The sequence below is a fragment of the Luteibacter sp. 1214 genome, assembly GCF_031455395.1.
In the GTDB taxonomy this organism is placed as follows: domain Bacteria; phylum Pseudomonadota; class Gammaproteobacteria; order Xanthomonadales; family Rhodanobacteraceae; genus Luteibacter; species Luteibacter mycovicinus.
In genome coordinates this window covers 57,672-115,086 of the sequence record NZ_JAVDSQ010000008.1, presented here as the reverse complement: position 1 = coordinate 115,086, position 57,415 = coordinate 57,672, and the positions used below count along the sequence as shown (strand labels likewise).

At 65.4% G+C, this 57,415-nt stretch carries 52 protein-coding genes (2 of these 52 only partly in view); 36 read left to right on the top strand and 16 right to left on the bottom strand.

The window, feature by feature from the left end:
* Nucleotides 1-765, bottom strand: partial view of an alpha-hydroxy acid oxidase gene (locus J2X57_RS17065; RefSeq protein WP_309868932.1) — the 5' portion only. It extends 414 nt beyond the left edge of the window; the window shows 765 of its 1,179 coding nt (coding positions 1-765); the start codon lies at nt 763-765; its stop codon lies beyond the left edge, outside the window.
* An 88-nt stretch (nt 766-853) separates the two neighbouring features.
* Here J2X57_RS17065 and J2X57_RS17060 point away from each other — a divergent pair, with 88 nt between their 5' ends.
* Complete coding sequence (locus J2X57_RS17060) at nt 854-1,603, top strand: hypothetical protein (protein ID WP_309868929.1); 750 nt, start codon at nt 854-856, stop codon at nt 1,601-1,603.
* A gap of 139 nt (nt 1,604-1,742) precedes the next feature.
* Complete coding sequence (locus tag J2X57_RS17055; RefSeq protein ID WP_309868927.1) at nt 1,743-2,693, top strand: sensor domain-containing diguanylate cyclase; 951 nt, start codon at nt 1,743-1,745, stop codon at nt 2,691-2,693.
* 44 nt (nt 2,694-2,737) lie between these two features.
* On the opposite strand, the gene serA is transcribed toward J2X57_RS17055, so the two are convergent.
* Complete coding sequence (gene serA / locus J2X57_RS17050) at nt 2,738-3,973, bottom strand: phosphoglycerate dehydrogenase (RefSeq protein ID WP_036114897.1); 1,236 nt, start codon at nt 3,971-3,973, stop codon at nt 2,738-2,740.
* Nucleotides 3,974-4,088: 115 nt separating this feature from the next.
* Between serA and J2X57_RS17045 the strand changes: the two genes are divergently transcribed.
* Nucleotides 4,089-5,471 (top strand): FAD-binding oxidoreductase, encoded by a 1,383-nt coding sequence (locus tag J2X57_RS17045; protein ID WP_036114895.1) that lies wholly within the window; start codon nt 4,089-4,091, stop codon nt 5,469-5,471.
* Between the two features lie 18 nt (nt 5,472-5,489).
* On the opposite strand, the gene J2X57_RS17040 is transcribed toward J2X57_RS17045, so the two are convergent.
* The 3 genes from J2X57_RS17040 to J2X57_RS17030 are packed head-to-tail and all read right to left on the bottom strand — an operon-like array spanning nt 5,490 to nt 8,514.
* On the bottom strand, nt 5,490-6,509 hold the full coding sequence (locus J2X57_RS17040; RefSeq protein ID WP_309868924.1) for an acyltransferase family protein: 1,020 nt from the start codon (nt 6,507-6,509) through the stop codon (nt 5,490-5,492).
* Nucleotides 6,506-7,804: a hypothetical protein gene (locus tag J2X57_RS17035; protein ID WP_309868922.1), complete on the bottom strand. Its 1,299-nt coding sequence runs from the start codon at nt 7,802-7,804 to the stop codon at nt 6,506-6,508. Before J2X57_RS17035 ends, J2X57_RS17040 begins: the two co-directional genes overlap by 4 nt.
* Nucleotides 7,801-8,514 carry a methyltransferase domain-containing protein gene (locus tag J2X57_RS17030; protein ID WP_309868921.1) on the bottom strand — a complete coding sequence of 238 codons (714 nt, stop codon included), beginning with the start codon at nt 8,512-8,514 and terminating at the stop codon, nt 7,801-7,803. The genes J2X57_RS17035 and J2X57_RS17030 overlap by 4 nt, the downstream gene beginning before the upstream one ends.
* Before the next feature lie 170 nt (nt 8,515-8,684).
* On the opposite strand from J2X57_RS17030, the gene J2X57_RS17025 reads away from it, so the two are divergent.
* From J2X57_RS17025 to pip, 3 genes are all read left to right on the top strand, one after another.
* Nucleotides 8,685-9,881 carry a glycosyltransferase family 2 protein gene (locus J2X57_RS17025; RefSeq protein ID WP_051943870.1) on the top strand — a complete coding sequence of 399 codons (1,197 nt, stop codon included), beginning with the start codon at nt 8,685-8,687 and terminating at the stop codon, nt 9,879-9,881.
* Between the two features lie 58 nt (nt 9,882-9,939).
* Nucleotides 9,940-10,599 carry a polysaccharide deacetylase family protein gene (locus J2X57_RS17020; protein WP_309868919.1) on the top strand — a complete coding sequence of 220 codons (660 nt, stop codon included), beginning with the start codon at nt 9,940-9,942 and terminating at the stop codon, nt 10,597-10,599.
* 77 nt (nt 10,600-10,676) lie between these two features.
* Nucleotides 10,677-11,633, top strand: coding sequence for a prolyl aminopeptidase (gene pip / locus J2X57_RS17015; protein WP_308851711.1), 957 nt, complete (start codon nt 10,677-10,679; stop codon nt 11,631-11,633).
* Nucleotides 11,634-11,730: 97 nt separating this feature from the next.
* Here the strand turns inward: pip and J2X57_RS17010 are convergent, their stop codons facing one another.
* Complete coding sequence (locus J2X57_RS17010) at nt 11,731-14,466, bottom strand: lamin tail domain-containing protein (RefSeq protein WP_309868917.1); 2,736 nt, start codon at nt 14,464-14,466, stop codon at nt 11,731-11,733.
* Between the two features lie 232 nt (nt 14,467-14,698).
* Here J2X57_RS17010 and J2X57_RS17005 point away from each other — a divergent pair, with 232 nt between their 5' ends.
* The 3 genes from J2X57_RS17005 to J2X57_RS16995 are packed head-to-tail and all read left to right on the top strand — an operon-like array spanning nt 14,699 to nt 16,307.
* On the top strand, nt 14,699-15,355 hold the full coding sequence (locus tag J2X57_RS17005) for a hypothetical protein (protein ID WP_308851713.1): 657 nt from the start codon (nt 14,699-14,701) through the stop codon (nt 15,353-15,355).
* A 5-nt stretch (nt 15,356-15,360) separates the two neighbouring features.
* Nucleotides 15,361-15,900, top strand: coding sequence for an ATP/GTP-binding protein (locus J2X57_RS17000; RefSeq protein ID WP_308851714.1), 540 nt, complete (start codon nt 15,361-15,363; stop codon nt 15,898-15,900).
* Entirely contained in the window at nt 15,894-16,307 is a 414-nt protein-coding gene (locus tag J2X57_RS16995) for a roadblock/LC7 domain-containing protein (protein ID WP_308851715.1), read from the top strand. The genes J2X57_RS17000 and J2X57_RS16995 overlap by 7 nt, the downstream gene beginning before the upstream one ends.
* 25 nt (nt 16,308-16,332) lie before the next feature.
* Here J2X57_RS16995 and upp read toward each other — a convergent pair whose 3' ends face one another.
* The 3 genes from upp to J2X57_RS16980 all read right to left on the bottom strand — a co-directional run bounded on the left by upp (nt 16,333) and on the right by J2X57_RS16980 (nt 18,995).
* On the bottom strand, nt 16,333-16,968 hold the full coding sequence (gene upp / locus J2X57_RS16990) for a uracil phosphoribosyltransferase (RefSeq protein ID WP_036114872.1): 636 nt from the start codon (nt 16,966-16,968) through the stop codon (nt 16,333-16,335).
* A 59-nt stretch (nt 16,969-17,027) separates the two neighbouring features.
* A complete protein-coding gene (locus J2X57_RS16985) occupies nt 17,028-17,342 on the bottom strand; it encodes a PsiF family protein (protein ID WP_308851716.1) in 315 nt (104 codons plus the stop codon).
* 150 nt (nt 17,343-17,492) lie between these two features.
* Nucleotides 17,493-18,995 (bottom strand): aminotransferase class III-fold pyridoxal phosphate-dependent enzyme, encoded by a 1,503-nt coding sequence (locus J2X57_RS16980; protein ID WP_036114867.1) that lies wholly within the window; start codon nt 18,993-18,995, stop codon nt 17,493-17,495.
* 175 nt (nt 18,996-19,170) lie between these two features.
* Here J2X57_RS16980 and J2X57_RS16975 point away from each other — a divergent pair, with 175 nt between their 5' ends.
* The 21 genes from J2X57_RS16975 (at nt 19,171) to J2X57_RS16875 (ending at nt 43,346) form a co-directional block, all read left to right on the top strand.
* Nucleotides 19,171-20,091, top strand: a complete 921-nt coding sequence (locus J2X57_RS16975) for an ABC transporter ATP-binding protein (protein WP_309868914.1) — start codon at nt 19,171-19,173, stop codon at nt 20,089-20,091.
* On the top strand, nt 20,088-20,867 hold the full coding sequence (locus J2X57_RS16970; protein WP_308851718.1) for an ABC transporter permease: 780 nt from the start codon (nt 20,088-20,090) through the stop codon (nt 20,865-20,867). Before J2X57_RS16975 ends, J2X57_RS16970 begins: the two co-directional genes overlap by 4 nt.
* Nucleotides 20,868-20,873: 6 nt before the next feature.
* Nucleotides 20,874-22,097, top strand: a complete 1,224-nt coding sequence (locus J2X57_RS16965) for a sensor histidine kinase (protein WP_308851719.1) — start codon at nt 20,874-20,876, stop codon at nt 22,095-22,097.
* Nucleotides 22,094-23,230 carry a sensor histidine kinase gene (locus J2X57_RS16960; protein ID WP_309868911.1) on the top strand — a complete coding sequence of 379 codons (1,137 nt, stop codon included), beginning with the start codon at nt 22,094-22,096 and terminating at the stop codon, nt 23,228-23,230. Before J2X57_RS16965 ends, J2X57_RS16960 begins: the two co-directional genes overlap by 4 nt.
* A complete protein-coding gene (locus tag J2X57_RS16955) occupies nt 23,227-23,829 on the top strand; it encodes a response regulator transcription factor (RefSeq protein ID WP_036114856.1) in 603 nt (200 codons plus the stop codon). The genes J2X57_RS16960 and J2X57_RS16955 overlap by 4 nt, the downstream gene beginning before the upstream one ends.
* 117 nt (nt 23,830-23,946) lie before the next feature.
* Nucleotides 23,947-25,167, top strand: a complete 1,221-nt coding sequence (locus tag J2X57_RS16950) for a DUF3142 domain-containing protein (RefSeq protein ID WP_309868910.1) — start codon at nt 23,947-23,949, stop codon at nt 25,165-25,167.
* Nucleotides 25,164-27,542: a hypothetical protein gene (locus J2X57_RS16945; RefSeq protein ID WP_309868909.1), complete on the top strand. Its 2,379-nt coding sequence runs from the start codon at nt 25,164-25,166 to the stop codon at nt 27,540-27,542. Before J2X57_RS16950 ends, J2X57_RS16945 begins: the two co-directional genes overlap by 4 nt.
* A 64-nt stretch (nt 27,543-27,606) precedes the next feature.
* On the top strand, nt 27,607-28,644 hold the full coding sequence (gene queA / locus J2X57_RS16940; protein WP_036118098.1) for a tRNA preQ1(34) S-adenosylmethionine ribosyltransferase-isomerase QueA: 1,038 nt from the start codon (nt 27,607-27,609) through the stop codon (nt 28,642-28,644).
* An 82-nt stretch (nt 28,645-28,726) separates the two neighbouring features.
* Nucleotides 28,727-29,044, top strand: a complete 318-nt coding sequence (locus J2X57_RS16935; protein ID WP_309868908.1) for an STAS domain-containing protein — start codon at nt 28,727-28,729, stop codon at nt 29,042-29,044.
* A 10-nt stretch (nt 29,045-29,054) separates the two neighbouring features.
* Entirely contained in the window at nt 29,055-29,417 is a 363-nt protein-coding gene (locus J2X57_RS16930; RefSeq protein ID WP_036114852.1) for a response regulator, read from the top strand.
* A gap of 50 nt (nt 29,418-29,467) precedes the next feature.
* Nucleotides 29,468-31,450 (top strand): chemotaxis protein CheA, encoded by a 1,983-nt coding sequence (locus J2X57_RS16925; protein ID WP_309868905.1) that lies wholly within the window; start codon nt 29,468-29,470, stop codon nt 31,448-31,450.
* Between the two features lie 375 nt (nt 31,451-31,825).
* The gene (locus J2X57_RS16920; RefSeq protein WP_036114845.1) at nt 31,826-32,341 is read left to right on the top strand and encodes a chemotaxis protein CheW; all 516 of its coding nucleotides are present in this window, start codon (nt 31,826-31,828) and stop codon (nt 32,339-32,341) included.
* An 84-nt stretch (nt 32,342-32,425) separates the two neighbouring features.
* Nucleotides 32,426-34,144: a methyl-accepting chemotaxis protein gene (locus J2X57_RS16915; RefSeq protein WP_036114842.1), complete on the top strand. Its 1,719-nt coding sequence runs from the start codon at nt 32,426-32,428 to the stop codon at nt 34,142-34,144.
* Between the two features lie 3 nt (nt 34,145-34,147).
* Complete coding sequence (locus J2X57_RS16910) at nt 34,148-35,023, top strand: protein-glutamate O-methyltransferase (RefSeq protein ID WP_036114839.1); 876 nt, start codon at nt 34,148-34,150, stop codon at nt 35,021-35,023.
* Nucleotides 35,020-35,679 carry a chemoreceptor glutamine deamidase CheD gene (cheD, locus tag J2X57_RS16905; protein WP_051943858.1) on the top strand — a complete coding sequence of 220 codons (660 nt, stop codon included), beginning with the start codon at nt 35,020-35,022 and terminating at the stop codon, nt 35,677-35,679. The genes J2X57_RS16910 and cheD overlap by 4 nt, the downstream gene beginning before the upstream one ends.
* A gap of 87 nt (nt 35,680-35,766) precedes the next feature.
* Nucleotides 35,767-36,906, top strand: coding sequence for a chemotaxis response regulator protein-glutamate methylesterase (locus J2X57_RS16900; RefSeq protein ID WP_036114835.1), 1,140 nt, complete (start codon nt 35,767-35,769; stop codon nt 36,904-36,906).
* A 16-nt stretch (nt 36,907-36,922) separates the two neighbouring features.
* Complete coding sequence (locus J2X57_RS16895) at nt 36,923-38,104, top strand: methyl-accepting chemotaxis protein (RefSeq protein ID WP_036114832.1); 1,182 nt, start codon at nt 36,923-36,925, stop codon at nt 38,102-38,104.
* Nucleotides 38,105-38,115: 11 nt separating this feature from the next.
* Complete coding sequence (locus tag J2X57_RS16890; RefSeq protein WP_176167735.1) at nt 38,116-38,421, top strand: STAS domain-containing protein; 306 nt, start codon at nt 38,116-38,118, stop codon at nt 38,419-38,421.
* Between the two features lie 386 nt (nt 38,422-38,807).
* Nucleotides 38,808-40,397, top strand: coding sequence for a collagen-like triple helix repeat-containing protein (locus J2X57_RS16885; RefSeq protein ID WP_309868894.1), 1,590 nt, complete (start codon nt 38,808-38,810; stop codon nt 40,395-40,397).
* An 82-nt stretch (nt 40,398-40,479) separates the two neighbouring features.
* Nucleotides 40,480-42,141 carry a ShlB/FhaC/HecB family hemolysin secretion/activation protein gene (locus J2X57_RS16880; RefSeq protein WP_197062369.1) on the top strand — a complete coding sequence of 554 codons (1,662 nt, stop codon included), beginning with the start codon at nt 40,480-40,482 and terminating at the stop codon, nt 42,139-42,141.
* Nucleotides 42,142-42,239: 98 nt separating this feature from the next.
* The gene (locus tag J2X57_RS16875) at nt 42,240-43,346 is read left to right on the top strand and encodes a catalase family protein (RefSeq protein ID WP_309868892.1); all 1,107 of its coding nucleotides are present in this window, start codon (nt 42,240-42,242) and stop codon (nt 43,344-43,346) included.
* Between the two features lie 3 nt (nt 43,347-43,349).
* On the opposite strand, the gene phbB is transcribed toward J2X57_RS16875, so the two are convergent.
* Together phbB and gluQRS are read right to left on the bottom strand one after the other, a co-directional pair.
* Nucleotides 43,350-44,090 (bottom strand): acetoacetyl-CoA reductase, encoded by a 741-nt coding sequence (phbB, locus tag J2X57_RS16870; RefSeq protein ID WP_036118085.1) that lies wholly within the window; start codon nt 44,088-44,090, stop codon nt 43,350-43,352.
* A 57-nt stretch (nt 44,091-44,147) separates the two neighbouring features.
* Complete coding sequence (gene gluQRS, locus J2X57_RS16865) at nt 44,148-45,035, bottom strand: tRNA glutamyl-Q(34) synthetase GluQRS (RefSeq protein ID WP_309868891.1); 888 nt, start codon at nt 45,033-45,035, stop codon at nt 44,148-44,150.
* A gap of 192 nt (nt 45,036-45,227) precedes the next feature.
* On the opposite strand from gluQRS, the gene htpX reads away from it, so the two are divergent.
* The 5 genes from htpX to J2X57_RS16840 all read left to right on the top strand — a co-directional run bounded on the left by htpX (nt 45,228) and on the right by J2X57_RS16840 (nt 51,736).
* The gene (htpX, locus tag J2X57_RS16860; protein ID WP_036114822.1) at nt 45,228-46,118 is read left to right on the top strand and encodes a protease HtpX; all 891 of its coding nucleotides are present in this window, start codon (nt 45,228-45,230) and stop codon (nt 46,116-46,118) included.
* Nucleotides 46,119-46,183: 65 nt separating this feature from the next.
* Entirely contained in the window at nt 46,184-48,052 is a 1,869-nt protein-coding gene (gene htpG / locus J2X57_RS16855) for a molecular chaperone HtpG (RefSeq protein ID WP_239708994.1), read from the top strand.
* 124 nt (nt 48,053-48,176) lie between these two features.
* Complete coding sequence (locus J2X57_RS16850; RefSeq protein WP_197062371.1) at nt 48,177-49,082, top strand: AEC family transporter; 906 nt, start codon at nt 48,177-48,179, stop codon at nt 49,080-49,082.
* Between the two features lie 39 nt (nt 49,083-49,121).
* Entirely contained in the window at nt 49,122-49,520 is a 399-nt protein-coding gene (locus J2X57_RS16845) for a S4 domain-containing protein (protein ID WP_309868889.1), read from the top strand.
* 380 nt (nt 49,521-49,900) lie between these two features.
* A complete protein-coding gene (locus J2X57_RS16840) occupies nt 49,901-51,736 on the top strand; it encodes a hypothetical protein (protein WP_309868887.1) in 1,836 nt (611 codons plus the stop codon).
* A 182-nt stretch (nt 51,737-51,918) separates the two neighbouring features.
* Here the strand turns inward: J2X57_RS16840 and mutS are convergent, their stop codons facing one another.
* Nucleotides 51,919-54,504: a DNA mismatch repair protein MutS gene (gene mutS, locus J2X57_RS16835; protein WP_036114809.1), complete on the bottom strand. Its 2,586-nt coding sequence runs from the start codon at nt 54,502-54,504 to the stop codon at nt 51,919-51,921.
* Nucleotides 54,505-54,680: 176 nt separating this feature from the next.
* Between mutS and J2X57_RS16830 the strand changes: the two genes are divergently transcribed.
* Nucleotides 54,681-55,475 (top strand): lysozyme inhibitor LprI family protein, encoded by a 795-nt coding sequence (locus J2X57_RS16830; protein WP_309868885.1) that lies wholly within the window; start codon nt 54,681-54,683, stop codon nt 55,473-55,475.
* A gap of 65 nt (nt 55,476-55,540) precedes the next feature.
* Here the strand turns inward: J2X57_RS16830 and J2X57_RS16825 are convergent, their stop codons facing one another.
* The 4 genes in view from J2X57_RS16825 to J2X57_RS16810 are tightly spaced (at most 37 nt apart) and all read right to left on the bottom strand, a layout consistent with a single transcriptional unit that may run on beyond the window.
* A complete protein-coding gene (locus J2X57_RS16825; protein ID WP_036114807.1) occupies nt 55,541-55,906 on the bottom strand; it encodes a hypothetical protein in 366 nt (121 codons plus the stop codon).
* A 37-nt stretch (nt 55,907-55,943) separates the two neighbouring features.
* Nucleotides 55,944-56,366: a roadblock/LC7 domain-containing protein gene (locus J2X57_RS16820; protein ID WP_043693017.1), complete on the bottom strand. Its 423-nt coding sequence runs from the start codon at nt 56,364-56,366 to the stop codon at nt 55,944-55,946.
* Nucleotides 56,363-56,923 carry a hypothetical protein gene (locus J2X57_RS16815; RefSeq protein WP_036114803.1) on the bottom strand — a complete coding sequence of 187 codons (561 nt, stop codon included), beginning with the start codon at nt 56,921-56,923 and terminating at the stop codon, nt 56,363-56,365. The genes J2X57_RS16820 and J2X57_RS16815 overlap by 4 nt, the downstream gene beginning before the upstream one ends.
* Nucleotides 56,920-57,415 carry the 3' portion of a hypothetical protein gene (locus tag J2X57_RS16810; RefSeq protein ID WP_309868881.1) on the bottom strand. The gene runs 452 nt beyond the window's last position, so the window shows 496 of its 948 coding nt (coding positions 453-948); its start codon lies beyond the right edge, outside the window; its stop codon occupies nt 56,920-56,922. The genes J2X57_RS16815 and J2X57_RS16810 overlap by 4 nt, the downstream gene beginning before the upstream one ends.

The window sequence follows — 57,415 nt, the reverse complement described above, 5'->3', positions numbered from 1 at the left end:
GATCCCTTTGAGGATCAGCTTGCCCGGCCACAGGTCGCGGATCCAGCCGATGTCGTCCCAGGTCAGTCGCGGATCGAACTGGTTGCCGATCCACTGCGCGAGGGTAGTGAGGCCATCCGCCCCGTCGATCTGCCCGGCCAGATTGCCGAACGAGCGACTCGGCGCGGACAGGACGCCGCTCACCCAGCGTGGCTTGCCGAGGATGTCGACGAGGTTGCGCATCGTCAGCTTCGGCGGCACCGTCATGCCGTTCTTGATCTCGCGATGGCGCTGACCCTGGATCTGCAGGTCGGCGGTCACCATCAGCGCGGAGCAGCCCGCCTCGCGGGCACGGGTGATCAGCGATCTGGTAAAGCCCCGGTCGCGCATCACGTAGATCTGAAACCAGAACGGGTCCTTCACCGCCGCGGCGACCTGTTCGACCGAGCAGATCGACATGGTGCTCAGGCAGAAGGGAATGCCCGCGGCCGCCGCCGCGCGGGCGGCGAGGATCTCACCCGAGCCGTGCGTCAGGCCGGTGAGGCCGGTCGGCGCGATCGCCAGCGGCACGGACAGCGGCTGGCCGATCACTTCGGTGGTCAGATCACGGCGATCGACATCGATCATGACGCGCTGGCGCAGGTGGATGCGGTCGAAGATGGCGCGGTTGTCGCGCAGCGTCACTTCTTCATAAGAGCCGCGGTCGTCGTAGTCGAAAAACGCGCGAGGCACACGTTTGCGGGCGAGATCCCGAAGGTCGGCGACGCAGGTGATCGGAGTGGGCATGCTGGACCATCGAAACGAAAAACCTGCCGGATGCTAGGCAGGCGGTCGCCGCGCCTGAACGAAATAATTTCCTGTCAGGCAAGCGCTCGTGGCGGGTCTTTATGCTGCGATGCGGAAGGAATTGCATGAGAGCCTCCGCAGTGAGGCATATGCGCTAGATTGCGCCGCAGCACAGATGCGCCGCGCGTACCGCGTTTTATTTCGCGAGCGGTTCACCCCCCCGGATGGGCGGCAGGGCGTTGAACATGAGGTCACTCTGGTAGCCCTCGCGATTCCCTTCTATCCTTCTTCCACGAGCGCAGATCACGGTGCTCAGGGGGAAATACCGGACATCCGCCTGCCTGCGCTGACGCGTGGGCGTTTATCGTCCGTATCCAATGGAAAGGAGACATGGCTCGTGGCAAGAAAGGACAACACTTCCAACTGGTACTGGCCCACGTTTGGTAACCGCGCCGACGCGCAGCAGGCTATGAAAGGGGCCGCCATCGCCTCATGGTTCGTGGCCTTCGTTAACCTGGCCTTAGGTTTGTTCCTCCTGTTTTCCGGGCCGGGTGCGCATGCGCTGGGCTTGACCGGTGCCGCAGTGATTGATGGCGCCGTCTTTGCCCTCGTGGGCTGGCGCATCTGGCGTTATTCGATGATTGCCGCCTTTGCAGGTCTGGGTCTGTTCACACTGGAGAAGGTGTATCAGTTCGCGACCCAGCCCAAAGCCGTCGCGGGTCTGATCATGGCCGTCATCATCTGGATGGCTTTCCTCAACGGCGTCCGCGGTGCGTTCGCCTTGCGCGACTTCGCGCGGAAGGCCGAGCTTCCGGCGCCTGATTCCGTGGCGTCCTGAAGCGGCTCTACCCCGGCCAGATGGCATAGATGATCTGGCTGAGGTGCCTGCGGGGCGTCAAGTGAAGGATCCACTGGCGCCCACGTCGACAGCAGGCGATCATTCCGTCCGTGGCGAGCCTGCCGCATGGGGGGAATGCATGAGTATCCAGGACATCGTTCGCGACGACGACGTCGCGGTCTACAAGACGCTGCTCGAATCGACGCGCGCCATTCCATGGAAGATCGACTGGGCGACGCTGCGTTTTGCCTATGTGGGACCGCAGATCGAGGAGCTGCTCGGCTGGGCACCCGAATCCTGGATGACCGTGCAGGACTGGGCCGATCGCATGCACCCCGAGGACCGCGCGTGGGTTTTCGACTTCTGTGTCTCGCAGTCGATGGCGGGCATCGATCACGAGGCCGATTATCGCGCGCTGCGCAAGGACGGCACCTTCGTCTGGATTCGCGATGTCGTGCATGTGGTGCGCAATGAGGACGGCACCCCGAATGCGCTGGTCGGCTTCATGTTCGACATCAGCGAGCGCAAGCGCACGGAAGAAAAGCTGCTCAACATGCAGCGCGAGCTCGAAGAGCTGTCCTTCAAGGATGGCCTGACCGGCGTGCCCAACCGTCGTCGTTTCGACACGATGATGGAGACGGAATGGCGCGACGCCAAAGACAGTCACAAGTCCATTTCGCTCGTCGTCCTCGATATCGATTTCTTCAAGCAGTACAACGATCACTACGGGCATCTGGAGGGCGACGAGTGCCTGAAGCGTGTTGCTTCAGCGCTGTCCGGCATCGTGCGTCGACCCGTCGACCTCCTGTGCCGCTTCGGTGGTGAGGAGTTCGTGCTGTTGTTGCCGGATACCGATGAGGCCGAAGCGTTGGCGCTGGGATGGCGCTGCCTCGATCTGGTCGACAAGGCATTGATCCCGCACGCGGGCATCGGTTCGGGCAAGCGCATCACCATGAGCGCGGGCGTCAACAGCATCGTGCCGAAGGAGGGCGATGAGCTGTCGGCCTTCATCAAGCGCGCCGACCAGCGGCTCTACATGGCCAAGCAGCGGGGTCGTGCCCGGGTGGTTGCGGATGACCTGACCGTCTGAGAGGCCGGCTGGCTGATCCAGCCGGCTTTTCCAGTCATGGGATTTCAGTAAAGCACGCGTGCCCGAAGCGTACCCTCGATCGCCGCCAGCTCGTTACGCAACGCCACGGCATGCTCCTCGCTGGTGGTCACGTCGATCACGACATAACCGACTTGCGGCGAGGTCTGCAGATACTGGCCGTCGATGTTGACCGCCGCTTTGGAGAACACCTCGTTGACCCGCGACAGCACACCCGGAATGTTCCGATGGATGTGCAGCAGGCGGCGGCTGGTCGGGTGGCCCGGCAGGGACACTTCGGGGAAATTCACCGCCGAGAGCGTGCTGCCGTTATCGCTGTAACGCACCAGCTTGGACGCCACCTCGATACCGATGTTCTCCTGTGCCTCGGCCGTGCTGCCGCCGACGTGCGGGGTCAGGATGACGTTGTCCATGCCGACCAGTGGCGAGACGAACGGATCGGTATTGCCTTTAGGCTCCACCGGGAACACGTCGATCGCGGCACCTGCGAGGTGCTTCGTACGCAGGGCGTCGGCCAGTGCGTCGATATCCACCACGGTGCCGCGCGAGGCGTTGATCAGCATCGAGCCGGGACGCATGCGGGCGATCTCGGCGGCGCCGATCAGGTTCTTCGTCTGCGGTGTTTCCGGCACGTGCAGCGTGATGACGTCGGCGCGCTCGAGCAGGTCGTCCAGGCTGGCCGCGGGGCGTGCATTGCCCAGCGAAAGCTTCGGCTCGACGTCGTGGAAAATCACGCGCATGCCCAGCGATTCGGCGAGCACGCCGACCTGGGTACCGATGTGGCCGTAACCGACGATGCCGAGCACCTTGTCGCGGACCTCGAAGCTGCCGGCGGCCGACTTGGACCAGCCGCCGCGGTGGCACTCGGCGTTCTTTTCCGGGATGCGGCGGACCAGCATGATCGTTTCGGCGATGACCAGCTCCGCCACGCTGCGCGTGTTGGAGTAGGGCGCGTTGAAGACCGGCACGCCCAGTCGCTCGGCGTCGACCGTATCTACCTGGTTGGTGCCGATGCAGAAGCAGCCAACGGCGATCAGGCGGCGGGCCTCCGCAAGCACGTCGGCGGAGAGATGCGTGCGCGAGCGGATACCGACGATGTGCGCATCGGCGATGCGCTCTTTTAGCTCGTCCTCGGGCAGTGACTTCTCGTGAAACTCGATCTGCGAGTAGCCGGCCTGGCGGAAGGTGTCGAGCGCGCTGCGGCTGACGCCTTCGAGGAGCAGCACCTTGATGTCTTCTTTCGGGTACGACGTGCGCTTCATGGCTGACGCTTCTGCTTCGCGGATTCAGGGCTGACCACTATGCCAGATCGTGACGCCCATGTTGCAGCGCACCCGGCGGACTGGCACCCTCGGTGGATACCCGAGCGAGACTCCCATGACCGACCCGCGCCTGGCCGAACTGGCCCGCCTCCTTCCCGAACTCAGGCTGTCGACCGATCCGGGCGACCTCGAGCACCATGGCCGCGACTGGACCCGTCGCTGGACGCCCGCGCCGCTCGCCATTGCCTACCCGGCGACCGTGGAAGAGGTGCAGGGCATCGTCCGCTGGGCGAGCGGGCAGGGCGTGGCCCTGGTGCCTTCGGGCGGCCGGACGGGCCTTTCCGGCGGTGCCGTGGCGGCCAACGGCGAGCTGGTGGTGACCCTCGACCGGATGAACCGCGTGCTCGACTTCGACCCGATCGACCGCACCCTGACCGTCCAGCCGGGCATCGCCCTGGAGGCCGTGCACAACGCGGCGAAGGAACGCGGATTGCTTTACCCGGTGGATTTCGCCGCGCGGGGCTCCTGCCAGATCGGCGGCAATATCGCGACCAACGCCGGCGGCATCCGCGTGATCCGTTACGGCAACACGCGACAATGGGTCGCGGGTCTGAAGGTCGTCACCGGGACCGGCGAGCTGCTGGATCTCAACCGGGGCCTGATCAAGAACGCGTCCGGCTACGACCTGCGCCACCTGGTGATCGGCTCGGAAGGCACGCTCGGCATCGTCGTCGAAGCCACCCTGAGCCTCACGTCACCGCCGCCGCCGTCGCAGGTGATGCTGCTCGCGGTTCCGGCGATGGACGCACTGATGAAGGTCTTCGCCGAGGCGCGCCACCGTCTCCCACTCGGCGCGTTCGAATTCTTTACCGATCGTGCATTGCTGCACGTGACGGCGCACGGTACGCAGCGCCCGTTCGACGAGGACTACCCGTTCTACGTCGTCACCGAATTCGATACCCCGGACGAGGCCGCCGAAGCCGCGGCACTGGCGTTCTTCGAGTTTTGTCTGGGCGAAGGCTGGGTGGTCGATGGCGCGATCAGCTCCAGCGATGCGCAGGCGGCGTCGTTGTGGCGTCTGCGCGAAGGGATTACCGAGTCGCTGGCGCCGCATAAGCCGTATAAAAACGACGTCTCGGTGCGGATTTCCGCGGTCCCGGCGTTCATGGCGGAGATGCAGGCGTTGCTGTCCGCTGAATACCCCCACTTCGATGTCGTCTGGTTCGGCCACATCGGTGACGGCAATCTGCATATCAACGTGCTGAAGCCGGCCGATCTCGACAATGCGGCCTTTGTCGAACAGTGCGAGCACGTCACCTCGCTGCTGGTCGACACGCTGCAGCGCCACGGGGGCAGTATTTCCGCTGAGCACGGTATCGGCCTGGTCAAGAAGCCCTGGCTGGGTAGTGTCCGCAGCGAAGCCGAGATCGCCCTGATGCGCGGGATCAAGTCGGTGTGGGACCCGAACGGCATCATGAATCCCGGGAAGCTGCTCTAAGGCGCTCCGAGCCAAGCGTCAGGCGACGCGCCGCAACAGCGGTATTTTCCTTGCCAGGTGAATCACGAGAGCCGTCGAAACGAAGACCGCGAGCCAGACGATCGGGATGCGGGCCCACCGCGTGGTCAGATCGTTGTCGACGCGCAAGTGTTCCACATAGAGCCACAGGATCATGGGATGCAGCCCATAGATGCCGAGCGAACCGTCGGCGATCCACCGGATCGGCGTCATCAGCGGTGTCGGTACCCGGGTGATGGTCGTCAGCCATACGAAAGCGGACACGGACGACATCGCGACCAGAGGCGTCTGGTACGCGAAGAAGAACTCGTTCGGCTCGCCCCGGTATCCCGAATACAGGCACGTCGCCATGACGATACCCCCCACCGATGCCACGAAGACCAGCAGACATCGCCATCGGTCGGCCGGCGAGACGACCGAAGCGTAGCGAGTGAGATAGGCTCCCAGCACGAAGTAGCCGACGAATCCTGAGAACAGCTGCACGCCCAGGAAAGATGGCGGATCCCAGTCTTCCGACACCAGCAGGCGCACCTGGTTGAGCACGCAGGACACCAGGAACCACAGCATCAGGAAGACCCTTGTCTCCGCTGGCGTCGACGCTCGCAGCATCCTGCTCAGGAAGGGTGCGGAAAGATAGAGGCCCAAAGCCACGTAGAAGTACCAAAGGTGTCGGTACGGCTCCATGAGGTAATGAGTGACCTGAGCGGTCCATGAAACGGAGCGGTCACCGAAGACGACGACATACACGACGGTCCAGAACACCAGGGGTGGCACGACGCGCGACGCGCGGCGGCGATAGAACGTCGGGATCGGCTCGTCCTTCCACAGCAGCAATGCCCCGGACAACATGAAGAAGATCGGAACCGCAGCCCTGGCGACGGCGTCGTATGTCACGGACGGCAGCCACATCGGCCCGAACGCATAGAAATAGGTGGCGGCGGTGTGGACCAGCACCACCATGGCGCAGGCGACCGCTCGTGTGACGTCCATGGCGGGCGAGCGACCCGCTTGCGGTGTCATCCGACCGGTCTCGACGTCGAAGGACTCGACCGATGAGCGCGGGAGTCAGCGTGTAAAGCGGCACCGAGTCGATGCACATGCAGTGCCCCCAGGAGCACGCCAAGCGTGATCGCCAGCGACAGGATCAGGGTCGCGGCTTCGAAACCCAGCGCGTCCATGAGACCGCCGGTCAGCAAGGCAGCGATGGGCGTGCCACACAACGTGGCCGCCGCAAAACGTGTCATCTCCTGGCCCACATCGCGTGACGGAACATGGCGTTGCAGCCACGACTGCGACTGGACGCCATGGCGGGCGGCGGCGACGGCAAGCAGGAAGAACGCCAGCAGCGTCATCGCCGGACCGCTTGCCTGATGAAGAACCAGGTAGGCGGAAGATGCGACGGCCCAGCAGGCCAGCATCCGGCGCACGGTACCTCGGAAGGAAAGCGCGACGCGCAGGGCGACCGCGCTGGCCACGCCGACACCGATGCACTGCACGACATAGATCAGCAGATAACTACCGCCTCGATATCTGGCCAGGATCAAGGGCAGCAGGACCTGCACCGGACCGAACACGAGCACCGAGCTGGCGAAGACATAGGCATGGAACACGCGTGGGATAGCTGCGGCCCCGGTCGTGTCCGACGGTGTGACCTGTGGGCTCGATGGCCCGCCGGGCGATCGGCGGATCGGGGCATGGCGGCTCAGCGCAGCCAGCAATGGCAGGGAGCAGAGGACGCAGATCGCGTCGATGCCGAATGCCACGGCCAATCCCACATCTCCCCGGGTGCCGAAGACCAGCCATCCGGCAACCAGCGGCAGTACCACGGTCGCCGCCGCCGAGACCAGCGCGAAGATCGCGTTGCCGATCGACAGCCAGCCTTTGCGGACATACAAAGTGAACACGGCGCGCCCGGCGGGAAATGCCACGGCCCAGACGACGCCACCGAGTGCGGTCGACACGTATACGACGACGATCGACATGCCACCCAGCCAGACCAGCGACGCGATCGCCGCATTGGCGACGACGAAGAACCACCGACACAGGCGCAGCGTTCGCAACGGGTCGACGCGATCGAGCAGACGCGGGAAAGCCAGCAACAGACAAAGGCCCGGCGCAGCCTCGATCGCCATCGTGATGCCGAGGTCCCATGCTTTTCCGGTCAGCCGCATGACCAGAAACGGCAAGGCGACCAGCGTGAAGCTGGCTCCGAGCGTGGTCGTCAGATTGTCCAGAAGCAGCAGCTTGAAACGTGGCTCCCTGCGGCCAATGCGCCACACCCGCCGCAACCGGTCCATCGCTCCGATCATGCTCACGATCCGCTGGATCGATCCGCGTGCCGCATGAAGAACACATCGCCGTCGCTGTCCAGTCGCAGGCCGAACGCGGTGGCGATCGTTCGCAGTTTACGCTCGTCGAGCAGCCAGGCGGGCTCGACATCATCCACGCCGACATCGAGCACCCATCGCATACCGAGCCAATGCGTGAGGATGACGCCATCCTCCGCCAGTGCTTCGGCGATCGCAGCGAAGTAACGCTCGAAGTGCTTCTGGCAGCAGGCAAAGCTGCTCAGGTTGTTGTCGACGATGTAATCGAACGACCTTGCATCGAAAGCGTTGGCGAAGGCTTCGCCATGCTTGTTCATGAGCAGCGGCGTATAGCCGGGCAGGTCGAGCATCTGTGCATGTCGCAATTCATCGACGGACACCGTGACCGCGACAAGGGCGCCGACTTTGTCCGCCAGCAGACTGGCGAGAGACGAATTGCCCGCCCCGACATGCAGGATGCGTTTGCCCGCCAGCGGAGCGTGCGTCAGCCAGCGATTGATGGCGATCTGGTCGTCGGTAGGCGGGCAGGACGAATAATCGATCAGTGGCCATGAAATGGCATCCGCGGCCGCGTTGTGGCGTTCGACCGTTGGCTCGATGCCGCAGTCGCCGAGAATGACACCGATGTCAAAGCTTCCTGCGGACGACGGCGTGCAAGGCACGTTTTCGGAAAGAAGCTTTGGAGAAGAGTGTGCCATGTCGCCGGACTCCGCGAGGACGGATGATCAATGCAGGTGCAGCTTTCGCCGCCGTAAAAGGTGCCTGAATAAAAGACACTCGTCGGGGGATGGAAACTGTGCGGCTCCTCACAGATTGCCGCAGACCGGAACGACATGCTCGACGCCGACCTCATGACATCGTTGTCAACATGATCAGTCTATCGGTGCTTCTGGGCTTTATCGGCTTTTCGACTTTGCTTCTGGCGCTGTGTCTCTTGTTCCTGCTTGTCTGGTCGGTGGTGAAGGCGTTTCGTCCCGTGCAGGTCGCCACCCCGGGGGCGGCGACCTATCCGTTCGTCTCCATTCTCGTGCCGTTCTTCAACGAACCCGAGGACTCGTTTCTGCGTACGCTCGACGCGATCGAGGCGACCGACTATCGCGGAAAGATGGAAGTCATCCTCATCGACGACGGTTCGAGCAATGCGACACCCGGCTGTCTTGCCGAATGGTTGCGACATCCCCGACGGAAGCACTACGTGCTGTGTTCGCTCGCGCGAAACAGTGGTGCCAAGGGGCGAGCGCTCGATGCGGCACTCCCCTTGATTTCGGCCGAGTCCGATGTCGTGACGGTGATCGACAGCGACACTGTCATTCTGCCGGGAGCCCTGCGGCTGGCGGTGGAGGCGCTATACGCGTCGCCCACGCACGCGGCGGCCTGTGGCCTCATCGTGCCAGCCGGTCGCCACGATTCCTGGCTGCACAGCTTCCAGTTTTACGAGCATGTCGGCGCACTGGCGACGATCCGATTCGTTCAGAGCCGCATGGGGATGGTCAACGTCGTCGCCGGCGCGTTCTCCTTGCACAAGACCGCCGTGATTCGGGAGCTGGGTGGCTGGGGCGAGTGGCTGGTGGAGGACATTGCCTGGACCTGGCGAGCACTGGCACACGGCTACACCATCGGCTACGCGCCGGATGCCATCGCCTATACGGTCTGTCCTTCGACCTTGTTCGGACTGTTCCGGCAGCGACGTCGCTGGGCCCGTGGCAGGCTGGAATCGTTCCGTGTCGCCTGGCGGATATCCCGCGCGCATACGATGAAGATGTTGCCCTGGTGGCTGCTCTGGGCGCAGTCGGCCCTTCTGCCGACGCTACTGCTCAGCATCGCCGCCGCCTGGCTGTACGACAGCAGGCTGCTGTTCGGTCTGGCTGTCGCGAACTGGGTGGTGATGGCTCTGCTGAACGGAGTCGCCTGTCTGCAGGCACGCCATAGGCTGAAGCTCGGCTGGCGGGACATGCTGCTGGTTTCGCTCTACAACACCGGCATCGATACCTTGTTGCTGCCGGCCAACGTGATCGGCCTGGTCGACGAACTGCGCGGCGGACGCAAGAGCTGGCTGACCCGCTGATCAGCGCCGGATGCAAGGCGAGACCAGGCTACGCTGCCCTTCTACCTGACGACACGGCATGGATTACCACGCATTTCTCTCCCAGTTTCCGGATACGTACATCGGCCGTGGTCGCACCGATCGACGCGAGATCGCTTTGACGTTCGACGACGGCCCGGGACGGGCGACATCGGCCTTGCTGACGACGCTGCGCGAGTGCGACGTGCAAGCCACCTTCTTCTGTGTGGGCGAGAAGGCACGCCGTGCGACCGACACGGTGCGGGCCATCGCACGTGACGGGCACGAGGTAGGCAATCACGGTTTCACTCATCGCGATCTGCGAGCGCTCGATCCTGGGACGTTCTGGATGACCGAGGTTCTGCCGGCCCGCTCGCTGCTGGAGGATGTGTCGGGCACGCCGGTGACGCTGTTTCGTCCACCCTTCGGCGAGATTTCCCCGGCCCAGACGGGGCGCCTCGCCCAAGAAGGCGTGACGCTCGTCGGCTGGTCGATCGATCCGCGCGACTGGGATGATGTCGAGGCAAAGGACCACACCGGCCGTGTCGTGCGTCACGTGATCGAACAGGTGCACCCCGGCGCGATCGTGCTGCTTCACGATGGTGACGAGGGCGAAAGGGCCCGTCCCGCTATCGCCGAGGTCGTCAGGCTCGTCGTGCCCGCGCTGCGAACGATGGGTTTCAGCTTCGTCACCGCCGGTCGCCTGCGGGACGCCCGGTAGCCGAAGCGCTTCAGGTTGGCAGGCGGCGGTGCGCCCATTAGCCTATTGGGCCCGCCTTCTCCACAGGACCCGACCCCATGGCCCAGGATTCTCCCGACCTCTACCCGTCGATCGAGCCCTTCAACAGCGGCACGCTCGCGGTCTCGCCGCTGCACACGCTCTATTTCGAGGAAAGCGGCAATCCTCAGGGCAAGCCGGTCGTCTTTCTCCACGGCGGCCCGGGTGGCGGCACGAATCCGCGTTGCCGTCGCTTCTTCGATCCGAAGAAGTACCGCATCGTGCTCTTCGACCAGCGTGGCTGTGGCAAGTCCACACCGCATGCCGAACTCACCGACAACACGACCTGGGACCTCGTCGCCGACATCGAGCGCCTTCGCGAGCATCTGGGTATCGACACGTGGCAGGTCTTCGGCGGCTCGTGGGGCTCCACGCTGGCGCTGGCCTATGCCGAGACGCACCCGGATCGCGTGAGCGAACTCGTCCTGCGCGGCATCTTCATGCTGCGTCGTTCGGAACTGGAGTGGTTCTACCAGGGCGGTTGCGACCAGCTCTATCCCGATGCCTGGGAGACGTATCTGTCGGCCATTCCGCAGGCGGAGCACGGCGACCTGATCAGCGCCTACCATCGCCGGCTGACCAGTGAAGACCCGGCGGTCCGCGTGGCCGCGGCACGGGCGTGGTCGGTGTGGGAGGGCGCGACCAGCTACCTGTACCAGGACGAGGGGCATATCGCGTCGAGCGGCGAGGACGAGTTCGCGCTCGCGTTCGCCCGGATCGAATGCCACTACTTCGTCAATGCCGGCTTCTTCGAGGTCGATGGCCAGCTGTTGCGCGACGTGGGCAAGATTCGCCATATCCCCACGGTGATCGTGCAGGGACGTTACGACGTGGTGTGTCCCGTGCGTAGCGCATGGGATCTGCATCGCGCGTTCCCGGAAGCCGATCTGAAGATCGTGCAGGACGCGGGGCATTCGGCGTTCGAGCCGGGAATCATCAAGGAGCTGGTACGGGCTACGGATCGGTTTGCCGGCTGACAAAACAGGTAGGAGCGCGCCCCGCGCGCGAAAAGCCCGTTCGCGACAGAGCGTCGCACAGGGCCTTTCGCGCGCCAGGCGCGCTCCTACACGGGGCTTAGAACAAGCCCAGCGGCAGCGTCACCATGTCGACCACGAAACCATCGTGGTCCGATGAGCCCAGCGCCTTCTTCACATCGGTCGCCGACGCGGAATCGTCCAGCGTCTGTACCGGTGCGTCGAGGTTGCCGCGGCCGTACTGCATCTTGAGGAACAGGCCACGGGCCACCGTGTTGAGCAGCGCATGGTCGAGTACCTGGTGCGTCGGCACCGAGCGCGGGGCCTGGCCCTGGATGTTGCCGAAGTTCTCGGTGAACAGGAACGAATAACGATCGTTCGCCGGTACCGAATCCACGGCGTTCCACAGTGCCGGCCTGACCAGATTCTTGCCCAGCTTCAGCAGGTTCTGGCTGTCGTCGTAGCGACCGGATATCAGGCCGACTACGTCGGTGAAGCCATCGCTGAACTGATACGCGTTGAAGTCACCGACGACCAGCAGCGGCGCGAGGAGGTTCTTGCGGTCGGTCTGAATCGCCTGGACCTGGGTCGCCAGCGACTTCGCCTGCAGGAAGCGCTTTTCGCGGTCGCGATCGGCGGTGGTGCCGGTCTTGTCCACGTTCTGGCGTGCCTTCGGGTGCACCGAGATCACGTTGATGCGCATCTTGCCGAGGATCGACGGTACTTCGGCGGTCAGCAGCAGCGGCGGATGGTCGTGCACGAAGGCGGTCGAACCCTGATCCTGCCAGGTTTCATCCGCGCCCAGCTGGCGCACGTCGAGCACGCGTACGCGGTCGGTACGCACCAGGAAACCGACGTTGATACCGCTCGGATCGTGGCCCTCCTGCAGGAACGCTTCGTACTGTGCCGGGTAGTCGTCACCCAGTTGCCTGGCGAGGCCCTGCAGCACGGCGAGGCTCTTCACTTCTTCCACAGAGAGGATGTCGGGTAGCTTGAGCACGCCGCCGATGTATGCGGACAGGCGCTGCGTCTTCAGTTTGACCTGATCCGCCGTCGGCTCGGTGTCGCCGCCGCTGCAGGTAAAGGTCGTGTTGAAGTTGGTGTCGCAGAAACGCTCGGTGTTGAGCGCGCCCACCCGCACCGCGTAGAACGCACGCGAGTCCACGGGACGCGGCAGTTCGACCGCTTTCTTCACCGTGACCTTGGTCGGGATCAGCGTATACGCACCGAACGCGTACGACATGACGCCTTCCGCGCGGAACGTGGTGCCCGCGTTGAATGGCGTGTTGGCCGGCACGGCACCGTAGTCGGCGGTGTTCATCTTGAACACTTCCGGGTTGCCCGACCAGTTCGGCAGGTTGACGCCGTCGGGCACGGCCACGGTGTAGCGCACGCCAGGCTTGCGCAGCGAACGCTGGCCATTGGCGGTGATGTACACCTCGGCGAACGGTTCGTTGCTGAAGCGCAGGTTGCCTGTGGTGATCATGCCGTTGTCGATGGCGACACGCATGCCGACATAGCACTGGAAGTTGGTGTCGCCGCAGGAAAGGGCGTTGGGATCCGTGGAGGGGATCTTGTCACCGAAGACGACGGCGGCCGGCAGCTTCGCGCCGTGCATCGTCGTGACGACCGTGGCGCTCTTCAGCTCAGGCAGGTTGTAATAATTGTCGACCGTCGCTTCCACGTTCACCAGGTCACCGATCTTGACCGTCGGTGCCGAACTGGTGAACACATAGATGCCGTTGGAGGTGAGGCGGTCGTCATCCGCACGGTTGTCCGGCGTCTGGATGGTGAAGCCCGCGGGGCCGACGGCGGTCACCACGTTACCCTTCGTGGCGACACGCTTGCCGACCAGTGGCGAGACCTGACCGCGACCGGTGACCTGCCAGATTTCGGCGGCGATGGGGATCTGATTGAGGATGGCGCCGACCGCCGTGTCCTTCGCCAGCGTCACGTCACCCGTCGCGTTGGACAGGCTGACGCGCAGCGCCTTGTCCGGTCCGGCCGCCCTGGCTCCGTGCACGTTCACCGTGAGGGTCGTCGTGGTCGAACCGGCCGGAATCGTGAGCGTCGTGTCCACGGCGTCGTAGTCGCCGGCCGCCACGGTGGCGGTGTCGTCGGCGGTCCGGGCATGCACGGTGACGTCGGTGTCCGCCGGCTCGCTCAGCGTGACGGAGAACGGCATCGGCACGTCGTCGCCGTTACGCAGGCTCACTGTGGCATCGGCGATCGACAGGCTGGTGCCCTGGACCGTGCACGGCGATGTGCTTGCGCGCGGAGCGGTCGGTGCGACCTTCACCCAGTCCGCCGAGTTGTCGCCAGTGGACTGCGGCAGGCCCGCGCCGTTGACCTTGCGCTGGTAACCCTGGTCCGAATTGCCGGTGCCCAGCGTCGTCAGCGCCGTGCCGAGCTTGTACGCCGAACCCGCGCTGAGGCCTACCTGATCGATGACCGAGCCCGAGGCGTCGAGCAGAGCGAGGCCACCGTCGTCGGTGACGCCGGTGGAGTAGCTCAGGTCAGGCGTTACCGTGCCCGAATAGCCCGATGCCGCCTTGTTGGAAAGCAGCAGGAAGCAGCCCGGAGCGACCGATGTCCCGGCAGGGAAGGTGAAGCGTGTGCCGGTCGTGCCGCTCGCGTTGGATGCGTTGAACTTGTAGCCGGACACGTCCAGCGCGGCGGTGCCGGTGTTCTGCACCTCGACGAATTCGTCGTTGCCGCCGGCGGGCCCGCGTACGCGGAACTGGGTGATGGAAAGGTCCGCCGCCTGCAGCGGAAGGACGGCCATGAGGCCTGCCAGCGCCGCCCATGTGGCGCGCTGTGACGTGGTCAAACGCATTCGAATGTCCCCTCGAGTCGTTGGTTGTACGCGACCCACAGCGTCGCCCGGTCCTCGCGCGACGTTCCCCCCGTGAAGGTCCGTACCGGCGAGTCTGACGCAAATTTATGACAGCGGAATGTGACGCACCGGATGTGTGACGAATGTCGCGCTATTCGCCTGCCGTGCTGGCTAATCTCACTCCCAGCACGGTGGCGAAAACACCGTTTTCAGCGCGTTATCGGGGGATTTCGTGAACAGTGATGCGCTTTTCCGGCAGGAACGGCGAGGGCTGACGTTCGAGTGCCGGGACGTCGAGACGCGACATGAAATGGTGCTGCGCTCGCTGATGCGGGTGATCGATGGCCGGCTTCGTCAGCGCTGGATCGCTACGGCGGTCGAAGGCGATCTGGTGGTACGCAGCGAAGACAATCGCATCGCACTGCAGCCTGTCGGACGGGGTGCCTACGCGGACGCGACCCAACACAGCCGGGTGCTGGCGTTCCCCTTCAACTATCACACGCTCGAAGATACGTTGAACGAACTGGGCGACCTGCTCGAGCAGGCATCGCCGGCGCTGCCCTCACGCATCGACCGTCATGCGATGGCGACCAACAGCTTCCGGCTGCGCCACTGGCCCGAAGCCGGACTGGTCGCCACGCGGGAGCGCATGCGCATGTCCGCGGTCCTGCTGCGTGCGGACGTCAGCGCCGGCGAGCTCACCCGGATGATCGGCTGCACCGCCGGCGAATGCCGCCAGTTGCTCACCGACCTGCATGACGCGGGTTTGCTGTCCAGCGAACCGCTCGCCGCCGGAAAACGCGATATCCAGAATCCGTTTCTGTCGAGCCTGACCGTGCGTGAGCGCGTCGGCGTGATCGGGCGTATCCGTGCACGACTGGGGCTCTGATAGCGATGCCTGAATTCAAGCTTGTGTTCACCGGCACCACCGGCGCCGGCAAGACCACCGCGATAGCCGCGGTCAGTGACGTCGCGCCGATGGCCACCGAAGCACGCAACATGGATGCGGGTTTCGCCAAGGCGACCACCACGGTCGGTATGGATTACGGCGAACTGGTGCTGGCCGATGGCGAGACGCTGCGCCTTTACGGTACGCCGGGCCAGGAACGTTTCGACTTCATGTGGAAGATCATCGGCCGCGGCGCGCTCGGTCTGATCATCCTCATCGACAACAGTCGGCCGGCTCCGCTCGAGGATTTTTCCCGTTACCTCGCCGGCTTCGCCGACCTGTTGCGCACGGCACCCTGCGTGGTGGGCATCGGGCGCACCGAAGGGCATCCGCTGCCGGGTCTCGATGCGTTCGTCCGCGTGGCGGCACGCCACGGCGTCACCTGTCCGGTGATCGCGGCCAACGTGACGCGCAAGGACGATGTCCTGCAGCTGATCGATCTGCTGCTCTGGCAGCTGACCGCCCATGCGGAGGTCGCGTGCTGACGGTCGACGAGGAATCCCGCACATTATGCGAACGGACGGCCGATCGCCTGCTGCGTGACGTCCGGGGCGTGCGCGCCGTGATCGTGACCACGAGCGATGGCTTGCAGCTGGCGTGCCGGGTCGAACCGGGCGACGATCCGGCCCGGCTGGCCGCCGTCGCGGGCTCGCTCGCCGCGCTCGGCGAGCTGGGCAGTCACGAAGCGCATCTGGGGGCGTGCCGGCACGTATGCATCGAAGCGGAAGGAGGGCACGTCGTGCTTTGCCAGGCGCGCGGCGAGCATCTCGATGTCGTCGTCTGCGTCGCCGGTGGTACTCACTCGGGACTCGGGCAGATGCTTTACACGACGCGGCAGCATGCCTCCCGGCTGGCCGCCGCGCTCGACGCCCGCGAAGCCGTCACCAGCTGATTCGCGGTGCGACGTTCGTCAGGACTCAGGTCTTCTGCTTGGTGCCGAAGATCTTGTCGCCCGCGTCGCCGAGGCCGGGCAGGATGTAACCCAGTTCATTGAGATGGTCGTCGATGGAGGCGACGTAGATCTCGATATCCGGATGCGCGGCCTCGATGCGTTTGAGGCCTTCGGGTGCGGCGACCAGGAACAGGCCCTTGATCCGCTTCGCGCCGGCCGCCTTGAGCATGTCGACGGTGGCGACCAGCGTGCCCGCGGTCGCCAGCATCGGATCGACGATGATCGCCGTGCGCTCGTCCATGCCGCCACTGAGCTTTTCGTAGTAGGCGACAGGCTCGAGCGTTTCCTCGTCGCGCTGCAGGCCGACCACGCTGACCTTCGCCGCCGGGATCATCTCGAGCACGCCGGTGAGCATCCCGAGGCCTGCGCGCAGGATCGGAACGATGGTGACCTTCTTGCCCTTGATGTGGGTGACCTCGACGGGGCCAGCCCAGCCCTGGATGGTCTTGCACTCGGTTTCCATGTCGGCCGTGGCCTCGTACGTCAGCAACGCGGCGACCTCGGAGGCCAGCTCACGGAATTCCTTCGTGCTGATGCCCGCGGCGCGCATGAGGCCGAGCTTGTGCTGGATGAGGGGGTGACGGACTTCGACGATTTTCATGGACGGAAACAGGGCAGTGGGCGACGCGCCATTCTCGCACGCGGCGCCCGGTCTGTTGATCAGCCCTTGAGACAGGTGCTCATGTAGCGCTTGCGTTCGTCGCCCTTGAGGCTCTTTGCCGACGCGTCGGCGTTACACGATTTCATCTTGTCCTGCTGCGTCGCCTTGGCCGGCTGCTCACCCTTCAGGCAGCTGCTCATGAAGGCCTTGCGCTCGTCGCCCTTCTTGCCGGTGGCTTGCGTATTGCAGGTGCTCATCCGCTGTTGCTGCGGCGTGAGCTCCTTTTTGGCGGGCGCCTGCGGCGAGGCCGCGATGGCGCCTGTGGCGAAGGCGAGAAGCGAAGCTACGGCAAGGACACGAATCTGCGTACGCATGGCGAACCCCTACGTGACGCCGGGCCAATCCGGCGGTCCGAGCTTAACCTGTAGGAGCGCGCCCTGCGCGCGATTTTCGGGGCTACGCAATGGCGGTCGGGGCTCATCGCGGTCGGGGATCGCGCGCGAGGCGCGCTCCTACAGGGACTGTTATGCCGCCTTGGTTGACGATTCCGCCCGGCGCGGGCCTTCCTTCAGCGCATGGCGGATCTCCTCGATGATGAGGTCCACCTCGGCGCTGGTCACCTGGAAGTGCGGGGTGAAGCGCAGCGAGTTGGCGCCGCCGTGAATCACACCGATGCCGCGCTCGCGCATGTATTCCTCGGTGGAGCCCTCGCCATAGCACTTGAACTCAGGTGCCAGCTCGCAGGAGAACAACAGGCCCGTGCCCTGGACCTTGGTGATCAGGCCGCCGAGTTCGTTCTTGAGGCCCTCGAGCTTCTGCACGAATTCACGGCCACGCGCCACGATGTTGTCGCGCACCGTGTCGGTCAGTTCGGCCAGCGTCGCGACGGCGACGTCGAGGGCGCGCGGGTTGGCGGTCATTGTGTTGCCGTAGATGCCCTTGCGATACAGGCCGGCGGTGCGTTCGGTGACAGCCAGGACGGAAAGCGGGTACTGGCCGGCGTTGAGCGCTTTGGAAAAGGTCTCCATGTCCGGCGCTTCCATCGACTCGAAGCCGGGGTAATCGACGATCGACAGCACGCCGTGCGCACGCAGGCCAGCCTGGATCGAATCGACCAGCAGGAGGGTGCCGTGCTCGCGGGTGAGTTCGCGTGCGGCGGCGTAAAACTCCGGCGTGAGCGCACGGCCCGGATCGCCTTCGCCCATGACCGGCTCGAGGAACATCGCCTCGATGAACCAGCCCTGGCGATCGGCCTCGGCAAACGCGGCCTTCAGACCCGCGACGTTATAGGGCTCGACCGTGATCAGCGAGTCTTCGTTACGGAAGCTGGCCAGGTGCTGCTGGTAGTTGCGACGCGAGGAGTCGGAGTAGAGGGCCGGGCGCTCGGTGCGGCCGTGGAAGGCGCCCTTCACGGCGAGACGCTTGATGCTGCGACCCGCGTGACGCGCGCCCGGATCGGTCATGAGGCGTGCGTTGACGTCGGCGATGCGGCCGGCGAGCGTGACCGATTCCGAGCCGGAGTTGAGACAGAGGAAATGCGTATACGGACTGCCGCCGCGCGTGCGACCGAGTTCCTTGCGCAGCGCGGCGCAAAGACGCGTCTGCGAGACGTTGGCCGTCATCACGTTGGCCATGACCTGCGGACGCGACATCGCTTCAATGATCGCCTCCGGGTTATGACCGAAGCCGAGCATGCCGTAGCCGCCGTTGTCGTGGACCACGGCACCTTTCAGCGTGACGACCCACGGGCCGCGAGCCGCGGCGGGCACATACGGGTTGAGACCGTCGTCGGGATAGAAGTTGACGAGGCTCGACTGCAGCTGGTGGATCTGCTCGGCTTCGTCCAGGCGGAGGAAGTCGGCCATGTCGGTACGCAGCGCGCGGTGATAGGCAACCGCCTCTTCGATGGCACGGACCAGCGCGGGGTCGGAGGAGGCGAAGCGGGCGATGGTCGTATCCGGGAGGCCCCGCGTACGCGCCGAGCCACCGAATTCACGCAGCTCACGCAGATGACCGATAACGTCCATAACGCACTCCTTCGACCGCTAAGTGTTTATATGTAAAGGGTTTAATGACCCAGCATAGCATGCGGTTTTTGGCCCCGTAACCCCCGGGTGACGCTTGTCACATTCGCACAATGACGCAAGCGACTGCCACCAAGGGGTTACGTACGAATATGTTGCGACGCAAGGGAGGGCACTCATGAACAACGACACCTGCATTGCACGTCTGGACCATGTCGGCAAGCGCTACGGCAATCTCGTCGCGCTCGACGGCATCGATCTTTCCATTCACCGTGGCGAGTTGCTGGCGCTACTCGGGCCCAATGGCGCCGGTAAGAGCACGAGCATCGGTCTGCTGCTGGGTCTCATCCGCGCCGACAGCGGTACCGCCAGCCTTTTCGGCCGCGATCCGCAGGACATCGACGCGCGTCGGCGTATCGGCGTCATGTTGCAGTCGGCGAGTCTGCCGCCCACCTTGAAGGTGCGCGAGTTGCTCACCCTCACGGCGAGCTATTACCCGGAGCCGCGCCCCGTCCCGGAGTCCGCCGCGCTGGCCGGCATCGTCGACTTGCTTGGCCGGAAGTACAGCGATCTGTCGGGCGGTCAGCAACGCCGTGTGCAGTTCGCCATGGCGCTGGCGGGGCGTCCCGAAATCCTCTTTCTCGACGAGCCTACGGTCGGCATGGATATCACGGCCCGGCAGGCGCTGTGGGCCGCCATCCGCACGCTGGTCGCCGGCGGCTGTGCCGTGGTGCTGACTACCCACTACCTGGAGGAAGCCGAAGCGCTGGCCGACCGCGTCTGCGTCATCGCCAAAGGTAAGGTGATCTCCGAAGGCACGGTCGATGCGCTACGCGCGCATGTGGCTGTGCGCCGTATTCGCTGCGTCACCACGATACCCACGGACGTCATTGCGCAGTGGCCCGGGGTGACCTCGGTCGACACGCATCAGGGGCGTCTGACCATCGCCACGACGCAGGCGGAAGGTGTCGTGCGCCGCCTGCTCGATGCGGATCCGACACTGTCCGAACTGGAAGTGCAGCGTGCCGGTCTGGCGGAGGCCTTCACCGAAATCACCCGCGAATCCGAAGCCGGCGACATCGCCCGGGAGGCCGCATGAACACGATCGAAAGCACCGCCGTGCCGGTGATGACCGCCGGGCGCCTGATCAACGCTTATCTCCAGGAAGCCCGGGCGGAATGCCTGCGCTACCTGCGCAATCCCGGATTCCTGCTGCCGACGCTGCTGTTTCCGTCGGTGTTCTACGTGATGTTCGGCATCTTCCTCGCGCATTCGAACAGCGCCGATGCGCCACGCTATCTTCTTGCCTCGTACGGCACGTTCGGTGTCATGGCGCCGGGGCTGTTCGGCTTCGGCGTATCGCTGGCGCTGGAGCGCGATACCGGGCTACTGACACTCAAGCGCGCCTTGCCCATGCCTCCCGGCGCATACCTCATCGGCAAGATGTGCATGGCCGTGCTGGTGGCCGCCATCATCTCGATCATCCTGCTGTGCCTGGCGACCTTCGTCGCCGGCGTATCGTTGCCCGCATCGCGCATCGCCGCCTTTTTCGTACTCCAGGTGCTCGGCGTCCTGCCTTTCTGCGCACTGGGCCTGCTGATCGGTACGCTGGTGAAGGGGCAGGGCGCGCCCGGGGTGGTCAACCTGATCTACCTGCCGATGGCGTTCCTGTCGGGCCTGTGGATTCCGTTGCCGGTGCTGCCGTCGTTCCTGCAGTCCATCGCGCCGTTGTGGCCTGCGTATCATCTCGACCGGCTGGCGCTCTCGGTGGTGGGTCTGGGAGAGGGCGGTGACGCGATCCACGCGCTTGTCCTGCTCGGGTTCACCGCGGTGTTTCTCCTGATCGCGACGCGCCGCCTGCGCCGCTACGGTTGAAGTAGCATGACGCCACGCCTTTCCTCGGAAACCCGTATGGCCCGCTCGTGGTTCACGCCAGCACCGGACTCGCTCTGGAATCGCTTCCGCGACAAGCCGCGCCTGCGCGTCGCCAGCCTGTTTCATCTGGTCTGGACGGTCTACGTCTTCGGCGATCTTGCGTTCGCAAGGACGCTTTCGCCGCACTGGTGGCTCGTAACGGCGACTTCGTTTCCGGTGTTCCTCGGCCTGTATGCGCTCTGTTACACGCGGTCGCTGAGATGGTCGCCCTGGCTTGGCGGCGCGGCCGCGCTGCTGGGCTTTGCCGTCATGGGGGTCAATGCGAGCGCCGGGGGGTGTTATGTCATCTATGCCTGCGCGATGGTCGGCTTCGACGGTTCGCCAAAACGGTCATTCAGTGGCATGGGCGGCGTGCTCGGTGCGTTTGTCCTCGTGGGCTGGTACGTCTATTCTTGGCCTCCGGCGATCATCGCCGGCATCACCTTCATTGCGTTGTGCGTCGGCTCGATCAACGTGATCTACCGGTACAACGCGCAGCGTGACGCGGAACTCAAGCTGTCCCACGACGAGGTCCGCCGCCTTGCCGCGATGGCCGAGCGAGAGCGTATCGGCCGCGACCTGCACGATCTGCTCGGTCACACCTTGTCGCTCATCACGCTGAAGCTCGAGCTGTCGCGCCGACTGCTCGACAAAGACGAAGCGGCGGCGCGCCGTGAGATGGAGGAAGCCGAGCGCGTAGCCCGGCATGCCCTCGCCGAGGTGCGTTCCGCGGTCACCGGTATCCGCGCCTCGGGCATCGCCGCCGAACTGGCCTCGGCGCGTCTTCTGCTGAATGCGTCGATGGTCGGCTTCGAGTACACCACCGAACTGCCCGTCCTTTCCGAGCGGATCGAAGCCGAGCTGGCTCTCGTCCTGCGCGAGGCGGTCACCAACGTGCATCGTCACGCGCGTGCGTCGATCGCCGAAGCGCGCGTCGAGGTGCACGGCAAGGAACTGGTACTCACCGTCATCGATGACGGTAAGGGTGGCGTATCGGATGAAGGCAACGGTATCTGCGGCATGCGCGAGCGCGTGCGCACGCTGGGGGGCACGCTTTCGTTCGAGTCGGCTCGCGGTGCCGGCACGCGCGTGCGCATCACGGTCCCGTTGAACCCCGGCGACCGTCTGGTGACGCCGCCTCGTGGCGAACTGCCGGGCGCGCTGCCCGGTAACCAGCGTCTCGCGTCATGAAGTACTGGCCGGCTACCCACCCGGATTCGCTGCTGGCGAGTTTCCGTTCGCCGACCTACCTGCGCTGGCAGGCGGGCGTGCAGATGTTCTGGCTGATCGGCCTGGTCCAGGGGCCATTGGCCGTCCACGGTTTTCAGTGGTCGTGGATGGCGCCGACACTTGCCTCGATCGTGGTCTACGTGGCTTGTACGGTGGGCGTTTTCATCGGCCCGTTGTGCCGGTTGCCGTTTTACGCCGCTGCCATCGTCGCACTCGGTTTCGTCCTGTGGCTGGTCAATCCCATCTCGTTGGGCTACGTCGTGCTCGGCGTGTCCCTGTTGGCGTACGCCCGTCGACCGTGGTTCTGGCTGGTGGGCACGCTGGCCGCCACGGCGATCACCCTGGCCTGGGCGTTCGCCTTCGGCATCCCTTTTCTCCATGTATCGATCGTGTTCGCCGCCGGGTTGATCTCAGGTTGCGGCAACTACCTCTACGTGCGCGGCGCCCGCCGCGATGCGGCGCTGCGGCTTTCGCAGGACGAGGTGCAGCGTCTCGCCACGCTGGCCGAGCGCGAGCGCATCGGGCGCGACCTCCACGATCTGCTGGGCCATACGTTGTCGCTGATCACCCTCAAGTCCGAGCTGGCCAAGCGTCTCGCGCTGGCCGATCCGGTGCGGGCGCAGCAGGAAATGGAGGAAGTCGAGCGCGTCGCGCGGCACACACTGGCCGAGGTTCGCAGCGCGGTGACCGGTCTTCGTGCCGGTGACCTTGCCGGGGAAATCGTTTCCGCACGCGTCATGCTGGAAGCGTCCGGTATCGCCTTGTCCGCCGAGCTACCCGATCGCTTCGATCTCGCACCCACGGCGGAGGCCGAACTGGCTCTCGTCCTGCGCGAGGCCGTCACCAATATTCACCGACATTCGAGTGCCACCGAGGCACGTGTCGTCATTACCCGGAATGGAGAGGAATTTTCGATGCGCATCACGGACAACGGCTGCGGAGGACTGGCGGCCCATGGCAACGGCGTATCGGGCATGCGCGAACGCATCCGGCGGATCGGTGGCCGGCTGGCCATCGAGTCCCCGGCGCGCCAGGGCACGCTGCTCGCGATCAACCTGCCACGCGCTCGTGGCCTGGTGGAGCGCTCCGCATGATCCGGGTACTTCTTGCGGAAGATCAGGCGATGGTGCGCGGCGCGTTGTCGGCGCTGCTCAACCTGGAGTCCGATATCGAAATGCTCGGTACCGCCGCCGATGGTGAGACGGCCTGGCGCGAGCTCCAGCGTCTGAAGCCCGATGTGCTGGTCACCGACATCGAGATGCCCGGGCTGACCGGGCTGGAGATCGCGCAGCGGGTGCATCGGCATGAGCTGCCGATCAAGGTCGTCATCGTGACGACGTTCGCTCGTCCGGGGTTCCTTCGTCGTGCCCTCGACGCGGGCGTCAGTGGCTATCTGCTCAAGGACGCGCCGGCGGAGAACCTGGCCGATGCCTTGCGCACCGTGCATCGTGGTGGTCGCGCCATCGATCCCCAACTCGCGCTGGAAGCCTGGTCCGATGCCGACCCGCTGAACGATCGCGAACGGCAGGTCCTTCGCCTCGCCGGGGAGGGGCAGTCGGCCAGCGACATCGGTACGCAGCTGAACCTGTCCCACGGCACGGTTCGGAATTACCTGTCAGAAGCTATCGGTAAACTCGGCGCCGCGAACCGGATCGAGGCCTACCGCCTGGCCCGCCAAAAAGGGTGGCTCTGAGGGGCGATCCGCCGGGTAGAATGCACCTGCCCACGCCAGCCGGCGTCACGGAGATCCACTCGCATGCGGCGGCACTCAGGGCCCAATGTAGGAGCGAGCCTGCTCGCGAACACACGCATGAACAGGTCGCGGCCTCCGCGTCTTCGTCCGGCGATCGCTCTGGCGCTGTGGACGCTTCTGTCCGCCTGCACCCACCCGGCAGCGCCACTCACCCACGACGCCTACATCTGGCAGCGTCAGTGGACCCCTTCGCTGCGTGAGTCCGTGGCGTCCTCGTCGGATCTGGTTCGCGACTGGCGCGTACTTGTCGCACAGGCCGACAGCGACGGCGGCTTTCATGTTTTCACCCCCGACCGCGCCGCGCTGGCCGCCACCGGACGGCCGGTGGTGTTCGTGGTGCGTATCGACGGCCGTCTTTCGCGTTTCGACGAGGCGTCTCTGGTGTCGCGCGTGGCCGGACTGGTGCACGACGCGGGGGCAGCCGCGGCGGGCGTCGAGATCGACTACGACTGCCCCACGGCGCGCCTGCCGGCCTATGCCAGCTTTCTGCGCCATCTGAAAGGCGAGCTTGGCGGCGTGCCACTATCGATCACGGCACTTCCCACCTGGATAGGGTCGCCCGATCTCGACACCGTGCTCGCGGTGCCCGATGAGTCCGTCCTGCAGGTGCACGCCGTGCAGGCACCGCAAGCGGGTCTGTTCGATCCGGACGTGGCGATCGGCTGGATCGCCGACTTCGCCCGACATACCCATAAGCCGTTCCGGGTCGCCCTGCCTACGTATGGATCCCGGGTGAGCTGGAACGCCGACGGCACCTTGCTCGCGGTCGAAAGCGAGCAAGGCGCACGCGCGGCAGGTGCCGTCGCTTCCGAACTCTACGCCTCACCTGTCGCGGTGCGCGGGGTGGTCGACCGACTCGCTCGCGGCCGGCCGGCAGGTCTGGTCGGCGTGGCCTGGTTCCGCCTTCCGACACCGGAGGACACGCGTGCCTGGAGCCTCGCCACATGGCGCGGCGTGGTGACGGGGAAACTGGACGCACCGGCGCTGCGGGCCACGCTTCGTCCCGGCACCGGCGACGCGGCCGCCGACGTACTCATCGACAACCCCGGCGGTATCGACGCCGTCGCGCCCGTCGCCGTGCGGCTTCCGCATGGCTGCGATGTCGCCGATGGTGTCGACGGATATGTCGTACGTCGCACCGACGACGGCCTCGAACTCGTTTCACGGCAAGCCCGTCCACTGCCCGCACACGTTCAGCGGCCGATCGGCTGGGCGCGCTGCCCGGCGGGTTCGCCCGTCACCTTATCCATCCGCGCTGAAGGAGCGCCGCTTTCATGATGAAGTCCCATTCGCTGGCCGTCGGCACGGCGCTGGCTCTGGCAGGCGCGGTCGCCCTGGCCTGCGGGCCGTGGTTCCCGTCCCAGATGCTGGACGACCGCGCCGCCACCCTGGCGGCCGTGCCGCAGAACACGTTCGCGTTCGAGGCGGCCCATCTGCTGCCGTCGACCGATTCGCTGGTCGCCGTCGAAGCCAGTCGCTACGGCGAACGGGATACGAAGCCCGATCTTCCGCCGGATCAGGCCGAGCGGGTGAAAACGCTCATGGCATCGGCGAGCGGCGCGGACGCCTTCGTCGCGGGAGAGGGTCTCCCTCAGGACGTGCGCGGCTACGTGGCCGGCGCTGTCGACTGGAAGCGCGCGGTGGCCGATTGCCCGGAGGCGCCCGAGGTCAACTATCCGGACGTCGCCGGCCGGCCGCTCTGCACCGACTTCGACGGCGACGCGCTCGCCAAGGCTCAGGGCCAGTTCGAAGCGGTGGCGGCACTGGCACCGGACCAGGCAAAAGCGCGCGGCGCGTGGGCGGCTTACATGCTTGGCGAGGTTCACGCGCTGCGCGCTGGCAAGGCGTTCGGTACGCCCGCGTTTGCCGCCGAACGCGCGGCGGCGGTGAAAGCCTTCCAGGACACGCGTGCCCGCGTGCTCGCCGGCGCCTCGGATGCGCAGGGCCTGGCGGTCGCCAGTTTCGGTGAGGAGGCACGCCAGAGCCTGTACGCGGGTGGGAAACCGTGCCTCTGGGCCGAGATGGTCAGCGGCGACGACTGCATCGCCGATATCCCGGCCGCCGATCTCAAACACGCGATCGCGCTGTACGCCGCGCAAGCCGGTCACGGCTCCGGCATCGCGGTTGAATCGCTTGCCGCCCTGGCCGGCGCGGTCCTCGCCGTGCCGGAGCAGGCGCAGGCACTCGTCGACGGTCCGATCTCCCAGCGCCTGCTCGTTACCTACGCGCTGGCTCGGGTCGCTCCTCAGACGACCGACGGCCAGCCCGATCCCACACTCAGCGCGCTCGTCGATGCCATCGGCAAGGTGGCACCGGACAAGGTCGCCGCGGCGGATCGCCTGGCCTCGCTGACGTACTCGCTGGGCAGGTACGACGACGCCGGGAAACTCGTTGCGCACGCGGACGGTCCGCTCGCCGCCTGGGTTCGCGCCAAGCTGGCACTGCGCAAGGGCGATCGCAACGCGGCCGCCGGGGCCTATGCGGAGGCGGCGAAGGCCTTCCCTCGCGCAGACGATCCCAAGGCCGCGCTCGAGCCCGCCAGCGTGCATCAGCTGATGGGCGAACGCGGCGTGCTCGCGCTGGCCCGCGGCGACTACGTCGAAGCGATGACGCGCATGTATGAGGCTTCCACCGCCGTCGGTGGCGACGGCAACGTTTATGGCGAAGATGGCGAGGGCGTCGGCGCAGGCTACGGCAACGACACGATGTACATCGGCGAGCGCGTTCTCACCGTCGATGAACTGAAGAGCTTCGTGGATACGAACGCGCCCACGGCGACGCCCGCGCCGAAGGCCGATGACAAGGATGCTGCGCTCGCGTCGCCGTACTCGCTCACGCTGGGCGATCGCCTGCGCTGGATGCTCGCGCGTCGCCTGATGCGTGCCGGCCGTTTCGACGATGCTTATACGTATTTTCCCAGCGGTGTGGACAAGCGTTACGCGGAGGTCGACCTGCGCGCCACCGCGAAGGCCTACGCCGACGACCTGCATGATGGCGATCACCGCTGGACCGATATCGGCAAGGCCGAGGCGCGTTTCGCGGCGGCGAGGATCGCCCGCGAGCACGGCATGGAACTGCTCGGTTACGAGCAGGGCCCGGACTATCGCGACGAAGGCGGCAGCTACCCGGGCGGCAGCGGCCAGACGGCGGCGACGCTGAAGGGCGACCTGGTAACCGGCGGGGAGCGTCAGCGCTTCGCGGATAGCACGGCGCAACCCGACCAGCGCTTCCACTACCGTTACGTCGCGGCCGATGAAGCCGTATCCGCCGCCGACCTGCTGCCGCCGCGCTCCCAGGCCTTCGCCGCGAGCCTGTGCGTCGCCGCAGGATGGATGCTCGACGGTCCGCCCGGTTACGACGAGCCGGAAGAGGGCGAGGCAGGCAAACCGGTCAGCGAACGTCAGCGTCGCGCCGAGGCTTACTACGCGCGTTACGTGAAGCAGGGCCCGTACGTCGAATGGGCCGACGACTTCGGTCGGACGTGCGAGCAGCCGGATTTCGATCGGGCTCGGGAACTCAAGCGTGCGCAGCAGGTGAGGGCGGTCAAACACTTCATTCGTAAGCATCTGATCGCCGAAATCATCGTGCTGGCGCTCGTTGCCGCAGGCTTCGGCTGGGTCATCGTCCGGCGTCGACGGAAGCCCCGCGTCTGACGAGGTCGCCCCGGAGGCGGGCGTGGGCGATAATCCCCACCCGTTACCCGATGTTGCCCTTGCCGTGAAGAAATCCGATTTCGACTTCGAACTCCCGCCCGACCTGATCGCCCAGGCCCCGCTGGCCAGGCGCTCAGGCAGTCGGCTGCTCGTGGTCGATGTCGCCGCGCGCAGCAAAAAGGACCGTAAGTTCGACGAACTCCCGGAAATGGTGCGCCCGGGCGACCTGTTGGTGTTCAACGATACCCGTGTCCTGCCGGCCCGCCTGTATGGTCGCAAGGAGTCCGGCGGCGCCGTGGAGATCCTGATCGAGCGTGTCACCGGGCCCCATGAGGCCCGTGCGCAGCTGGGTGTCAGCAAGAAGCCGAAGGAAGGCGGCAGGATCGAACTGGCCGACGGCAGCATGATCACGGTGCTCGGCCGGGAAGGCGAATTCTTCCTGCTGCGCTTCGAGTCCGAAGAACCGCTGGAGCGCCTGCTGTCGCGTCTGGGTGAGATGCCGCTGCCGCCCTACATCGAGCGCACCGCCGATCAGTCGGATATGGAGCGTTACCAGACCGTGTTCGCTCGTGAGCCCGGTGCGGTCGCGGCGCCTACCGCAGGCCTGCATTTCGACGAGCACCTGTTGCAGCGCCTGCGCGACGTGGGCGTCGATATGGGTTACGTGACGCTGCACGTGGGCGCCGGCACGTTTCAGCCTATGCGCGCCGACGACGTGCGTGACCACGTGATGCACCGCGAGTGGCTGAACGTGGGCGCCGCGCTGGTCGAAAAGATCCGTGCGACGCGCGCCGCGGGCGGTCGGGTCATCGCGGTGGGGACGACGGTAGTCCGCGCACTGGAGAGCGCGACGGTGGAAGGGGTGCTTCGCCCCTTCGCCGGTGAGACCCAGATCTTCATCTTCCCCGGCTACAAGATCACCAGCGTCGACGCGCTGATCACCAATTTCCACCTGCCGCAGTCGACCCTGCTGATGCTGGTCTCGGCGCTGGCCGGTAAGGAAACGATTCTCGACGCCTATCGCTACGCGGTGCTCCAGCGGTACCGGTTTTTCTCGTACGGCGACGCGATGCTGATCTACCCGGCAGCGACGCCCGCATAAGCGGCAAGGCAGCCGCCCTGGCCTAAAGCTTTGCCCGGGTGGGCCGATAAGCCCATCGAACGACCCACCCACGGTACGGACGATGGCGAAGAAATCCTCCAAAGACGCGACCACCGCGCCGCTCACGCTCGATGCCGACCTGCGCATCGCCGCGGCGCCTGCGCTGCGCGATACCCTGTTGGCGGCGCTCGCCACCGGCGGCTCGGTCGACATCGACGGCGGCGCGGTGGCCCAGGTGGACACCGCCGCCCTGCAGCTGCTCGCCGCGTTTTCCCGCGACGCAAAGGCGGCGGGGCATCCGGTCACCTGGACGGGCGTCAGCGACCCCCTCCAGCGCGGCGTAGCCGTGCTGGGTCTCAACGGTTTGATTGAACTGCCGGCTCGCGCCGGCGTGAACTGAAGGTGCTTCGATGGCTAAGATTCTTGCGGTAGACGACTCGGCCTCCATGCGCAGCATGGTTGCTTTCACCCTGCGTGGCGCCGGCCACGACGTCGAAGAAGCCGATAACGGCCAGGCGGCGCTCGATTCGGCTGCCGTGCACAAGTTCGACCTGATCCTGGCCGACGTGAACATGCCGGTGATGGACGGCATCACGATGGTCCGCGAGATCCGCACCCGTCCGGACTACCGTGGCGTGCCGATCCTCATGCTGACCACCGAGTCCAATCCGGAAAAGAAGATGGAAGGCAAGGCGGCTGGCGCGACCGGCTGGCTGGTCAAGCCGTTCGATCCGGAACAGCTGCTGGCTACCGTCGGCCGCGTGCTCGGCTGATTCTTCGTAAACGGCTCTTCCTCAAGTTCCGGTAATCCAGGGTTACTTCCATGTCCAAAGTCGATCTGGCGCAATTCCACAAGGCGTTTCACGAAGAGAGCCTCGACGGTCTCGACGCCATGGAGCAGGCGCTCCTCGCGCTGGACGAAGGCGCCGAGGATCCGGAACTGATCAACGTCGTGTTCCGTGCCGCCCACTCCATCAAGGGCGGCGCGGCCACGTTCGGTTTCACCGACGTCGCTGCGTTCACCCACGTGGCCGAAAACCTGATGGACGAGGTCCGCAGCGGCCGCCGTCCGATGGAAAAGGCCGTCGTGGAACTGCTGCTGCGCTCGGGCGATACCGTGCGCGACATGCTGTCGCTGTCGATGGCCGGCCAGCCGGCCGCCACGGCGGAGAGCCAGGCCTTGCTGGCGGAACTCTCGGCGATGGTCTCCGGTGCGCCTGTGGCGGCACCGGTGGCGGTCAAGGCCGCCGCGCCGGTCGAGGCGATCGAAGGCTGGGACATCGCGTTCCGTCCGTTCGATTACCTGCTCAAGACCGGTAACGATCCCGCGCGCATGTTCCGTGAGCTCGAGGCCATGGGCCCGCTCTCGGTCACCTGCGACGCGAGCAAGCTTCCCGCGCTGGCCGATATGGACGCCGAGTCGTCCTACCTCGGCTGGACACTCCATCTCGCCGCCGGTGCCAAACGTGCCGCCGTCGAAGGTGTATTCGACTGGGTCGATGGCGATTGCGAGCTGACGGCGACACCGCGCATCGCCGCGGCCGCGCCGGTCGCCGCCGCACCGGTTGCCGCCGTGGCCGCGGCCCCGGCCGCCCCCCGTGCCGTGCGCGAGCCCGCCGTGAACAGCGAGGCGAGCTCGGTTCGCGTCGGCATCGAAAAGATCGACACCCTGATCAATCTCGTCGGCGAACTGGTCATCACGCAGTCGATGCTGACCCAGTTCAACGACGGTGTGGACGCCTCGCAGCTGGAAATGTTCCGCCAGGGGCTGGCCCAGCTGGGTCGCCACACGCGCGAATTGCAGGAAAGCGTCATGAGCATCCGCATGCTGCCGATCAGCACGGTGTTCAACCGCTTTCCGCGTCTGGTCCGCGACCTCGCGCAGAAGCTCGACAAGAAAGTCGTGCTCGACATGCGCGGCGAAACCACCGAACTCGACAAGACGGTGCTGGAGAAGATCGGCGACCCGCTGGTGCATCTGGTCCGCAACGCGATCGACCATGGCCTCGAAGTACCGGCTAAACGCCAGGCCGCTGGTAAGGGCGATACGGGCACGCTGCGCATGGAAGCCTTCCACCGCGGCGGTTCCATCGTGGTCGAAGTGGCCGATGACGGTGCGGGTCTGAATCGCGAGGCCATCGTCGCCAAGGCGGTCTCGCGCGGCATCATCGCCTCGGGCGATCACATGTCCGACGACGCCGTGGCCGACCTCATCTTCGAAGCGGGCTTCTCCACCGCCGCCGCCACGACCGACCTCTCGGGTCGTGGCGTAGGCATGGACGTGGTCCGTCGCAATGTCATGGACCTGGGCGGTACGGTGAGTATCCGCAGCGTCGAGGGCAAAGGCACCACCTTCACCATCACCCTGCCGCTGACGCTGGCGATCATCGACGGCCTGACGGCCGCGGTGGGTGAAGAAACCTACATCGTGCCGCTGGTTTCCATCGTCGAATCCGTGCAGGTGAAGCCGGATGCGATTCGCAGCGTGGCGGGCGGCGGCGAGCTGTTCCGCTTCCGCGATCACTGGCTGCCCATCGTGCGGCTGTTCGACGCATTCGGCTGCGCCGGTCAGCGCCGTGCCATCGACGACGGTATCGTCATCGTGGTGGAAGGCGAGGGCAGTCGCATCGGTCTGTTCGTCGACGAACTCATCGGCCAGCAGCAGGCGGTGGTGAAGTCGCTGGAAGCCAACTATCGCCGGGTTACCGGCATCTCCGGCGCGACGATTCTGGCCGACGGCTCCGTCGCGCTGATCGCCGACGTCGCCGGGCTGGTGCGTCTGCAGGCGCGTCGCAAGGCGGCCTGATTGCCGTGGGTTGAACGGGGTCGCGCGCAAGGCGCGCTCCTACAACCGTCGGCCATCCCCGCCGCGCGGTAACCCATGCGTTAACACCGTGCTGTACTCCCGTGCGTTGGCCCGTGCGGCACCCCGTCAGGTATCCCCGTGCGGTGTACCGCCGCACGGTAGGAGCGCGCCCTGCGCGCGAAAAGCCGACAAAGCAATGAAGCGGCACCCCCCGGTTCCCCATTCCGGCCCCCATCCCGCCCGTTCCGCCCCCATCCCGCCGCACTCCCCACCGGATGCGGCACCGCAAAATTCCCCCTCAAGTCCCCACCGGAATAGCCGATACCCCAAGGGAAGGGGTCCCGAACCGCCGATCCGATCCGCCGTGGGAACGACATGAATCAAGCAGCCAATACCGCCATCGACGCGTCCGACGAGGCCGCGCAGTACCTGACCGTCAACCTCGGTAACGAGGAATACGCGGTGGATATCCTCGCCGTCCGCGAAATCCGCGGCTGGACACCGGTGACGCGCATCCCGCAGGCACCGTCCTATGTGCTGGGTGTGCTGAACCTGCGCGGCGCGATCGTGCCGGTGCTCGATCTTCGCCTGCGCTTCAATCTGGCGCGCGAGGAATACACCGCCACCACCGTGACCGTCATCGTCATGGTCAACGGCCGTCAGTTCGGCGTGGTGGTCGATGCCGTCTCCGACGTGGTGGAGGTCGCTCCCGGCGGCATCCGTCCGGTTCCCGACATGGGCACCACCGTCGATACCGAATACCTGAAGGGCCTCACGTCCGTCGGCGAGCGCATGGTGTTGCTGCTCGACGTCGACCGTCTCCTGCAGCCGCAGGACGCCCAGATGCTGGAAGCCGCGCTGGCTTCCACCGACGTCAAAGCCGTCGCCTGAGCGTAGAGGCGCCGTGGCGGCTTCGGTCGCCGTGGCGTGAGATGCCCGGTTTGCCACTGCCGCACTTTGCCGATTGGAATCGCAATGAATAAGTTCAAGTTCAAGATGCCCGCCCTGACCGTCCGTGGACGCCTTTACGGTGTGCTCGGTCTTTTGGGCGTCATGCTGATCGGCGGCGCCGCCGTCGGCCTCGGCGCCATGTACTTTCAGAACGAAGGCCTGCGCAAGGTCTACGAGGAAGAACTCGTTCCGTCCGAGATGCTCAGCCAGGTGAGCACGCGCGCCCTGATGGCTTTCGTGGTCATGGGTGAAGCCGCGGCGAAGGTGTCCGAGAAGGATCAGGTCAACCAGAAGCTTGCCGAGTTCCAGAAGCTCCAGGACGAGATGGCCAAGCTGAAGGACGATTACAAAAAGATGCCGATGTCGCCGGAGATCAAGAAGCTCTACGACCGCTGGCAGTCGTCCAACGACGAGTACAACTCGGCCAAGAACGACATGCTCGACGCCCTCAAGCAGGGTGACGAGGGCGCGCTCGACGTCATGGAGATGTCCGTCCGCCCGATCCTCATGGATCGTCAGGCGCAGCTCGCCAAGCTGGTCACCGCCAAGCGCGACGAAGCCGCGGCGATCTATGAAAAGCAGGCCGCCCAGTACAAGACGATCCGTGCCTTCTGCATCATTGCGCTGTCGCTCGGCCTGATCGTCAGCCTGCTGATCGGCGTGCTGGTGATCCGCTCGATCCTCCGCACGCTGTCGGTCACCGTGAACGTCGCCAACCAGATTGCCGAAGGCAAGCTGGGTCACGACGTGCAGGTCACCCGTCAGGACGAACTCGGCCAGCTGCAGGGCGCGTTCCGCGCGATGGACGAGCGCCTCAGCGCCATCGTCACCGAAGTGCGTCACGGTTCCTCGTCGGTCAGCACCGCCGCGCAGCAGATCTCGCGCGGTAACGACGACCTCTCGCAGCGCACGCAGGAACAGGCGTCCAGCCTGGAAGAAACCGCTTCGTCGATGGAAGAAATGACCTCGACCGTCAAGCAAAACGCCGAGAACGCCAGCCACGCCAACCAGCTGGCCCGCGGTGCACGTGAGCAGGCGGAGAAGGGCGGCGAAGTCGTTGCCCAGACCGTTGTCGCCATGCGCGAGATCAACAGCTCCAGCAAGAAGATTTCCGACATCGTCAGCCTCATCGACGAAATCGCTTTCCAGACCAACCTGCTGGCGCTCAACGCCGCGGTCGAAGCCGCGCGTGCGGGTGAGCAGGGTCGCGGCTTCGCCGTGGTCGCTACCGAGGTGCGTAACCTCGCCCAGCGTTCGGCGGGTGCGGCCAAGGAAATCAAGGGCCTCATCAACGACAGCGCGAGCAAGGTCAAGGCCGGTTCCGAGCTGGTCGACCAGTCCGGCAAGGCGCTCGCCGAGATCGTCGAGAGCGTGAAGAAGGTGACCGACATCGTCGCCGAGATCGCCGCCGCCAGCTCCGAGCAGTCGGCCGGTATCGACCAGGTCAACCACGCCGTGCTGCAGATGGACGAGATGACCCAGCAGAACGCCGCACTGGTGGAAGAATCCGCCGCCGCCGCCCGTGCCATGCACGAGCAGGCGACCGAGCTGAGCCGTCAGGTGTCGTTCTTCCAGGTCACCGGTACAGTGGCTTCCGCGCCGGCCGCCAGGGCGCCGCGCAAGGACGCCACGCAGGAGGAGATGGAAACGGTGTTCGCCGCGGTGCGCAGCACGCCGGCCGCCCCCGTGCGTCCGTCGCGTCCCGCCGAGTCGGCTGACTCCGGCGTTTGGAAGGAGTTCTGATCGATGAATGCGCTCGTCAACAACGGCGACAGCGTCGTACCGGCGAGCGCAGCGGGCCCGAGCCTGGGCGACGCGGACTTCGCCTTCCTTCGCGACTTCGTGCTTCAGCATTGCGGTATCTCGCTCGGTGAGCATAAGCGCCAGCTCGTCCAGGGGCGTCTGCTCCGCCGGCTGCGCACGCTGCGCCTCGACGGTTTCTCGGCGTACTGCGATCTGCTTCGTCGCGATCCGGACGGCGAACTGGGTGAACTGGCCAGCTGCATCAGCACCAACGTCACCTCGTTCTTCCGTGAGATGCACCATTACGACCTGCTCGTGGACGAGCTCCTGCCACGCTGGCTTGAAGAAAAGCGCAACGGTGGACGCCTGCGCATCTGGTCGGCCGGTTGCTCCACGGGCGAAGAACCATACGCCATCGCCATGGTGCTGGCCGAGGCCATGGAGCGGATGGGCGTCAACATCGACGCGAAGATTCTCGCGACCGACCTGTCACCGCAGGCGCTGGAATTCGGGCGCAAGGGCGTCTACCCGGTCGACCGCCTGACGGGCGTGAGCGAAGCGCGTCGCAAGCGCTGGTTCCTGCGCGGCGAAGGCTCGTTCGACGGTTTCGCCCAGGTGCACCCGCGCCTGCGCGAGCTGGTCACCATCCAGCCGCTCAACCTGCTTCACGACTGGCCCATGCAGGGCAAGTTCGACGCCATTTTCTGCCGCAACGTCGTCATCTATTTCGATAAGCCGACCAAGCAGCGCCTGTTCTCCCGTTATGCCGGCATGCTGGAAAGCCGCGGCTACCTTTTCCTCGGTCACTCGGAATCCATGTACGGACTGTCCGAAGACTTCGACCTCATCGGTCGAACCGTTTATCGGAAACGCACATGACAGACGCGTTCGCGACCCTGCCACGCACGTTCGTCGGCTTCGATCCAAAGAGTGTGCTGCCGGGGTTCGAACACGTCCGCCGGTTCTGGGATCCCGCGCAGGAAGTGGTGACGGTCAAGATTCTGCCTGGCGAATACTACGTCAGCACGCAGGAAGAAATGATCTCCACCGTACTGGGGTCGTGCGTGTCGGCCTGCGTGCGCGACACGAAACAGCGCATCGGCGGCATGAACCATTTCATGCTGCCCGAGCCCGCGGGCGAGCGTGACAGCTGGAGTTCCACCGTCGGTCGTGCCGCGCGTTACGGCAACGACGCGATGGAGCAGCTGATCAACTCGATCCTCAAAGCCGGCGGCCGTCGTGACGATCTCGAAGTGAAGATCTTCGGCGGCGGGCGTGTGCTCGCGACCATGACCGATATCGGTCAGCGCAATATCGCCTTCGTACAGCGTTATATCGCCACCGAGAAGCTGCGCCTCTGCGCGGCCGACGTCGGCGACATCTACCCGCGTCAGGTGCAGTTCTTCCCGGTCAGCGGCAAGGTGCGTGTGCGCCAGCTGCGTGCCGCACACGACAACAATCTTGCCGATCGCGAGAAACGATACCTCAAGCGATTGGCTGACGATCCGATAAAGGGAGAGGTGGAGCTTTTCTGACGCGCCGCGCGGAAAGCTTTCCTCAAGACATTCAGTACCGGTCGGTCCACCGACAGGGACGTTACGCCACCCGAGTTGCCAGAGCCCATGCAGAAAGTACGCGTTCTCATCGTCGACGATTCGGCCCTGGTGCGTAAGGTGCTGTCGACCATGCTCGAGTCCGATCCGGGCATCGAGGTGGTCGGTACCGCCGCGGACCCGCTGATCGCGCGTGAGAAGATCAAGCAGCTCAATCCCGACGTGCTCACGCTCGACGTCGAGATGCCGCGCATGGATGGCCTGACCTTCCTCGAAAACCTGATGCGCCTGCGTCCGATGCCGGTGGTGATGGTGTCGACGCTGACCGAGAAGGGCGCGGACGTCACGCTGCGCGCGCTCGAACTCGGTGCCATCGACTTCTTCACCAAGCCGTCGGCGGACCTCGCCAACACCTTCATGGAGCACGCGCCGGAGATCTGCGCCAAGGTTCGCCTTGCCGCCGGCGCCAAGCCGCGCGAGCGCTCCGAGGTGATGCAGCTGGATCATCCGCGCCACGAACCGCGTCACGACGCCGCTCGCCTCGAAGTGCCGCCGCGCCTTTCCGCCGACGCGGTGCTGCCGCGCGCGCAGACCGCCGGCAGCCGTGGCGGCACGCGCATCATCGCCATCGGTGCCTCCACCGGCGGTACCGAAGCCATTCGTGTGGTGCTCGCGGCCATGCCGCCGACCGCACCACCCATCGTCATTACCCAGCACATCCCGGCAGCGTTCAGCGGTCCGTTCGCCGCGCGCATGGATACCTGCTCGGCGATGCGCGTGTGCGAGGCCCGCGACGGGCAGCCGATCCAGCCAGGCCACGCGTACATCGCGCCGGGCAGCCAGCACCTCCTCGTGATGTGGGACGGAGCCAGGCACGTGTGTCGTCTGCACGACGGCCCCCCGGTCAATCGCCACAAGCCGGCGGTCGACGTGCTGTTCCGCTCCATGGCCGCCAGCGTCGGCGCCGCCACCATCGGCGTGCTGCTGACCGGCATGGGCGATGACGGTGCACGCGGCCTCGGTGAACTCAAAGAAATCGGCGCACCCACGCTGGTCCAGGACGAAGCCAGTTCGGTCGTCTGGGGCATGCCGGGTGCCGCCTGGAAAGCCGGTGCCGCCAGCGAGATGCTGCCGCTGGACGCCATCGCCGCGCGCTTGCTCGCGCTCGCCCAAACCCCCGTTTCCGCCGCCGCGCGCGTCGGCACCTGAAGAACGAGACGTCATCATGGTCAATCCCAAGAACGAACGCAGCATCGGCTTCATCGCCAGTGCCATCGCCCTGGTCACCGTCCTGGTGTTCCACGCCGCCTGGGTCGCCCCGGTCGTCGTGGCGCTGCTGACGGCCACCTGGATCGCGATCAGCCTCGTGCCCGCACCGCTGCCCGACGTCGAGGTCGTGCTCAGCTCGACGGCATCCAACGACGAAGCGTCCGTGCGCGAAGCGATGGAAGACGTTCGCAGCGCCATCGTCGACGAGCTCGGTCACGCCAGCCGCGAACTCCATCAGGCACTCGACCTGGTCCGCGACGCGGTCGCCGAACTGGGCGGCGGCTTCAACGGCCTGTCGCACAAGACCGGCAAGCAGCAGAAGCTGCTCAGCCAGATCATCGAAAGCGGCGGCCAGGGCATCTCGGTGCAGGACTTCGCCGATCGCACCGCCGGACTGCTCGAGCATTTCGTCGGCCTGATCGTCCAGCTGTCGCGCGAGAGCCTGCGCATCGTCTACCGCATCGATGGCATGGCGAAGGAAATGGACGCCGTGTTCGCGCTGCTGAAGAACGTCAACACGATCGCCGAAGAGACCAACCTGCTGGCGCTGAACGCGGCCATCGAAGCGGCACGTGCCGGTGAGTCCGGCCGCGGCTTCGCGGTGGTGGCCGGCGAGATCCGCAACCTCGCCCAGCACAGCAACCAGTTCAACGAAAAGATCGGTACCCACGTGGAGCGTTCGCGCACCGCGATGGAACAGCTGCGCGAGCTGGTCGGCCACATGGCCTCGCAGGACATGAACGTGGCGCTGTCGGCCAAGGGCGACATCGACCAGATGATGTCGACCATCACCGAGTCCAACCAGCGCACCAGCGCCGCGGCGGACGAGGCGGCCATGATCAACCGCGGCCTCGGCACGGACGTCTCGACGACCATCCGCTCCCTGCAGTTCGAGGATATCCTCAGCCAGCTGCTGCACCAGACGCGCTCGCGTCTTGTCGAGCTGCAGGAAATCACCGCCGACTGCACGCGTGACATCGAAGAACTCGCCTGCGCGCCGTCCGATCCGTCCGAGCTCGGCGCCCGCGCTCAGCGCGTCCGCTCGCGACTGGCCGAGCAGCGTGAGCGCGCCCGCCTGCGTGCCCGCGGCCCCGCCCTCCAGCAGTCGATGGCTGCCGGCGACATCGACCTGTTCTGAGGGAAGACACCATGGCCATCAACGTCCACAACGATACCGATCACGGCTGCCTGACCCTGCACCTGGGCGAGCGCTTCGACTTCTCCATCCATCGTGCCTTCCACGATGCCTGCCTGGGCGACGTGGCAGCGGCCCGCAGCTACGTGCTGGACCTCGAGCAGGTCACCAGCATGGACAGCTCCGCGCTGGGCATGCTGATGCTTCTGCGCGAGCACGCCGGCGGCGACCGCGCCGAGATCCGCATCGTCAACGCCGGTGCCGACCTGCGTAATACGCTGCGCATCGCTGGCTTCGATAAGCTTTTCACCGTGCACTAAAAGCGGCTCAAAGACCGGCTTCGGTTTCACGGAAACGCCCTGGCTTGCCGGGGCGTTTTTTTGTGGCCCGGTGAATTGCGACGCGAAGCCGAGCCCGACGAAGAACACGTCGCTTCCCCCATCCGCCAGCCGATTTTCCGACGGAAAAAACAGCAGTTACCCGAATTTCGCGTTTCGCTCGATCCAGTGCGCCGTCGCTTTGACGCCCGTCAACATTTGGCCGAAATAGCGTTGAAGATGCCCGTTTATCCGCCAATTTTGCGTATTTCAGCGCAGGGCCTGCGAGTCTCATGAATTCACCGGCTGTGACGTGGGTCACATTCGATGTTCAGCTCCCACATGGCAGGGGGCGCTACCCAGAGCGCTGTGCGCTCGAGGAGTGAATCATGAGCGAGCACAAATTCAGCAAGGTTCTTACCCGTACTTTCTTCGTCAGCTGCCTGCTCGCAGGCGCGGTGTCGATGACGGCATGCAGCGGTCATGGTTCGACGCGTTCCGGCGGCGGGTCGGGTACCAGTGTCAATCCGAGCGGGCAAGGTGGAACCGGCGGTGGCGGCGATAACGGTGGCGGCACGGGAGGTACCGGCGGCACCGGCGACAACGGCGGCGGTACGGGTGGCGCAGGCACCGGGGGTATCGGCGGTGGTGGAGCGGGCGGCGGCGGAGCGGGCGGCACCGGCGGCACCGGCGGCACCGGTGGCGGCGATGGTGGAGGTACCGGCGGTGGCACCGGCGGCGGAACCGGTGGCGGTGGCGGTGGCGATGGCGGCGGAACGGGTGGCGGCGGTACGGTTCCTCCTCCGGTCGTTCGCACCACCGCGGGCACCGCGGCGTCGGGGCTTGGCGGCATCATTGCCGCCATCGGCAACACGGTGTCGGACGTCGGTTCGACCATTCCCGGCGTGAGCGTCCTGGGTGGCACCACGGGCCTCACCGACGGTCTGGGTAACGCTGTCGATGGCCTTGGTGGAGCGGTTACCACTTTGGGCAACGGCGTGACCAGCGGTCTCGGTCAGATCGGCAATACCTCGGATCCGGTCGGTACCACCACGGATACGCTGGGCAACGTCGTGACCCAGGTGGGCGGCGCGGTGAACGATCTGGGTGGCGGTGTCAGCACGGTGGGCGCGGGCACGCCGATCACCCCGATCACGGCGGCGGTCGGCACGGCGGTCTCAATGGTCGGCACGGGCGTCGAGCAGCTCGGTTCGTCGCTGGGTGGCGCGCTCAATTCCAACTCGGCCAATGGGCTGACGCAAACGCTCAGCAATGTCGTCACGCCGGTTGCGATGGCTTTGGGTGACAGCGCGTCGCCGATCAACTCGGGCAACCTGGTCGCGGCGGTCGGTACGGGCGGCGGCAATCTTGTCAGTGGCACGAGCACGGGCGTCAGCGCCCTGGGCGCCAGTATCGCCGCGGTGCAGGCACCGGGCGCGGCCGGTGGCCTCACCACGACAGCGGGAACGGCGGTACAGAACGTGGGAGCGGCGCTGGCTCCGATCGGCAGCGGGCTTTCCAACGGCCTGGGCAAGGCGGGCACTGGCGCAGGCGACACGGTCGGCACGACGCTCGCGGGTGTGACCAGTGGCGTATCCGGCGTGGGCGCCACGGTCTCCGGTCTCGGCACCGGCGCGCTCGCTCCGCTGGCACCGGTTACCACGGGTCTGGGCAATACGGTCACCGCCGTCGGCAACGGCGCCACGGCAGCGGTCTCTGGCGGCGGTGCATTGTCAGGCGTGACCGGCGGCGTCAGCACGGTCGTCAACACCGTGGCCGCGGCCACTGGCGTGGGTGCCACCGCAGGTGGCGGCTCGACGGGTTCGGCAGGCCTCGGCAATGCGCTGGCCGGTGTGACCAATACCGTGGGCAGCTCGGTCGGCGGTCTGGTCGGTGGCCTCACCGGTGGCGCTTTGCAGAACAACAACGACAACCCGAAGCTCGGCCTCAAAGGCCTGCTGGGTGGTGGCAACCGCTGAAAACTGAAAGCGTGGGAAAAACGGGCGGCGCACACGCGCCGCCCGTTGTCGTAGCAACATGGAAAAAATCAGGGGAAAGTCCATGAATCGATGGTTCGGGTGCCTTCTTGGCATGACCGTCGTGTGTTCCGCGCAAGGGCAGGTCCGCGCCCCTGCCAATCCGTTGCAGACCCTTCCCCGAACGGAAGCGCCGAAGCAGGCGCCCGTGAAGGTCAACGTGGAAGCGCCCACGCAGGCTATGGAAGCTCTGCTCGCCAGCCACCTGACACCGACGCGTTTCGACGTGACCGGTGTCAGGTCCATTCCGTTCGCGAAAGTCGCGGCGGAATTCGCGCCCATGCGTGGCAAGGACACCTCGGTGCGCGAACTGATCGCCGCGGCCGACCGTGTCACGGCGATGTACAAGCAGGCCGGCTACGCGTTGTCGTTCGCCTTCGTGCCGAACCAGAGCTTCGCCGGCGGCGTCGTGCACATCGCCGTGGTCGAAGGCTACGTCTCCGAAGTCAGCGTGACCGGCGACACCGGCAACATGGATTCACGCGTCCGGGCCATCGCATCGCACGTCGTCGGCGAGCGTCCGCTGCGGCAGGAGACCTTCGAGCGCTATACCCAGTTGCTCGGGCAACTGCCCGGGCTCACGGTCGGTGCCAACGTCCCCCCGCCGACGACGACGGATGGCGCGACGAAGCTCGAGCTCGTCGCCAAACGCCAGCGCTACGACGTCAACTACGGTATGGACTTCAACCATCCTGGCGCGCAGGGTGTCTTTACCCTGCTGGAAAACGGAGCGACACCGCTCGGTGAGCAGCTCAGCCTGTCCACGCTGTTCCCGAACGGGGGAGGGCAGCGACTCTATTCGCTCGGTTATATGGAGCCGTTCGGCTCGGAAGGCTGGCAGGGCAAGATCGATGCGACCCGCTATTGGGGCTCCCCCGACACCGATAACCAGTTGCCGGCGTATCTTGATCACCGGCTGACGCAGGATCGTCTGGCGCTCTCCACCGTCTACCCCATCGTGCTGACCAATACCCGGCGGCTGAGCCTCACCATGGGCATTTATGCGTCCAGACAGGACGACCGTTATCGCAACACGGACAATGGTGCGATGGTGGCGCTGCAGTCCAGCATCCGGGTACTTAATGCGGAACTGGCATGGCTTCAGGCAGGCACGCAGCGTACCGGGCAGTTCAGCATTGCGGCGGCGCATGGCTTCGCCGGCATGGGTGCGTACTCGCGTGCGGTAAGCAACAACGGACCGCTGGCGATATCCACCCCCGACGTCAGCTTCACCCGCTACACCATGAACTTCGCCTGGTCGGAGCAGTGGAAACACAAGTTCGGTACCGTGGTTCGCGGGACCGGCCAGTACAGCGACAACGCCTTGCCCTCGACCGAGCAGATCAACTTCGGCGGCCCGAGTTACGCCTATGCCTACGACCCGGGCGATGCCGCGGGGGACAGCGGCTGGGCGGCGTCGGCCGAGGTCAATCGCGGCTTTGTCTCCGGTACGAAGTGGATCAAGTCCGTGGTGCCTTATCTGGTCTACCAGACCGCTCGCGTCTACCTCAATGGCTCACGTCCGCTGATCGACAAGCTGGATTCGGCGGCCGTTGGCGTGCGCGTGTCGGACAACAAGCACTACTCCCTGGATTTCGCTCTGGCCAGGCCGACGGGCGACCGTCCCCCGGAAAGCGACGACCGCGAGACCCGGTGGAACCTCACCTTCAGCTACAAGCTGATGTAGCAGCGGCGGGCGCCTTCACGTGGCGTGCCTCGTGCCGACCGGACGTTCACAGCGGCGGCGGCACGATCCACCGACGCCACCTGACCGGAAGCCGCCCTATGCCCCTCTCGTTGACCCCGCCGCCGATCCTTTTCGACGAATCGCTCGAGCACATCGAGGCGGATGAGCCGGAGACCGCGGAGCAGCTCGTCGAGACACTGACGAAGATCAACCAGACCACGCTGGAGCACGAGAAGCACGCGTTCCGCTCGGTGCACGCGAAAAGCCATGGGTTGCTCACCGGTGAGCTGATCGTCCCGGACGATCTCCCCGTGGAACTGGCGCAGGGCATTTTTTCGAAGCCCGGACGGTATCCGCTGGTCATGCGCCTTTCCACGGTGCCGGGCGACATCCTCGACGACAGCGTTTCGACGCCCCGCGGCATGGCGATCAAGATCCTGGGTGTCGAAGGCGAACGTCTTCCCGGCAGTGTCGGCGACGCCACGCAGGACTTCGTCATGGTCAATGGCCCGGCGTTCTCCGCGCCAAACGCGAAGAAGTTCGCCGGCACGCTGAAGCTCGTGGCTGCCACGACCGATCGTGCCGAGGGCGCGAAAAAAGCCTTGTCAGCCGTGTTGCGCGGTACCGAGCGCGTGATCGAGGCCTTTGGCGGCAAGAGTTCCACGCTGCTTGCCCTGGGCGGTCAGCCGGAAACCCATCCGCTGGGCGACACCTACTACAGCCAGGCGCCGATTCGTTTCGGCGACTACGTGGTGAAGGTGTCGGTCGCGCCGCACTCACCGAACCTGACCGCGCTCACGGGTGCGGAGCTCAACGTCAACGGCAAGCCCAACGGCCTGCGTGACGCGATGGTCGAGCACTTCGCCCGCGAAGGCGGTGAGTGGGATCTGCGCGTCCAGTTCTGTACCGATGCCGAGAGCATGCCGATCGAGGACGCCTCGGTGGCCTGGTCGGAAGAAAAGAGCCCGTACATCGACGTGGCGCGCATCGTGCTTCAGCCACAGGAGGCATGGAACCAAGTGCGCCAGCAGGCGATCGACGACGGTCTGTCTTTCAGTCCGTGGCATGGCGTGGCCGCACATCGCCCACTGGGTTCGGTGATGCGTGCCAGGCGTGTGGCGTACATGGTGATGTCGAAGTTTCGTGCGCACCACAATCACCGCACCATCGGTGAGCCGAACTCGCTGGACGACCTCGGGCTCTAGGACTTACCAGCCCATGTAATGGCCGCCGTTGATCGCGAGATTGGATCCGGTGATCCAGCCGGATTCTTCCGAGGTAAGGAACGCCACGGCGTGGGCGATCTCTTCGGGGCGGCCCAGCCGTCCCACGGGGATCTGCGCAACGATCTTGGCGCGGATGTCTTCCGGCACGGCCATGACCATGTCGGTGCCCACGTAACCCGGCGACACCGTGTTGACCGTGATACCGAAGCGCGCGTTTTCCTGTGCCAGCGAGATGGTGAAACCGTGCATGCCGGCCTTGGCCGCGGCGTAGTTGGCCTGGCCGTACTGGCCTTTCTGGCCATTGATCGAGCTGATCTGCACGATACGGCCCCACTGACGCGAGCGCATGCCTTCGATCACCGGGCGGGTGACGTTGAAGCAGGCATTGAGGTTGGTGTTCACCACCTCGGTCCACTGCTGGTAGTCCATCTTGTGGAAGGTGGTGTCGCGGGTAATGCCGGCATTGTTGATCAGGATCTCGACCGGACCGGCCAGCGCTTCGACCTCGCGGACCATGGCTTCGGCGGTGTGCGGCTCGGAGACGTCCCCGGGCACCATGACCACGTCGATGCCGTCGCGGATCATGTCCTCGCGCCAGGCGGCGGCACGGGCTTCGTCGCGGTAATTGGTCGCCACGCGATGACCCTGACGGGCAAGGTAGCGCACGAGCGCCGTACCGATGCCGCCGGTGCCTCCGGTGACCAGGGCCGTGCGTTGCGTGATCCCTTGCTTCATTTCTGACCTGTTTCGATGGTGGCCCGTTTTGCGGGCAAACGACTTTTATAGCGTCGGGGCGGGGGTAAGACTACTGCGGCGAAGCGACGCAGGCGAAAATCCATCGAGCGCATCGCGCAGGATCCGCTCCGGACGGGTGGCCGCGGAGCGGATGTCCACGCCCAGCCACGCCAGGGCGCGGCGCAGGGCGGGCAGCGGATCCCCGGCATCGACCGGAAGGGAGGCTGCGGACTTCGACAGTTTGCGGCCTTCCGCGTCGAGCACCAGGGGCAAATGCAGATAATCCGGTGTGGGCAGGCCCAGCAGGCACTGGAGATGAATCTGCCGGGCCGTCGAGTCGAGCAGGTCGGCGCCACGAACGACCTGGGTGATGCCCTGGTCGCCGTCGTCCACGACGCAGGCCAGCTGATACGACCAGAGCCCCTCCACACGGCGGATCACGAAGTCGCCCGCCGTTTCCCGGAGGTTTTCGCGCTGGGGTCCCTGGAGGTCGTCGTGCCACGTGACGGTCCGGTCGGGCGTGCGCAGGCGCCACGCGGGCGGGCGTGACGGGTCCGGCGGCGCGATGCAACGTCCGTCCCGATGAATGCCTCCGTGGATGGCCAGGTCGGCACGGCTGCACCAGCAGGGGAAGACCCGATCGGCCGCCTGCAGGCGTGCGAAGGCGGACTCATACAGATCGTTCCGGCGCGACTGGTACGCCGGGGCTTCGTCGGCGATCAGGCCGAACCCCTCCAGCGTGGCGAGGATCGACATGGCCGATCCGGGAATCTCGCGTGGCGGATCGATGTCCTCTACGCGCACCAGCCAGTCACCGCCCGCGCGCCGCGCCATCAGCCAGCTACCCACGGCTGCGACCAGCGAGCCGAAATGCAGGGCGCCGGTGGGAGAGGGAGCGAAGCGTCCCCGGTAGCGTGGAGGGTTCGATGACACGAAAAGTTGAGCAGTTTCTCAAGGCGTGCGGGACGCGGATGACTCAGTGTAGGCGATGACGCCGCCGACGAACCCGCGTCAGGGCGCGGCCCGGCTGAACGCGGCGCATGCGGGCATTGAATCGTTCAGCGTCTGCCCCGAAAACTTCGCCAGGGCGGCGCCACACAGCCAGCCGTCATAAGAGAGAAACCCATGTTCAAACGCATCGCTCTTTTCGTTGCCACCAACCTCGCCGTCATCCTTCTGCTGATGTGCGTGACCCATGTGCTGGGTATCGACCAGTGGGCCGCGCAGCGCGGTATGGGTATCGGCGGCCTGATCGTCTTCGCCTCCGTCTTCGGCATGGGCGGCGCCTTCATTTCGCTGGCCATCTCCAAGTGGACCGCGAAGATGAGCACCGGTGCCAGGGTGATCACGCAGCCGGCCAACGAGACCGAGCGCTGGCTCGTCGAGACCGTCCGCCGTCACGCCGAGAAAGCCGGTATCGGCATGCCGGAGGTGGCGGTCTACGACGCCCCGGAGATGAACGCCTTCGCCACGGGCATGAGCCGCAACAACGCCCTGGTGGCGGTCAGCAGCGGTCTGCTCCAGCAGATGGACCGCGAGCAGGTCTCGGCCGTGCTCGGCCACGAGATCGGGCACGTCGCCAACGGTGACATGGTCACCCTCACCCTGATCCAGGGCGTCCTGAATACGCTGGTGATCGTGCTGGCCCGGATCGTCGGCCGCGTGGTCGACAGCTGGATGAGCGGCGGCCGCGAGCGCGACGGGGAGGGCGGCATCGGGTATTTCGTCGTGGTCATGGTGCTGCAGATCGTCTTCGGCCTGTTCGCCTCGATGATCGTCATGTGGTTCTCCCGCTGGCGCGAATTCCGCGCCGATGCCGCCGGCGCCAGCCTGGCGGGGCGCGCGTCGATGGTTTCGGCCTTGCAGCGCCTGTCCGGCAACCATGGCGATACCTCCCTGCCGCAGACGATCCAGGCCTTCGGCATCTCCGGCCATCTGGCCTCGGGCTTCAAGCGGCTGTTCATGAGCCACCCGCCGATCGAGGAGCGGATCGCGGCACTGCAGAGGGCGGCCTAACCTTTTTTCCTCACGGAGCCGCCCCCATAATCCGCTGCCAGTCCATCCCATGAAGGAACGGCATCGTGAGCCAGGAAACCCGTAAGTTCGAAGCCGAGGTCGCCCAGGTCCTGCATCTGGTCACCCACTCCCTTTACTCGCACAAGGAAATCTTCCTTCGCGAGCTGATCTCAAACGCCTCCGACGCCTGCGACAAACTGCGTTTCGAGGCCTTGGCGCAGCCCGACCTGAGCGCCGACGACGCGGACCTGCGCATCCAGATCACCTGGGATCCGGATGCCCGCACCATCAGCATCCGCGACAACGGCATCGGTATGAGCAAGGATGAGGTGGTCGCCAACATCGGCACCATCGCGAGCTCCGGCACCCGTCGCTACCTTGAAGCCCTCTCCGGCGAGCAGAAAGCCGACGCGCGCCTGATCGGCCAGTTCGGCGTCGGTTTCTACTCCGCCTTCGTCGTGGCCGACAAGGTCACGGTGATCACCCGCCGCGCGGGGGCCGCGGACGTCGAAGGCGTGCGCTGGGAGAGCGACGGCAAGGGCGAGTACGTGCTCGAGGACATGACGGTCTCCGAGCGCGGCACCACCGTCGTGCTGCACCTGAAGGCGGATGAGGACGAATTCCTCAAGGCCTGGCAGCTGCGCTCGCTGGTCACCAAGTATTCCGACCACGTGGCGTTCCCGATCAGGATGCCCGTCGAAAAGGACGGCAAGCCGGACCCGACCGAGTGGACCACGATCAACTCGGCGTCCGCGCTGTGGTCGCGCCCGAAGAGCGAGATCACGGACGAGGAATACCAGAACTTCTACAAGGCCCTGGGCCACGACTTCAACGACGCGCTGGCCTGGACGCATAACCGCGTCGAGGGCAGCCAGAGCTTCACCACGCTGCTCTACGTGCCGGAACAGCCGCCGTTCGACCTCATGGGCGGTGGCGGTCGCGAAGAGCCGAAGGGTCTCAAGCTGTACATCAAGCGCGTCTTCATCATGGACGCTGCCAAAGAACTCCTGCCCACCTACCTGCGCTTCGTGCGCGGTGTGGTCGACGCCGACGATCTGCCGCTGAACGTCAGCCGCGAGATCCTGCAGCAGAACCGTCAGCTGGAGCGCATCAAAGCGGCCTGCACCAAGCGTGTGCTCGATCTGCTAGAGAAGATTTCGCGCGACGAACCGGAGAAGTTCGCCACGTTCCTCGCCGGTTTCGGCAATACGCTCAAGGAAGGCATCGTCGAAGACACCGCCAACCGCGACCGCATCGCCAAGTTGCTGCGCTTTGCCTCGACCAAGGGCGAGGGCTCGGCCAAGACGGTATCGTTCGACGAGTACATCAACCGCGCCGCGGTCGGTCAGGACACCATCTGGTACGTCACCGCCGATAGCTACGCCGCCGCCGCCGGCAGCCCGCAGCTGGAGGCGCTGAAGTCGAAGGACATCGAAGTCCTGCTGATGTTCGACCGCGTCGACGAGTGGATGCTCGGCTACCTCACCGAGTACGACGGCAAGCGCCTGCGCAACGTGGCCAAGGGCGAGTTCCCGCTGGACGAGGCCGACAAGGCGAAGCAGGAGGCCGCCAGCGAAGCCGCCGCGCCGCTGATCGATCGCGCCAAGGCGCTGCTCGGCGACCGCGTCGGCGACGTCCGTGTGTCCGCACGTCTTACCGATTCGCCGTCGTGCCTCGCGCTCGCCGACTTCGACCTCGCCCCGCATCTGGCTCGTCTGCTTCGCGAAGCAGGGCAGGACGTGCCGGAATCCAAGCCCGTGCTCGAACTCAACCCCGAGCATCCGCTGGTGAAGCGTCTCGCCGCGGAAGCCGATGACACCCGGGCGGCCGATCTCGCCGGGTTGCTGCTCGAGCAGGCCGAGATCACCGCCGGTGCGCAGCTGTCCGACCCCGCCGCCTTCGTGCAGCGGATGAACCGGGTGCTGCTGGGCTAGAGGCGCCGAAGAATGTAGGAGCGCGCCTGCGCGCGACACACCTGGCGACCACGTGCCGATGGTGAGCCGTGTCGCGCGCGAGGCGCTCCTACATCTGACGGGGCGGGCTGCTATCGTTCGCCCCATGTCAGCCTTGCTCATCCTCTTCGTCTGTCTGGCGCTCGGCATCCTCTGCCGGCGTTACGCCAACCTGCCCGAGGGGATGGTTCCCGGTATCAACTGGTGGGTGCTGAACGTCGCGCTGCCAGCGCTGGTTCTCGCGCTGGTACCGCATGTGACGGTCGATGCGCACCTGTGGTTTCCGGTGGTCGGGATGTACGTCACCTTCTTCGGTGCATGGGCGCTTTTCGCGCTGCTTGGCCGGGTCCTGGGCTGGTCGGCGCAGCGGATCGGCTGCCTCACGCTGGTGAGCGGCCTGGGCAACACCTCGTTCATGGGCTATCCGTTGATGGAAGCCCTGCACGGTAAGCCGGGTCTGTCGATCGCGGTCATCGCCGATCAGTTGGGCTGCTTCCCCTTGCTGGCAGCGGGCGGCATCGTGGTCGCGTCGATCTACTCCGGCAAGGGTGCGAGTGTTCCGACTATCGTCCGGCGGGTACTGACTTTTCCGGCCTTTCTGGCCTTGCTCGTGGGTATCGTCGTGAGCGTGTCTGGGGGCTGGCCGTCGGCGATCGAGAAGGTTCTTCTGCAAGTCGGTCAGACCCTGACGCCGCTGGCGCTCTTCTCCGTCGGCTTGCAGTTCAAGCTGCACCTGCGCAGGGAGGAGGCCGGGCCTCTCGCCGCCAGCCTCGGCTGGAAGCTGCTGCTGGCGCCGTTGATCGTCCTGAGTATCGGCCTCGCCGTTGGCGTAAGCGGCCTGATACTCACCGTGGGCGTGCTGCAGGCAGCCATGGCTCCGATGATTTCGGCGGCGATTCTCGCCGACCAGCACGGACTGGAGCCGCGTCTGGCGAACACCGTCCTGGGCGCAGGCATTCTGCTGTCACTCGTGACCATTCCGCTGGGCAACCTGTTTCTCCCCGCCGGCTGACCGCTTGGATTTCGGGCGGGCCGTCCGCACACTCTTCGCATGACCGATCAGACCAGTTCCGCAGGTGTGCGTGCCGATGTGTGGCTGTGGGCCGCGCGCTTCTTCAAGACCCGCAGCCTGGCCAAGCGGGCGATTGAAGGCGGGAAGGTTGAGCTCAATGAGGGCACCTGCAAGCCCGCCAAGCTAGTGGCCGTCGGCGACACGTTCAAGATCACCCGCGGGGAAGAACGCCTGACCTGCATCGTCGCCGCGTTGTCGGGCAAACGCGGACCCGCACCAGAGGCGCGCAAGCTCTATACGGAAACCGACGAAAGCGTTGCCGAACGCGAACGTCAGCGCGAGGATCGCCGCCTCACCGGCGGTGCGTTGCTGCGCCCGGACTCGCGCCCTGACAAGCATGCACGGCGCTTGATCCAGGACCTGAAGAAAACCCTGTAAATACCGTTCCCATCGGTCATGGCAGGGTGATAGGGCGGCGGAAAAAACTTCGATGAGCCTTGACTGACCTCTGGGATCGGCGCCGCTTGTTCCCGTGACCCTTTCAGTGTCCAATCGGCGGATGCCGGCTGGCAGGATCATTTTCAGGGAACAAGGACAGCATGATGTTTTACGGTCTACGCGAGCGATCCCCTCGATCCATCGCTTCAACGTGCCTATCGGGCGTGGCGGCGCTAGTTTTTCTGTCACTCTGTCCTGCCGTGCGGGCCGCGGACACGTGTGAGTCCACGTTCAAGTCCTCCGGAAGTCTGTTTTCCGGGAAGGTTTTCGAGGCACATTCGATCGCTCCTGGCGTCACGGCGCAGGGCGCAGTCGCGCAGATGAAGGCCGTCGCACCGAGCGAGGACTTTGAAGTCGGCCAGGATACGCTGACCGGATCGACTGCCACGCTTGCTCTCACCAACAAGGCGCAGGCCAATGCGCGAGGATTTCCTGTCGAGTTTTCAGCTGATGACAAGGGGCAACTCGTACTGAAGGCCAGTCTGCCCGCCGGGATGGGGGCCAGTGAAAAGGACATGCGCGCGTCAATGTGCGGCATTCTTGCGCGGGTAAAGTCCGGCGGATCACAGCCGTCCGTCGCGGCTGCAGGCATTTCCGGCGCACCTGCGCTACAAAGTGGATCGGGCGCGTTACCCGACCCCATTTCCCCAGAGGATTCCACACGCCTCTGCGAGGCGAACTTCACAGACGAAACCGATGTGGTGGGTGGAACCCGTTCCGTCTTCGGTACGTGGACATTGACCTCATCCGGAGAAGACGCACGACAAGCTCTGGCTCGTCTCAAGGCGTTCCTCGGCAAGACCCCGGACGCGCGCATGGTGCGGGAGGAGTATCGCGGCAAGAAGGGCGCCATGGACATTGCGCTCACTAGTGCCGCCTACGTTCGCTCGACGATCATGAATGTGCCCGATGTCAGGCCGTTTCCCGTGCGAGTGGAGTTCGATGGCGACATGGGGGCGGCATCTCTCGTGCTTCGTACGTTCTCGAAGCAGCAAGGGTCGCGTGACGTGCTTCGCACTGCGGCTTGCGCCATGGTGGCAGCCGCAGTGGCTGGTGCCGCGCCTTCATCACCCAGCCGCACCGGGAGTGCCTCGCGGTTCCGGAACCCGTTCAAGCAGGCCGAAGATCCTGCGATGGCGAAACGCACGGACGACCTGAAACGCCGCAACGATGGTATCGAAGCGCTTTTCGTGCGTGCGATCCATGCCGGCAAGGCGTTTGTCGCTGTGCCATCCCTGTTCGTATCCAAGAAATACCAGGCCATGGGAGTCGACAAGCTCAGGGAAGAACAACTGGTCAATTACTGGATCGACCTCACGGCTACGACTGAGTGGCGTCGTACGGATGATCCGGCCGATGTACTGCGTACGGGCTCCATGTCGAGCATGATCGAGCAGGGCTTGCATGGGTTTGCGTACAGGTACCCGGGCGGCAGCGGCAACTCGGAGTATGGCCTGTTTATCGTGGATCCCGGCACCTATGACTTGAAAGGCACCAGCGCAGAGTTTCGCCGTTCGCCCATGCCGGACATGTCGGGGAAGGCTGCTTCGGCGAGGTCGCCGTTGGGCACGGCATCGTTTGTGTCCACGCAGGATACCGAGTACTACAAGACCCAGGTGTGGCAGAGCGCCACGTATCAAAACGGCAGTTATACCGGCACCTATTGCGCCCTCATGGATGCCACGACGGGCGGATGCGCCGGCTTCGACGTCGGCACCCGAAGCTATTCGAAGCAGGCGACCGCAGGGGGATACCAGACCGTGCTGCGCGACAAGCAAGTCAGCGGGCTGCTGGTCACGACGCAGCTGTTGCATCCGTTTGCGTCGTTCCGGGTCGGCAAGGGCGATGTGGTTTATGTCGACGGTTTTGTCGTGGACGGCGCCAGTGTCGTCATCGATCACGACGCATGCAGGCAGTCCGATGGCGACATGGCGACCTGCGCCCTGAAGTCGTTCAACCTGTTGCGTATCCCCGCCACGGCTGAGCATGTTGCGGAATGGCAACGAAGCGGTTTGCTTGCTCCATCGCTGGCTGACCTGCTCCGCGCGGCGAAGCCGGCCAGGCTGACGCTCGGTGCCGGCGTTAGCGCCCTGCCTCAGAAGCCAGGTACGTTCGAGTCCGGTTGGGCGACGCGCTACGCTCTGGAAGGCAGGTAGATAAAAACCGCCCCCCGAATTCCAACCCCGGGCTGCTGACTCGGGATGGGAGCGGGGGGCGTCACGGAGCCGAAGATGGAGAGTCGTAAGACTCCGTGAAATGGAACGACCCCACTATAAGAACAGACGTCGCTTAGTGGAATTCGATTGTTCAGATCGATCCCATAGGGTCCTTCAATGGTTCAGCGCAGCATTTTCCGCAGCCTGTAAAGCTGATCCAGCGCCTCCCTGGGTGTGAGGTCATCCGGATCGACCGCCCGCAGTGCCTCCTCGACCGGCGACGGCAACGGAGGCGCGAATAACCCCATCTGCGGCGCCGCGGCAGGCGGTGTCGCGACGGCCGCCGTGACCTCGTGGCCCTGCTCGAGCGCAGCCAGATAACGACGCGCGTCCGCGATCACGGCCTTGGGCAAACCTGCCAGCGCGGCCACCTGCAATCCGAAACTTCGATTGGCCGGGCCATCCTTCACCGTGTGCATGAAGACCAGCTGCTCGCCGTATTCGACCGCGTCGAGATGCACGTTGGCGATCGTGCGGTAATCGCCGGCCAGTTCCGTGAGCTCGAAGTAGTGCGTGGCGAACAGCGTGTACGCACAACTCGTCGCCGCAAGATGCACAGCTGCCGCGCGCGCGAGCGACAAGCCATCGTACGTGCTGGTACCGCGACCCACTTCGTCCATCAGTACGAGGCTGCACTCGGTTGCGTTATGCAGGATGTTAGCGGTCTCGCTCATCTCGACCATGAAGGTCGACTGGCCTCGCGACAGGTCGTCACCCGCGCCGATACGCGTGAAGATGCGATCGATCGGTCCGATCGTCGCGCCCGACGCGGGCACGTAACTGCCGACGTGCGCGAGCAGGACGATCAGCGCGTTCTGGCGCATGTAGGTCGACTTACCGCCCATGTTCGGGCCGGTGATCACGAGCATGCGACGATCGCTGTCCAGTGCGAGGTCATTCGGCTCGAAAGGCTCGTCGCGCACCTTCTCCACGACGGGATGGCGGCCGCGGTCGATGCGGATGCCGGGCACGTCGGTGAGTTCGGGCGCGGCCCAGTCGAGCGTCTCCGCACGATCGGCGAGGTCCGCCAGTACGTCCAGTTCAGCCATCGCCGAGGCGGCGATCTTCAGTTCCGGCAGGCGTTCGGTGAGCTTGTCGAGCAGCAGTTCGTACAGGGCTCGCTCGCGCATCAGCGACCGTTCCTTTGCCGACAGCACCTTGTCTTCGAACTGCTTCAGTTCTTCGGTGATGTAGCGCTCGGCGTTCTTTGTCGTTTGCCGCCGCGTGTAGTGCTGTGGCGCCTTCTCGGACTGCGCCTTGGAGATTTCGATGTAATAGCCGTGTACGCGGTTGTAGCCGACCTTCAGCGTGGCGATGCCGCTGGCCGCTTTCTCGCGCTCCTCCATGTCGACGAGGAACTGGTCGGCATTGGTGGAGAGCTGGCGCAGTTCGTCGAGTTCGTCGTCATAGCCTTCGGCGAGCACGCCGCCGTCGCGCAGGAGCACCGGCGGTTGCGCGATCACCGCACGGGCGAGCAGTGCCGCGGTTTCCGCGTGGTCGCCGATACGCTCGACCAGACTGTGCAGCAAGGGGCTGTCCAGGCCGGCGATGTCTTCGCGCAATGCCGGTGCGGCAGCCAGGCCGTCGCGTAAGGTGGACAGATCGCGCGGACGCGCGGAACGCAGTGCCACGCGCGCCAGGATGCGCTCGAGGTCGCCGATACCGCGAAGGCGTTCGCGCAGCGTCGCATGACGGCGCGTATCGATCAGGCTCCCGATCGCCTGATGGCGTCCGCGCAGGACGGTGCGATCGCGCAGCGGACGATTGAGCCAGCGACGCAGCAGACGCGCACCCATCGGCGTCACCGTCTCGTCGAGCACGCCGAGCAGCGTGTTCTCGACGCGGCCGCTCTGGTGCGTGTCGATTTCCAGGTTACGGCGCGTGGCGGCGTCCATGGCGATCGTCTCGCCCGCGTTTTCCACGGCCATGCCGGTGAGATGGGGCAGGGCGGCCTTCTGGGTTTCTTCGACGTAGCCGAGCAGACAACCCGCGGCGGCAACGGCAAGCGGCATACCGTCGACGCCGAAGCCACGCAGGTCGCGCGTTCTGAAGAAGCGGCAGAGCTCACGCGTGGCGGCATCCCCGTCGAAATGCCACGGCTGGCGCTTGCGCAGGCCCGGCAGCGAGGAGACCAGCTTCGGCCATGCGACGTCCTCACCGACCAGCGTTTCGGCCGGCTGCAGGCGTGCGAGTTCGGCGGCAAGACCTTCGGCGCTGCCCACTTCGGTCAGCAGAAAACGCCCGGTCGACAGGTCGACCCATGCCAGGCCATAGCCTGTCTGGCCAGCGGCGATGGACAGCAGCAGATTGTCGCGGCGCTCTTCCATCAACGCCGCATCGGTCACGGTACCCGGGGTGACGATGCGGACGACCTCGCGCTTCACGGGCCCCTTGGAGGTGGCCGGATCGCCGATCTGTTCGCACAGCGCCACGGACTCACCCAGCCTGACCAGACGCGCCAGGTAATTCTCGACCGCGTGATAGGGCACGCCGGCCATCGGAATGGGGGCGCCCGCCGACTGGCCGCGCTGCGTCAGGGTGATATCGAGCAGCCGCGCCGCCTTGCGGGCGTCGTCGTAGAACAGCTCGTAGAAGTCGCCCATCCGGAAGAACAGCAGGATGTCCGGATACTCCGCCTTCGCACCGAGGTACTGGCGCATGAAGGGCGTATGCCCGGCGGCCGAGCGGTCGTCGTCTGGTAAAGCCATGATTTTCCGAGGAGTTGCGATGGGGCAGGGCGCCTGTGACGGCGCGCTGGCCGTGCATGATACCGCCCGGCGCGATTCTCTACAGATCACGCGCTGAGTTAGGATTCCGGTCGCTCGACGTCGCGAGGTGTGGACTCAGCGCTGGGTCGTGGCGGAGCGCAAACAAGGAGAAGTGAATGAGCAGGATTCTGATCGGGTGCTTATTGCTGCTGTTCGTCGGCAGTGCGGTAGCGGAGCAGGTACGAAACCCCTATCTGCCCACCCAGGGCGGAGTCACGGAGGGCTATACCGCTTGTCTCCTTGCCGCCGGCAAAGGCGACCACAACGTCTGCCTGGCGTCGGAATTTGACCATCATCAGGCCACGCTGGATATCGAATATTCGGTACTTTTCAGCAAACTCGACCCGGCGGCCCAGCAAGCACTGGATGCCGAGCAGAAGCGGTGGGTAGCCGACCGGGCGAAGAGCTGCGGGGTCGCGGACACACCCGAGGGCGTTGCGAAGAACGCATGCGCGGTCAGCCAGACGCTACAGCGTGCTCATGTCATTGACGGGCGGCTCAACGCTTTCGGACCCGGTGACGCGTCGGTGGTGGGAAAGTGGGGATACCGCAGCCGATGCGACATGGGTCATTTCGTCGAATTCGCGGCTACGCAGCAGGGAACCGACGTCAAAGGCACCTGGTCGGACGGCACGGATACCGGGGGTGACGACGGTGAGTTCAGCGGCGCGTGGCGCAGTGGTCGCTTGTATGTTCGCTTTTGCGCCAACGCGGCAGAGCGAGGCGGCTATCCCGTTTGCCCCGCATATGGCAATGAAGATGCTTACTTCGTGCCGGAGGCCGGCAAGCTTGTCTGGTATCGCTCGAGTGGACCGGCATCCGACCACGTCTTCACGAAGTATGTCTCGCTGATTCGCAAGCCGCAGAACGGTGAGATACCGTTCGACATGCACTGTTCGTCATCGAACTAGGCGACGACGAAGCATCTCTGGCGCGCCCGGAACGCCGGGGGCGCCAGAGGCCACGCATCGCTACATCAGATCGCGACAGCCGCCGACACGTCAGCCGTACGGCGACGCGCCAGCGCCAGATTCGACTTGGCGCGGTCGAGCACCACGTACAGGAACAGGCCCGGGTACTTCGCGACCGGATTGATCACGTGGTACTGCTTTTCCAGCGTGATCAGCATGTCTTCGATCGCTTCCTTGATGCCCAGCGACTGCATCGTCTTCATCTTCGCGCGGACCACTTCGGTGTTACCGGCGGCGGCGATGTCGAGGTCGAAGGTGCCGGTGTTGCCTGCGGTGCCGAGGCACATGCCGCTGTTGGAGTCGACCAGCGCGGCGCAGACGGCGCCATCGGTGGTCATCAGTTCGGCGAGCGATTCTTGCAGAGTAGCCATGGTGTTTCCCCTTGTTTGTGTTCGTAGGTTGTTCCGGTCAGGGCCGGAGCGATTCGCGGATCTGGGTGGCGCATTCGCGGATAGCCCACAGGCTGCTGCCCAGGAGCACGTCCGCGCGGGCGACGAGTGCGAGTACGTAGTCGCTTCGTTCGCCACGGATGGAAACGACCTGCATCTGCCGGTCGCTGAACTGGAGGCTGATGATTTCCAGCCCGCCCGCATCGATCTGCGCGCCGGCCGCTTCACCCAGCGCGCAAAGCGAGCTCATCACGGCCGCGACGCGGTTCTGCATGGTCTCGTCCAGCGCACCCGAGAAGGCCGATGGAAACCCGTCAGCCGTGGCCAGCATCGCCCCTTCGGCTCCATTGATCCGTTCGATCATCACCGACAGGAACTGCTCGAGCACGAAACGCTGGGTACGGGACAACGACGACATCGGCGCAGCAAATGAGGTGTTCATGGGGCGAGTTCCAGGGCAGCGCCGTCCGTGCGGCCTTCCAGCTGCACGAACAGTACGTCGAGAAGCAGGTGGACGTCTGCGCGCTGGCGCACGTCTACGGAAAAAACCGGGGTGGTGTAACCGCGGGAGGCGAGATGTTCGATGAAGTCGTCCGTCGGGACGGCACCGGGCACGTCACCGCGACCCACACCGAGCACGGCTCGCTGATCGCGCAGCAGGTGCCCGAAAGCCTCCAGGAACGGGTCGAGGGCGGCCAGTGCGTCGGGCGCCGCGGCGTCGGCCAGCAGGACCGCCCCCAGCGCGCCCTTGCCGACCATGGGCCACATGAAGGAGAAGCGGGTCTGTCCGGGCACGCCATAGAGGCGCAACAGACCGCCGCCTTCGATCACCACTTCGCCGTAGTCCAGAGCGACCGTGGTCGACGCCTTGGCATGCGCCTCCCGATCCGTATTGCGCACCTCGGTGACGACCGGTGGCTTGCTGCTGATCGCGGTAATCGCGGTCGTCTTGCCAGCCCCCATGGGACCGATGAAGACGAGCTTGTAATCCTTGCTCATCGGCTCGCTTCCTTCATACCCAGGGCGCGGCGGATCGCACCGACCGCCGCGTACAGGCGGCTCGGTGCGGGTGCGACGACCGGGGGCGGTGTGTCGTCGATGTCGGCGGTGACCTCCAGCCATCCGCACAGTCGGCAGCCGGCGAGGAAGACGAGGAGATCGTCGCGATCTTTCGAAAAGGTCGTGAGCAGGGCATGCAGCGAGGTCGGGTGACGGGTCAGGCGGGACGCCACATGAAGAAAGGTGTCGCGTCGCTCGAGCGAACCGAAGTCCGGCCAGCGCCGCAGCTTGAGGCGGCGGTCGCCGGGAATGCCCAGCGCGTCGGGTTGCCAGTTGCCGGTCAGCGCCAGCGCCCACAACACGTGCGCGAGCGATGAGCGTACGGCCGTCGACGGCGGAATGCCGCGTGGCACGCTGGACAGCATCACCTGACCCTCGCCAAGTACTTCGGCGAGGCGACCTACGGCCGACGGCGCCAGCCAGGCGCAGCGA

Coding starts and splice junctions, on each gene's coding strand:
- J2X57_RS16820 (WP_043693017.1), bottom strand. CDS start 56,366: ATGAACACCTCATTTGCTGCGCCGATGTCGTCGTTGTCCCGTACCCAG.
- cheD (WP_051943858.1), top strand. CDS start 35,020: ATGACAGACGCGTTCGCGACCCTGCCACGCACGTTCGTCGGCTTCGAT.
- J2X57_RS17010 (WP_309868917.1), bottom strand. CDS start 14,466: ATGCGTTTGACCACGTCACAGCGCGCCACATGGGCGGCGCTGGCAGGC.
- J2X57_RS16910 (WP_036114839.1), top strand. CDS start 34,148: ATGAATGCGCTCGTCAACAACGGCGACAGCGTCGTACCGGCGAGCGCA.
- J2X57_RS16980 (WP_036114867.1), bottom strand. CDS start 18,995: ATGGACGTTATCGGTCATCTGCGTGAGCTGCGTGAATTCGGTGGCTCG.
- J2X57_RS17025 (WP_051943870.1), top strand. CDS start 8,685: ATGATCAGTCTATCGGTGCTTCTGGGCTTTATCGGCTTTTCGACTTTG.
- mutS (WP_036114809.1), bottom strand. CDS start 54,504: ATGGCTTTACCAGACGACGACCGCTCGGCCGCCGGGCATACGCCCTTC.
- J2X57_RS16895 (WP_036114832.1), top strand. CDS start 36,923: ATGGTCAATCCCAAGAACGAACGCAGCATCGGCTTCATCGCCAGTGCC.
- upp (WP_036114872.1), bottom strand. CDS start 16,968: ATGAAAATCGTCGAAGTCCGTCACCCCCTCATCCAGCACAAGCTCGGC.
- J2X57_RS16845 (WP_309868889.1), top strand. CDS start 49,122: ATGACCGATCAGACCAGTTCCGCAGGTGTGCGTGCCGATGTGTGGCTG.
- J2X57_RS17055 (WP_309868927.1), top strand. CDS start 1,743: ATGAGTATCCAGGACATCGTTCGCGACGACGACGTCGCGGTCTACAAG.
- J2X57_RS16975 (WP_309868914.1), top strand. CDS start 19,171: ATGAACAACGACACCTGCATTGCACGTCTGGACCATGTCGGCAAGCGC.
- J2X57_RS16830 (WP_309868885.1), top strand. CDS start 54,681: ATGAGCAGGATTCTGATCGGGTGCTTATTGCTGCTGTTCGTCGGCAGT.
- J2X57_RS16965 (WP_308851719.1), top strand. CDS start 20,874: ATGACGCCACGCCTTTCCTCGGAAACCCGTATGGCCCGCTCGTGGTTC.
- J2X57_RS16935 (WP_309868908.1), top strand. CDS start 28,727: ATGGCGAAGAAATCCTCCAAAGACGCGACCACCGCGCCGCTCACGCTC.
- J2X57_RS16970 (WP_308851718.1), top strand. CDS start 20,088: ATGAACACGATCGAAAGCACCGCCGTGCCGGTGATGACCGCCGGGCGC.
- pip (WP_308851711.1), top strand. CDS start 10,677: ATGGCCCAGGATTCTCCCGACCTCTACCCGTCGATCGAGCCCTTCAAC.
- J2X57_RS16950 (WP_309868910.1), top strand. CDS start 23,947: ATGAACAGGTCGCGGCCTCCGCGTCTTCGTCCGGCGATCGCTCTGGCG.
- J2X57_RS17045 (WP_036114895.1), top strand. CDS start 4,089: ATGACCGACCCGCGCCTGGCCGAACTGGCCCGCCTCCTTCCCGAACTC.
- J2X57_RS17030 (WP_309868921.1), bottom strand. CDS start 8,514: ATGGCACACTCTTCTCCAAAGCTTCTTTCCGAAAACGTGCCTTGCACG.
- J2X57_RS16880 (WP_197062369.1), top strand. CDS start 40,480: ATGAATCGATGGTTCGGGTGCCTTCTTGGCATGACCGTCGTGTGTTCC.
- J2X57_RS16925 (WP_309868905.1), top strand. CDS start 29,468: ATGTCCAAAGTCGATCTGGCGCAATTCCACAAGGCGTTTCACGAAGAG.
- J2X57_RS16945 (WP_309868909.1), top strand. CDS start 25,164: ATGATGAAGTCCCATTCGCTGGCCGTCGGCACGGCGCTGGCTCTGGCA.
- J2X57_RS16920 (WP_036114845.1), top strand. CDS start 31,826: ATGAATCAAGCAGCCAATACCGCCATCGACGCGTCCGACGAGGCCGCG.
- J2X57_RS16885 (WP_309868894.1), top strand. CDS start 38,808: ATGAGCGAGCACAAATTCAGCAAGGTTCTTACCCGTACTTTCTTCGTC.
- J2X57_RS16960 (WP_309868911.1), top strand. CDS start 22,094: ATGAAGTACTGGCCGGCTACCCACCCGGATTCGCTGCTGGCGAGTTTC.
- J2X57_RS16850 (WP_197062371.1), top strand. CDS start 48,177: ATGTCAGCCTTGCTCATCCTCTTCGTCTGTCTGGCGCTCGGCATCCTC.
- J2X57_RS17020 (WP_309868919.1), top strand. CDS start 9,940: ATGGATTACCACGCATTTCTCTCCCAGTTTCCGGATACGTACATCGGC.
- J2X57_RS16985 (WP_308851716.1), bottom strand. CDS start 17,342: ATGCGTACGCAGATTCGTGTCCTTGCCGTAGCTTCGCTTCTCGCCTTC.
- J2X57_RS16875 (WP_309868892.1), top strand. CDS start 42,240: ATGCCCCTCTCGTTGACCCCGCCGCCGATCCTTTTCGACGAATCGCTC.
- J2X57_RS16900 (WP_036114835.1), top strand. CDS start 35,767: ATGCAGAAAGTACGCGTTCTCATCGTCGACGATTCGGCCCTGGTGCGT.
- J2X57_RS16825 (WP_036114807.1), bottom strand. CDS start 55,906: ATGGCTACTCTGCAAGAATCGCTCGCCGAACTGATGACCACCGATGGC.
- J2X57_RS16955 (WP_036114856.1), top strand. CDS start 23,227: ATGATCCGGGTACTTCTTGCGGAAGATCAGGCGATGGTGCGCGGCGCG.
- J2X57_RS16890 (WP_176167735.1), top strand. CDS start 38,116: ATGGCCATCAACGTCCACAACGATACCGATCACGGCTGCCTGACCCTG.
- J2X57_RS16815 (WP_036114803.1), bottom strand. CDS start 56,923: ATGAGCAAGGATTACAAGCTCGTCTTCATCGGTCCCATGGGGGCTGGC.
- serA (WP_036114897.1), bottom strand. CDS start 3,973: ATGAAGCGCACGTCGTACCCGAAAGAAGACATCAAGGTGCTGCTCCTC.
- J2X57_RS16930 (WP_036114852.1), top strand. CDS start 29,055: ATGGCTAAGATTCTTGCGGTAGACGACTCGGCCTCCATGCGCAGCATG.
- J2X57_RS16915 (WP_036114842.1), top strand. CDS start 32,426: ATGAATAAGTTCAAGTTCAAGATGCCCGCCCTGACCGTCCGTGGACGC.
- J2X57_RS17040 (WP_309868924.1), bottom strand. CDS start 6,509: ATGACACCGCAAGCGGGTCGCTCGCCCGCCATGGACGTCACACGAGCG.
- htpX (WP_036114822.1), top strand. CDS start 45,228: ATGTTCAAACGCATCGCTCTTTTCGTTGCCACCAACCTCGCCGTCATC.
- J2X57_RS16840 (WP_309868887.1), top strand. CDS start 49,901: ATGAAGGCCGTCGCACCGAGCGAGGACTTTGAAGTCGGCCAGGATACG.
- J2X57_RS17000 (WP_308851714.1), top strand. CDS start 15,361: ATGCCTGAATTCAAGCTTGTGTTCACCGGCACCACCGGCGCCGGCAAG.